56 protein-coding genes, 1 rRNA gene and 3 pseudogenes (1 of these 60 only partly in view) are annotated in these 57,195 nt (G+C 70.4%); 17 read left to right on the top strand and 43 right to left on the bottom strand.

Features of this window, described 5'->3' with window-relative positions; genetic code table 11:
• Together FK531_RS18825 and FK531_RS18820 are read left to right on the top strand one after the other, a co-directional pair.
• Positions 1-295, top strand: the end of a protein-coding gene (locus FK531_RS18825) for an AraC family transcriptional regulator (RefSeq protein ID WP_142102106.1). The gene continues 521 nt to the left of window position 1, outside the view; the window shows 295 of its 816 coding nt (coding positions 522-816); its start codon lies off the left edge, out of view; the stop codon is at positions 293-295.
• Between the two features lie 39 nt (positions 296-334).
• The gene (locus tag FK531_RS18820) at positions 335-907 is read left to right on the top strand and encodes a UbiA prenyltransferase family protein (RefSeq protein ID WP_142102104.1); all 573 of its coding nucleotides are present in this window, start codon (positions 335-337) and stop codon (positions 905-907) included.
• Positions 908-919: 12 nt separating this feature from the next.
• Here FK531_RS18820 and FK531_RS18815 read toward each other — a convergent pair.
• From FK531_RS18815 to imuA', 4 genes and pseudogenes are all read right to left on the bottom strand, one after another.
• Positions 920-1,665 (bottom strand): annotated as a pseudogene (locus FK531_RS18815) (alpha/beta fold hydrolase).
• Positions 1,666-1,711: 46 nt separating this feature from the next.
• Positions 1,712-3,787, bottom strand: coding sequence for a heavy metal translocating P-type ATPase (locus tag FK531_RS18810; RefSeq protein WP_246098278.1), 2,076 nt, complete (start codon positions 3,785-3,787; stop codon positions 1,712-1,714).
• Positions 3,788-3,948: 161 nt separating this feature from the next.
• The gene (locus FK531_RS18805) at positions 3,949-5,547 is read right to left on the bottom strand and encodes a DNA polymerase Y family protein (RefSeq protein ID WP_142102100.1); all 1,599 of its coding nucleotides are present in this window, start codon (positions 5,545-5,547) and stop codon (positions 3,949-3,951) included.
• The gene (imuA', locus tag FK531_RS18800) at positions 5,544-6,413 is read right to left on the bottom strand and encodes a DnaE2-dependent mutagenesis accessory factor ImuA' (RefSeq protein ID WP_494338133.1); all 870 of its coding nucleotides are present in this window, start codon (positions 6,411-6,413) and stop codon (positions 5,544-5,546) included. Before imuA' ends, FK531_RS18805 begins: the two co-directional genes overlap by 4 nt.
• A 191-nt stretch (positions 6,414-6,604) precedes the next feature.
• On the opposite strand from imuA', the gene FK531_RS18795 reads away from it, so the two are divergent.
• Positions 6,605-7,783: a serine/threonine-protein kinase gene (locus FK531_RS18795; protein ID WP_142102098.1), complete on the top strand. Its 1,179-nt coding sequence runs from the start codon at positions 6,605-6,607 to the stop codon at positions 7,781-7,783.
• Positions 7,784-7,863: 80 nt separating this feature from the next.
• Here the strand turns inward: FK531_RS18795 and FK531_RS18790 are convergent, their stop codons facing one another.
• Positions 7,864-8,538 (bottom strand): response regulator, encoded by a 675-nt coding sequence (locus tag FK531_RS18790; protein WP_142102096.1) that lies wholly within the window; start codon positions 8,536-8,538, stop codon positions 7,864-7,866.
• Positions 8,535-9,875 (bottom strand): ATP-binding protein, encoded by a 1,341-nt coding sequence (locus FK531_RS18785; protein ID WP_246098265.1) that lies wholly within the window; start codon positions 9,873-9,875, stop codon positions 8,535-8,537. The genes FK531_RS18790 and FK531_RS18785 overlap by 4 nt, the downstream gene beginning before the upstream one ends.
• A gap of 131 nt (positions 9,876-10,006) precedes the next feature.
• Between FK531_RS18785 and FK531_RS18780 the strand changes: the two genes are divergently transcribed.
• From FK531_RS18780 to FK531_RS18770, 3 genes are read left to right on the top strand one after another with little or no spacing between them, the layout of a single operon-like run.
• Positions 10,007-11,344, top strand: a complete 1,338-nt coding sequence (locus FK531_RS18780) for a PspC domain-containing protein (RefSeq protein WP_142102092.1) — start codon at positions 10,007-10,009, stop codon at positions 11,342-11,344.
• Positions 11,337-11,552, top strand: coding sequence for a hypothetical protein (locus tag FK531_RS18775; protein WP_181763028.1), 216 nt, complete (start codon positions 11,337-11,339; stop codon positions 11,550-11,552). The genes FK531_RS18780 and FK531_RS18775 overlap by 8 nt, the downstream gene beginning before the upstream one ends.
• Complete coding sequence (locus tag FK531_RS18770) at positions 11,552-12,502, top strand: aminoglycoside phosphotransferase family protein (protein ID WP_181763027.1); 951 nt, start codon at positions 11,552-11,554, stop codon at positions 12,500-12,502. Before FK531_RS18775 ends, FK531_RS18770 begins: the two co-directional genes overlap by 1 nt.
• Here the strand turns inward: FK531_RS18770 and FK531_RS18765 are convergent.
• Positions 12,466-13,005 (bottom strand): sigma factor-like helix-turn-helix DNA-binding protein, encoded by a 540-nt coding sequence (locus FK531_RS18765; RefSeq protein ID WP_181763026.1) that lies wholly within the window; start codon positions 13,003-13,005, stop codon positions 12,466-12,468. The two genes, FK531_RS18770 and FK531_RS18765, sit on opposite strands and share 37 nt — an antisense overlap.
• Positions 13,006-13,141: 136 nt before the next feature.
• On the opposite strand from FK531_RS18765, the gene FK531_RS18760 reads away from it, so the two are divergent.
• On the top strand, positions 13,142-14,545 hold the full coding sequence (locus tag FK531_RS18760) for an alpha/beta hydrolase (protein ID WP_246098264.1): 1,404 nt from the start codon (positions 13,142-13,144) through the stop codon (positions 14,543-14,545).
• A 50-nt stretch (positions 14,546-14,595) separates the two neighbouring features.
• On the opposite strand, the gene FK531_RS22480 is transcribed toward FK531_RS18760, so the two are convergent.
• The 7 genes from FK531_RS22480 to guaB form a co-directional block, all read right to left on the bottom strand.
• Positions 14,596-14,970, bottom strand: a complete 375-nt coding sequence (locus tag FK531_RS22480; protein ID WP_181763025.1) for a hypothetical protein — start codon at positions 14,968-14,970, stop codon at positions 14,596-14,598.
• 223 nt (positions 14,971-15,193) lie between these two features.
• The gene (locus FK531_RS18750; RefSeq protein ID WP_435531069.1) at positions 15,194-17,194 is read right to left on the bottom strand and encodes an ArnT family glycosyltransferase; all 2,001 of its coding nucleotides are present in this window, start codon (positions 17,192-17,194) and stop codon (positions 15,194-15,196) included.
• A 112-nt stretch (positions 17,195-17,306) separates the two neighbouring features.
• The gene (gene guaA / locus FK531_RS18745; protein ID WP_142102082.1) at positions 17,307-18,896 is read right to left on the bottom strand and encodes a glutamine-hydrolyzing GMP synthase; all 1,590 of its coding nucleotides are present in this window, start codon (positions 18,894-18,896) and stop codon (positions 17,307-17,309) included.
• A gap of 55 nt (positions 18,897-18,951) precedes the next feature.
• Positions 18,952-19,731, bottom strand: a complete 780-nt coding sequence (locus FK531_RS18740; RefSeq protein ID WP_246098263.1) for a trypsin-like serine peptidase — start codon at positions 19,729-19,731, stop codon at positions 18,952-18,954.
• A 33-nt stretch (positions 19,732-19,764) separates the two neighbouring features.
• On the bottom strand, positions 19,765-21,543 hold the full coding sequence (locus FK531_RS18735; RefSeq protein WP_142102079.1) for an FAD-dependent oxidoreductase: 1,779 nt from the start codon (positions 21,541-21,543) through the stop codon (positions 19,765-19,767).
• 195 nt (positions 21,544-21,738) lie between these two features.
• On the bottom strand, positions 21,739-22,881 hold the full coding sequence (locus FK531_RS18730) for a GuaB3 family IMP dehydrogenase-related protein (RefSeq protein ID WP_142102077.1): 1,143 nt from the start codon (positions 22,879-22,881) through the stop codon (positions 21,739-21,741).
• A gap of 65 nt (positions 22,882-22,946) precedes the next feature.
• The gene (gene guaB / locus FK531_RS18725) at positions 22,947-24,470 is read right to left on the bottom strand and encodes an IMP dehydrogenase (protein ID WP_142102075.1); all 1,524 of its coding nucleotides are present in this window, start codon (positions 24,468-24,470) and stop codon (positions 22,947-22,949) included.
• 224 nt (positions 24,471-24,694) lie between these two features.
• Between guaB and FK531_RS18720 the strand changes: the two genes are divergently transcribed.
• Positions 24,695-25,099, top strand: coding sequence for a DUF5319 domain-containing protein (locus tag FK531_RS18720; RefSeq protein WP_142102073.1), 405 nt, complete (start codon positions 24,695-24,697; stop codon positions 25,097-25,099).
• Between the two features lie 75 nt (positions 25,100-25,174).
• On the opposite strand, the gene FK531_RS18715 is transcribed toward FK531_RS18720, so the two are convergent.
• From FK531_RS18715 to FK531_RS18705, 3 genes are all read right to left on the bottom strand, one after another.
• Positions 25,175-26,188 carry an anti-sigma-D factor RsdA gene (locus FK531_RS18715; RefSeq protein WP_142102071.1) on the bottom strand — a complete coding sequence of 338 codons (1,014 nt, stop codon included), beginning with the start codon at positions 26,186-26,188 and terminating at the stop codon, positions 25,175-25,177.
• Entirely contained in the window at positions 26,181-26,759 is a 579-nt protein-coding gene (locus FK531_RS18710; RefSeq protein WP_142102069.1) for a sigma-70 family RNA polymerase sigma factor, read from the bottom strand. The genes FK531_RS18715 and FK531_RS18710 overlap by 8 nt, the downstream gene beginning before the upstream one ends.
• Positions 26,760-26,848: 89 nt before the next feature.
• Entirely contained in the window at positions 26,849-27,652 is an 804-nt protein-coding gene (locus tag FK531_RS18705) for a hypothetical protein (RefSeq protein ID WP_246098262.1), read from the bottom strand.
• A 615-nt stretch (positions 27,653-28,267) separates the two neighbouring features.
• Between FK531_RS18705 and FK531_RS18700 the strand changes: the two genes are divergently transcribed.
• The 3 genes from FK531_RS18700 (at position 28,268) to FK531_RS18690 (ending at position 30,233) form a co-directional block, all read left to right on the top strand.
• Entirely contained in the window at positions 28,268-28,561 is a 294-nt protein-coding gene (locus tag FK531_RS18700) for a WhiB family transcriptional regulator (protein ID WP_142102066.1), read from the top strand.
• A gap of 270 nt (positions 28,562-28,831) precedes the next feature.
• Positions 28,832-29,479, top strand: coding sequence for an ECF RNA polymerase sigma factor SigK (gene sigK / locus FK531_RS18695; protein ID WP_142102064.1), 648 nt, complete (start codon positions 28,832-28,834; stop codon positions 29,477-29,479).
• A gap of 1 nt (position 29,480) precedes the next feature.
• The gene (locus FK531_RS18690) at positions 29,481-30,233 is read left to right on the top strand and encodes an anti-sigma factor (protein ID WP_142102062.1); all 753 of its coding nucleotides are present in this window, start codon (positions 29,481-29,483) and stop codon (positions 30,231-30,233) included.
• An 88-nt stretch (positions 30,234-30,321) separates the two neighbouring features.
• Here the strand turns inward: FK531_RS18690 and FK531_RS22475 are convergent.
• From FK531_RS22475 to FK531_RS18680, 3 genes and pseudogenes are all read right to left on the bottom strand, one after another.
• Positions 30,322-30,439, bottom strand: a pseudogene (locus FK531_RS22475) (heat-shock protein HtpX); the annotation flags it as partial.
• Positions 30,432-30,572, bottom strand: a pseudogene (locus tag FK531_RS18685) (ACR3 family arsenite efflux transporter); the annotation flags it as partial. The pseudogenes FK531_RS22475 and FK531_RS18685, both read right to left, overlap by 8 nt.
• A 98-nt stretch (positions 30,573-30,670) precedes the next feature.
• Positions 30,671-31,093: a heavy metal-responsive transcriptional regulator gene (locus FK531_RS18680; protein WP_142102059.1), complete on the bottom strand. Its 423-nt coding sequence runs from the start codon at positions 31,091-31,093 to the stop codon at positions 30,671-30,673.
• A gap of 315 nt (positions 31,094-31,408) precedes the next feature.
• Between FK531_RS18680 and FK531_RS18675 the strand changes: the two genes are divergently transcribed.
• On the top strand, positions 31,409-31,777 hold the full coding sequence (locus tag FK531_RS18675) for an ArsR/SmtB family transcription factor (RefSeq protein WP_142102057.1): 369 nt from the start codon (positions 31,409-31,411) through the stop codon (positions 31,775-31,777).
• Between the two features lie 4 nt (positions 31,778-31,781).
• Positions 31,782-33,743, top strand: coding sequence for a heavy metal translocating P-type ATPase (locus tag FK531_RS18670; protein ID WP_142102055.1), 1,962 nt, complete (start codon positions 31,782-31,784; stop codon positions 33,741-33,743).
• A gap of 131 nt (positions 33,744-33,874) precedes the next feature.
• Here FK531_RS18670 and groL read toward each other — a convergent pair whose 3' ends face one another.
• Positions 33,875-35,491 carry a chaperonin GroEL gene (gene groL / locus FK531_RS18665; protein WP_142102053.1) on the bottom strand — a complete coding sequence of 539 codons (1,617 nt, stop codon included), beginning with the start codon at positions 35,489-35,491 and terminating at the stop codon, positions 33,875-33,877.
• A 91-nt stretch (positions 35,492-35,582) separates the two neighbouring features.
• On the bottom strand, positions 35,583-35,882 hold the full coding sequence (gene groES, locus FK531_RS18660) for a co-chaperone GroES (RefSeq protein ID WP_027501788.1): 300 nt from the start codon (positions 35,880-35,882) through the stop codon (positions 35,583-35,585).
• A gap of 264 nt (positions 35,883-36,146) precedes the next feature.
• Here groES and FK531_RS18655 point away from each other — a divergent pair, with 264 nt between their 5' ends.
• Positions 36,147-37,874 (top strand): TIGR03767 family metallophosphoesterase, encoded by a 1,728-nt coding sequence (locus FK531_RS18655; protein ID WP_142102051.1) that lies wholly within the window; start codon positions 36,147-36,149, stop codon positions 37,872-37,874.
• Between the two features lie 62 nt (positions 37,875-37,936).
• Complete coding sequence (locus FK531_RS18650; protein WP_142102050.1) at positions 37,937-38,380, top strand: RrF2 family transcriptional regulator; 444 nt, start codon at positions 37,937-37,939, stop codon at positions 38,378-38,380.
• A gap of 9 nt (positions 38,381-38,389) precedes the next feature.
• Here FK531_RS18650 and FK531_RS18645 read toward each other — a convergent pair whose 3' ends face one another.
• The 8 genes from FK531_RS18645 to FK531_RS18610 are packed head-to-tail and all read right to left on the bottom strand — an operon-like array spanning position 38,390 to position 45,449.
• Positions 38,390-38,932, bottom strand: a complete 543-nt coding sequence (locus FK531_RS18645) for a potassium channel family protein (protein ID WP_142102048.1) — start codon at positions 38,930-38,932, stop codon at positions 38,390-38,392.
• Positions 38,922-39,974, bottom strand: a complete 1,053-nt coding sequence (gene tsaD, locus FK531_RS18640; RefSeq protein ID WP_142102046.1) for a tRNA (adenosine(37)-N6)-threonylcarbamoyltransferase complex transferase subunit TsaD — start codon at positions 39,972-39,974, stop codon at positions 38,922-38,924. The genes FK531_RS18645 and tsaD overlap by 11 nt, the downstream gene beginning before the upstream one ends.
• Entirely contained in the window at positions 39,971-40,474 is a 504-nt protein-coding gene (gene rimI / locus FK531_RS18635; RefSeq protein ID WP_142102044.1) for a ribosomal protein S18-alanine N-acetyltransferase, read from the bottom strand. The genes tsaD and rimI overlap by 4 nt, the downstream gene beginning before the upstream one ends.
• Positions 40,471-41,115: a tRNA (adenosine(37)-N6)-threonylcarbamoyltransferase complex dimerization subunit type 1 TsaB gene (gene tsaB / locus FK531_RS18630; protein WP_142102042.1), complete on the bottom strand. Its 645-nt coding sequence runs from the start codon at positions 41,113-41,115 to the stop codon at positions 40,471-40,473. The genes rimI and tsaB overlap by 4 nt, the downstream gene beginning before the upstream one ends.
• 11 nt (positions 41,116-41,126) lie before the next feature.
• The gene (gene tsaE / locus FK531_RS18625) at positions 41,127-41,627 is read right to left on the bottom strand and encodes a tRNA (adenosine(37)-N6)-threonylcarbamoyltransferase complex ATPase subunit type 1 TsaE (protein ID WP_181763023.1); all 501 of its coding nucleotides are present in this window, start codon (positions 41,625-41,627) and stop codon (positions 41,127-41,129) included.
• Complete coding sequence (locus tag FK531_RS18620) at positions 41,620-42,696, bottom strand: alpha/beta fold hydrolase (protein WP_142102038.1); 1,077 nt, start codon at positions 42,694-42,696, stop codon at positions 41,620-41,622. The genes tsaE and FK531_RS18620 overlap by 8 nt, the downstream gene beginning before the upstream one ends.
• On the bottom strand, positions 42,693-43,949 hold the full coding sequence (gene alr, locus FK531_RS18615; RefSeq protein WP_142102036.1) for an alanine racemase: 1,257 nt from the start codon (positions 43,947-43,949) through the stop codon (positions 42,693-42,695). Before alr ends, FK531_RS18620 begins: the two co-directional genes overlap by 4 nt.
• 60 nt (positions 43,950-44,009) lie before the next feature.
• Complete coding sequence (locus tag FK531_RS18610; protein ID WP_142102035.1) at positions 44,010-45,449, bottom strand: NAD(P)H-hydrate dehydratase; 1,440 nt, start codon at positions 45,447-45,449, stop codon at positions 44,010-44,012.
• Positions 45,450-45,531: 82 nt separating this feature from the next.
• Between FK531_RS18610 and FK531_RS18605 the strand changes: the two genes are divergently transcribed.
• A complete protein-coding gene (locus FK531_RS18605; RefSeq protein WP_142102033.1) occupies positions 45,532-45,909 on the top strand; it encodes a cupredoxin domain-containing protein in 378 nt (125 codons plus the stop codon).
• 49 nt (positions 45,910-45,958) lie between these two features.
• Here FK531_RS18605 and glmS read toward each other — a convergent pair whose 3' ends face one another.
• Positions 45,959-47,821 (bottom strand): glutamine--fructose-6-phosphate transaminase (isomerizing), encoded by a 1,863-nt coding sequence (gene glmS, locus FK531_RS18600; RefSeq protein ID WP_142102031.1) that lies wholly within the window; start codon positions 47,819-47,821, stop codon positions 45,959-45,961.
• A 67-nt stretch (positions 47,822-47,888) separates the two neighbouring features.
• Positions 47,889-48,959 carry an alpha/beta fold hydrolase gene (locus tag FK531_RS18595; protein ID WP_246098261.1) on the bottom strand — a complete coding sequence of 357 codons (1,071 nt, stop codon included), beginning with the start codon at positions 48,957-48,959 and terminating at the stop codon, positions 47,889-47,891.
• Positions 48,960-49,020: 61 nt separating this feature from the next.
• Here FK531_RS18595 and FK531_RS18590 point away from each other — a divergent pair, with 61 nt between their 5' ends.
• Positions 49,021-49,854, top strand: a complete 834-nt coding sequence (locus tag FK531_RS18590) for an alpha/beta hydrolase family protein (RefSeq protein ID WP_142102027.1) — start codon at positions 49,021-49,023, stop codon at positions 49,852-49,854.
• Here the strand turns inward: FK531_RS18590 and FK531_RS18585 are convergent.
• From FK531_RS18585 to rrf, 11 genes are all read right to left on the bottom strand, one after another.
• Positions 49,827-50,036, bottom strand: coding sequence for a hypothetical protein (locus tag FK531_RS18585; protein ID WP_142102025.1), 210 nt, complete (start codon positions 50,034-50,036; stop codon positions 49,827-49,829). The two genes, FK531_RS18590 and FK531_RS18585, sit on opposite strands and share 28 nt — an antisense overlap.
• Entirely contained in the window at positions 50,033-51,085 is a 1,053-nt protein-coding gene (locus tag FK531_RS18580; protein ID WP_142102023.1) for a hypothetical protein, read from the bottom strand. The genes FK531_RS18585 and FK531_RS18580 overlap by 4 nt, the downstream gene beginning before the upstream one ends.
• Positions 51,082-51,348: a hypothetical protein gene (locus tag FK531_RS18575; protein WP_142102022.1), complete on the bottom strand. Its 267-nt coding sequence runs from the start codon at positions 51,346-51,348 to the stop codon at positions 51,082-51,084. Before FK531_RS18575 ends, FK531_RS18580 begins: the two co-directional genes overlap by 4 nt.
• A gap of 62 nt (positions 51,349-51,410) precedes the next feature.
• Positions 51,411-51,614 (bottom strand): PspC domain-containing protein, encoded by a 204-nt coding sequence (locus FK531_RS18570; protein ID WP_142102020.1) that lies wholly within the window; start codon positions 51,612-51,614, stop codon positions 51,411-51,413.
• Between the two features lie 275 nt (positions 51,615-51,889).
• Positions 51,890-52,087: a hypothetical protein gene (locus FK531_RS18565; protein WP_142102018.1), complete on the bottom strand. Its 198-nt coding sequence runs from the start codon at positions 52,085-52,087 to the stop codon at positions 51,890-51,892.
• A gap of 153 nt (positions 52,088-52,240) precedes the next feature.
• The gene (glmM, locus tag FK531_RS18560; RefSeq protein WP_142102016.1) at positions 52,241-53,581 is read right to left on the bottom strand and encodes a phosphoglucosamine mutase; all 1,341 of its coding nucleotides are present in this window, start codon (positions 53,579-53,581) and stop codon (positions 52,241-52,243) included.
• A 143-nt stretch (positions 53,582-53,724) separates the two neighbouring features.
• Entirely contained in the window at positions 53,725-54,243 is a 519-nt protein-coding gene (rpsI, locus tag FK531_RS18555) for a 30S ribosomal protein S9 (RefSeq protein WP_142102014.1), read from the bottom strand.
• A complete protein-coding gene (rplM, locus tag FK531_RS18550; RefSeq protein ID WP_142102012.1) occupies positions 54,240-54,683 on the bottom strand; it encodes a 50S ribosomal protein L13 in 444 nt (147 codons plus the stop codon). Before rplM ends, rpsI begins: the two co-directional genes overlap by 4 nt.
• 158 nt (positions 54,684-54,841) lie before the next feature.
• The gene (gene rocD / locus FK531_RS18545) at positions 54,842-56,086 is read right to left on the bottom strand and encodes an ornithine--oxo-acid transaminase (RefSeq protein WP_142102010.1); all 1,245 of its coding nucleotides are present in this window, start codon (positions 56,084-56,086) and stop codon (positions 54,842-54,844) included.
• Positions 56,083-56,883: a dimethylargininase gene (gene ddaH, locus FK531_RS18540; protein WP_142102416.1), complete on the bottom strand. Its 801-nt coding sequence runs from the start codon at positions 56,881-56,883 to the stop codon at positions 56,083-56,085. The genes rocD and ddaH overlap by 4 nt, the downstream gene beginning before the upstream one ends.
• Positions 56,884-57,085: 202 nt before the next feature.
• Positions 57,086-57,195, bottom strand: a 5S ribosomal RNA gene (rrf, locus tag FK531_RS18535); the annotation flags it as partial.

Genomic DNA, 57,195 nt, shown 5'->3' with positions numbered 1-57,195 from the left:
GTCGATCCACCGGGTCGACGAAGTCGCCGCCCTCGCCGGACTGAGCGTCCGCACCCTGCAACGCCTGTTCACCGAGTACGTCGGAATCGGTCCGAAGTGGGTGATCCGGCGACACCGGCTGCTCGACGCCGCCGAGCGGGCGCACAGCGGGACCCCGATCGCGTGGGCGGAACTGGCCGACGAGTTGGGGTTCAGCGACCAGGCCCACCTGATCCGCGATTTCACCGCGGCAGTCGGGACCCCACCGGCGACCTACGTCCGGCAGCTCGGCGGCGGGCAGCCGCTCGGCGGGTAGGCTCCGGAGCGGGTCGGGCTGACGGGCGAGGGGGCTGCCGTGCGGCGGTGGTGGAATGCGTTCTGGGACAAGCCTCCCCGTGGGGTCCTGCTGACCTGGGCGGTCCTGGTCTGCCTGGCCGCATTGTGGGCGTACAGCTATCCGACGCCGAACGGCTGGATCCTGATCCTCGGCTGCTTCTGGCCTGCGGTGATCGTCGCGGTGGGCTGGACGCTCAAGACCGGCACGTATTTCCTGCGTCACGGTGCCTGGTCGAACTGGATCGCCGCGGTGCCGCTCGTCGCCCTCACCGGCCTCGCTCTGCTCGTGTTCGACGCGCCGCGGCAGTCGCGCTGGCAGTTGTCCCAGTCGGAGTTCGAGGCGGCGGTCGACACGATCCATTCCGGTGCGGACGGGTCCACCCAGGACCGCCGGATCGGCAGCTATGAGGTGCGGGGCACGCGCACCCACGAGGACAACATCTACTTCATCGTCCGCGACAGCGGTTTCCTGAACGACGACGGCGTCGCCTACCTGCCGAACGGCGAACCGGCGACGCCGGACCCCGTCGGCGAGGGCGTCAAGGTCTGGCACCTGCGCGGACCCTGGTACTCCTTCAGCGCCGGCTGGTGACGGGACCCGAAACTACGAGCCGGCGAGGAACGCCGTGACCTCGGCCTCGAACTCGGTCGGGCGGTCGCGGTGCACGCTGTGCCCGACCTCGATGGTCACCGCACGGACGTCGGGGATGGCGGCGAGCGCCGCGGCGAGCCTGTCCGCGTCGACCATGCCGCGGGCCCGCCCGAGATCACCAGGGTCGGCGCACTGATCGACGGCAGTCCCGCCCACCAGTCCGGGTGCGCAGCGTGGAACTGCTCGAGCGCAGAACGGGTCATCGACCGGTCGAACGCAAACACCGCCCGCGGACTGCGGGCCATGCTGGTCACCGCGTGCCACAGCTCCACCGGCGACGGCAGCCGACGCGACAGCGACCCCATCGTCTCGTCGGGCCGCAGCGGCAGCGGCGCCTCCTCGAGTACGAGCCTGCGGACCAGGTCCGGACGCGTCTGCGCGACGAGCGAGACCGCGTGCCCGCCGAGCGAGTGTCCGACCAGGTCGGCCTGGTCGAGCTCGAGGTGGTCGGACAGTGCGATCAGGTCGTCGCCGAACTCGGCGAACCGGTACGACTGCGCGTGCGCGCTCCGGCCGTGACCACGCAGGTCGACCGAGACGACCCGGCGTCCGCGACGAATCAGGGTCCGGGCGAACCGATCCCAGGTGTGGCTGTCACCGCCCATGCCGTGTACGAGCACGACCGGCACCGGGTCGGTTCCGCCCGAGTCTCGATAGGCGATCTCGATACCGCCGAGGGTGGCCGTCGTTGTCGCCATCAACCCAGAACCGTCCTTCGGGACCTACGCATTCCCGCCAGCCAGGTTAGCCACCCGACCCCCCGAGGATCGCGTCGGGCCGCAGGTCGAGCCGCCGAAGCAACTGGGCGTTGACGGCCACCACCACGGTGGACGCGGACATCAGCAGGGCGCCGACCTCCATCGGGAGGGTGAATCCCCACGGCGCGAGGACCCCCGCGGCGAGCGGCACCGCGATGGCGTTGTAGCCGGCGGCCCAGCTGAGGTTCTGCACCATCTTCCGGTAGGCGGCCCGGGACAGTTCGATCACCGACAGCACCGAGCGGGGGTCGTCGCTGGCGAGGACCACCCCGGCCGACGCGATCGCGACGTCGGTGCCCGCGCCGATCGCGATGCCGACGTCGGCCTGGGCCAGTGCGGGCGCGTCGTTGACACCGTCGCCGACCATGGCCACCGCCGCGCCCGCGGACTGCAGGGCCTTGACCTTGGCGCCCTTGTCCTGCGGCAACACTCCGGCGAAGACCTCGTCTGCCACCTCCCCCACCTCTCCGCTCGCCCCGATCCCGAGACTGCGGGCGACCGACTGTGCGACGGCTTCCTCGTCGCCGGTGATCATCGCGACGGTGACGCCGCGCGCATGCAGGGCGTCGATCGCCTGCTTCGACTCCGGCCGGATCTCGTCGGCGAGGGCGAGCGCCCCGACCACCCGGTCGTCGCGGATCACGTGCAGCACCGTCGATCCTCGGCCGGCCCAGTCCTCCGTCTGCGCGAGCGCGGTCAGCCGGTGGTCGGCGAGCATGCCCGGGCCGCCGACACTGACCCGCGCCCCGTCGACCTCTGCGGTCACCCCGACGCCGCCCAGGGCATGGAAGCCGGAGGCCGTGGGTACGGCTGCCCCGCGATGTCGGGCGGCCTCGACGACGGCCCTGCCGAGCGGATGCTCGCTGTCACCCTCGACCGCGGCGGCCAGCGCGACCACCTCGTCCTCGGTGTGCCCGGTGGTCGCCGCGACCGCGACGACGGCCGGCTCACCCTTGGTCAGGGTGCCGGTCTTGTCGAACAGGACGGCGTCGACGGTGCGCATCGTCTCGAGCGCACGACGGTCGGTGACGAGCACGCCGGCGCGGGCCGCGCGTTCGGTGGCGATGGACACCACCAGGGGAATCGCCAGGCCGAGCGCGTGTGGGCAGGCGATGACGAGCACGGTGATGGTGCGGGTGACCGCGTCCTCGGGGGTGCCCAGGAGCAGCCAGGCGAGCGCCGTCAGCACGGCGGCGCCGAGGGCGAACCAGAACAGCCAGCCCGCGGCCCGGTCGGCGAGAACCTGTGCGCGCGAGGACGAGTTCTGCGCCTCGGCGACCAGACGCCGGATCCCGGCGAGCGCGGTGTCCTCCCCGACCGCGGTGATCCGCACCCGCAGCGCCGAGTCGGTGGTGACGGTGCCCGCGACCACCCGGTCGCCGGGTGCCCGCCGCACGGCCAGGGACTCGCCGGTGATCATCGACTCGTCGACGTCGGCGACTCCCTCGACGATGGTGCCGTCCGCGGGGACGCGGCCACCGGGCCGGACGATGACGAGGTCGCCGGCCACCAGGTCCGAAATCGGTACGGTCACTGCATCTTCCGTGCCACCGCTGGCGTCGAGCCGCTCGGCCTCGTCCGGTAGCAGCGCGGCCAGCGACTCGAGCGCGCTGGATGCCTGGCCGAGCGAACGCATCTCGATCCAGTGCCCGAGCAGCATGATCACGACGAGAAGTGCCAGCTCCCACCAGAAGTCGAGTTCGTGACTGAGGATGCCGAGGCTCGCGCCCCAGGACGAGACGAAGGCGACCGTGATCGCCAACGCGATGAGCAGCATCATGCCGGGCTGACGGGCCCGGATCTCCGAGACCGCACCGGCGAGGAAGGGCCTGCCGCCCCAGAGGTACATCACCGTGCCGAGCAGTGGGGAGATCCAGGTGACGGGACCGTCGTGGGGCAGCGTGTACCCGACCAGGTCGGCGAACATCACGTTGGCGAGCACCACCGGCACAGCGACGGCGAGCATGATCCAGAACAGTCGCCGGAACTGGGCGGCGTGGTCGCCGTGGCCGGCATGCTCAGAATGATCCTGACCGGGATGCTCGTGGCCGGCGGGGTGCATCTCGCCGTGGTCCGAATGCTCGCCGTGCGGCGGCCCGAGTTGCGAGTCACCGCCACGGGGCCGATGGTCGAGGTGGTCGGTGCGTGTTCCTCGCTCGGAGGTCATGAGCCGAGGGTATACCCCCAGTGGGTATGTCGCAACGGCTGCCGGACCGCCGCGACTCACTCGTAGACTCCCTCGACATTCCACCCGGACCCGCCGAAGACCAGCAGCAGCGCTCGCGGCTCGACGCCGCCGGGGTCTCGATCACGCCCCCGCGCGAGCAGCACCTGGGCGCGCGCCGACCGCCTCGCCTCCGCCGGATCCCACCACCGCTCGTCCACCGGCCATGGCCCCGCCCAGCCGGACAGCTCCCAACTCCTCGTGCCCCACCGCAGCCTCGCCGGCGGGGCCGTGAACGCACCGCGGGCGGTGACCGCCACCGCCGCACCCGCCGCATCCTCGAGCGTCACCGGCGGCCGGCCGGGCAGCACCGCCGAGGGAGCGGGCTCGGGCAGCCGGCCCGGCCAGGGCGCCGACGGATCCGACTCCGGTACCAGTTCGTCGCCGAGCGGCAGCAGGGTGACCCGCTCCCCCGGCCCCCTGCCCCCACTGAGCACGCCGACGCGCACCGCATCGCCGCCGAGCAGCCCCTGGACCCGGACCAGCGCCCGCCTGGCTCGCTCGTCCTCTGCGCCGACCCCGCCCCACAGCCCCAACTGCAACGCCCCGGCCGCCACCACCTCCACCGGCTCGAGTCGCAGCACCTCGATCCCCGCCGTCGGCCGGGACTCGCTGCGACCACTGAGCCAGCCGTCCAACTGCCAGCGCACCCGGTCCGCCGTACCCTCCGGGGTGAGCGGTTCCGCGCACCGCCAGGTACGCGAAAGATGTTCCCCGTTCCCGGTACTGGCGTGCACCAGCAGTCGAGTGCACGCGACCGAGGCCGCGGACAGCTTGACGTGCAACCGCTCCGCGAGCGCCCGTCCGGCGAAGGCTGCCGCGTCCACCCGCTCCACCGGCGGGTCACACCGTTGCTGCACCTCGAGATCCGGCGGCAGCGACCGAGCCGACGGCGGTCGCTCCGGCTCGCCCCGGGCACTGCGGTGCGCCGCCACGGCATCGGTCCCGAACCGGGACGCCACCGCCACCGGGGTCAGGGCCGCGAAGTCTCCCACGGTGCGCAGCCCGAGCCGGTGCAGCAGGTCCACCAGTTCGACGCGCTCGGCGGCTGCCAGGCTCGGTTCGGCAGCCAGTTCCGCCACCGGCAGCGGAGCCAGGAACCTGGCGCCGCCACCGGGCGGGACCAGCGCCGCTCGACGGGCCGCGATCACCGCGGTGGACAGCTCGTCCGCCGCCCCGACCTGACATTCCACCCCGGCCGCCGAGGCCTCGTCGACGAGGCGTTCCGCGGCGGATTCCTCGGAACCGAAGTAGCGACTGACCCCCCTGGCGGCGAGCACCAGCAGCCCGGGGCGCAGCACCTCCACCCCGGGAGCCACCGCGTCGATCGCCGCAGCCACCGGCTCGAACATCCGGGCGTCGCGAGCGGGGTCCGCGGCGAAGACCCGCAGTCGCGGGCATCGGCCCTGCGCCTCCCGCTTGCGCAGTCCCCGTCGCACCCCTTCGGCTCGGGCGGTCGCCGAACACGCGACAACCCGATTGCCCGACGTCACCGCCACCGGCTCGGTCGGGGGCAGGTCCGCACCCGCCGCGGCCGCGATCGCGGGCCAGTCGGGACACCACAGCGCCACCACCCGCGAGGCCGGACCGGCGGTCATGCCACACCGCTGCTGCGGGCGAGCGCACCCTCGTGCTCGCCCGACCCGAGATCCCGGGCGGGCATGTCCGGCAGCCACTCCACACGACTGCCTACCGGCCGCACGTCGAGCCGCGCAGTGCGCCGCTGGAACGCCCGGCCTTCTGCGCTGACCGCGAGCCGCAGCCCACGCAACCGGCCACGCCCCAGCTCCGGCCCGCACCCCAGCCCGTCGTAGTCCCGGACCGCGGCCTCCAGCCTGACCTCCGCGCCACCCCAGTGCCCGTCCGTCACCACCAGCGTCGACCCCTTGCTGCGGGCCCGCGCCACCACAGCCCGCGCCCGCGAAGGCGGTACCGCGAGCCCGCCGAGCCCCAGCACCACCATGTCGATGCCGTCGAGGAGGACCGCCGCCACCTCCACCGGGTCCGGTCCCGGGTCCGGGATCAGCGCCAGCCGGCCGAGTTCGGCCCCCATCTCGATGGCCGAGAGCAGACCGAGCCGGGGCAGTCCGATCACCGCCGCATGCCCGCCGGACTCCGTCACCGACGCGAGCAGACCCAGCAGCAGTGAGCCGGCACCGGACACCGAGACCACAGTGCCCCGCGCCAGCCCGCCGCGGGGCAGCAGCGACGCCAGCGCGGGCGGCACCGGGAGAACCTGTCTGCCGTCTCCGGACAAGTCGCCACCGGGCTCGGGGCCGGGGCGAGGCGCCACCGCCTCGCCGCGGGCGGGCACCGCCGCCATCCGGCGGCGGAGCTGGTCGAGCCGCTCCTGCCGAGACAGCCCGGCCAGGCCGGCATCCGGGGAGACTCCACCGCCTTCTGTGCCCACAGCTTCTGTGCCCACGAAATCTGTGCCCACGACCTCGGGCGCGACACTCGTCACCACGGCCTCCCTCCACCCGGCACGTGGCCGGTCGATCATCCGCGGGGAAGGCGCGGCACGACTAACAGAACTCGAACACATATTCGAACTCTTTCCAGTAAAGCCGCTGCCGGGACCCTCGTCAAGGTGTCGCCGATCGCAGTGCACGGCGCACCAGAAGGGCCTGAACGTGCGTCCACTACCCTCACGGTGTGGCGGAGCAGGAGCAGCGAATCGTCGGACCGGACTACCTGGTGGCGGGCCGCTATCGGCTGCGCTCCAAACTCGGCGGCGGCGGCATGGGATCGGTCTGGCTCGCCCACGACACCCTGCTCGACCGCGAGGTCGCGATCAAGCAGGTCGTCTCCACCGCGGGCCTCACCGAGGAGGCCGCCCAGGAGATCCGCGCCCGGGCCATGCGCGAGGGGCGGATCGCGGCCCGACTGTCGCACGACCACGCCATTGCCATGTACGACGTGGCACTCGAGGGCGGCGAGCCCTGGCTGGTCATGGAGTACCTGCCCTCACGCAGCCTCGCCCAGGCCCTCAACGTCACCGAGGCCCTGCCCCCACTGCAGGTCGCCCAGATCGGCGCGCAGGTCGCCGACGCACTCTCGGAGGCGCACGCCGCGGGCATCGTGCACCGCGACATCAAGCCCGGCAACATCCTGATCGCCGACCGCGGACGCGGCGCCGGGACCGTCAAGATCAGCGACTTCGGCATCTCCCGCGCGAAGGGCGACGCGCAGCTCACCCGGACCGGCGTGATCACCGGCACCCCAGCATATTTCGCCCCGGAGGTGGCCCGCGGCGACGATCCCACCGAGGCCTCGGACGTGTTCTCCCTCGGCGCCACGCTGTACACCGCGACCGAGGGCCAGCCGCCGTTCGGCATCGACGAGAACACCATCGCCCTGCTGCACAAGGTCGCCAAGGCGGAGATCATGCGTCCGGTGCACAGCGGCGACCTCACCGACGTGCTGCTGCACCTGCTCGAGCCGGATCCGGCGCGTCGGCCGACCATGGCGCAGGCCCGGGACCTGTTGGCCCAGGTCGCCGCCGGGGCCGGCGGCAGCGTCAGTTACGTACTCGACACCCCACTGCGCGGCGCCGACGGAACCGTCCCGTTCTGGGCTCGCCGCTCCGCGACCAGCGGTCCGGTGCGGGCGAACCGGTTGCCCACCAGCACGATCACCGGCCTGCCCGCCGCACAGAACAGTGTCCCGCTGCAGAGCGTGCCCCGGCCCGGACCGCGGATCCCGGTCGCCCCGCCGATCGAGCCGCGGCCTGCGCCCACGCCGCACTCGGCCGTCCCACTGGCCGTCGCGATCGTGCTGCTGTTCGTCGCGATCGCCGTCGTGGTGGTCGTCGTTCTCATGATCGCGTCGTGAAACACGCCCCGTGTCAACGTAATTCGTAGCCGGTCCGAGCGTCGACGTGCGCCTTCTCGAGCTGCCGCCCCGGCGGACCGTCACTCGATCTGACGTCGATGCGCCCAGCGGGTCAACGCATTCCGGTTGGACTGCTGGGTCTTTCGCAGCACGTTCGACGCGTGCGTCTCGACCGTCTTCACCGAGATCACCAGGTTCTCCGCGATCTCCCGGTAGGTGTAGCCGCGCGCGAGCAGTCGGAGCACCTCGAGTTCGCGCGGGGTCAACGAGTCCAGTTCCGGATCGAGCGGCGGTTCCGGGGCTGCGGAGCGACCGGTGAACGAGTCCAGCACGAAACCCGCCAGCCGCGGGCCGAACACGGCGTCGCCGCCCGCGACGCGCCGCACCCCGTCGGCCAGTTCCGACCCCGAGATGGTCTTGGTGACGTAGCCCCGCGCACCCGCCCTGATCACGGCGATGACGTCCTCCGCCGCGTCGGACACGCTCAGCGCCAAGCACACCGGGCCCGGCTCGATCCCGCCGAGCACCGCGACGCCGCCGCCGTCCGGCATGTGCACGTCCAGGAGCACGACGTCGGGTGTGGACGCATTGATCCCCGCGATGGCGTCGGCGACCCCGCCCGCCTCGCCGACCACCTCGATGTCGGGTTCGGAACCGAGTTCGGCTCGCACCCCCGACCGGAACACGGCATGGTCGTCGACGAGAAAGACTCGAAACGCGGTGGGACCCGTCGCGGGGGTTCCGGGCGTTGTCACCTGGACTGCTCCTTCGGTTCGGCTGCTGGGTGCTCGGCGGACGCTGGTCGGGTCGACTCGGACTCGCTCTCGGGTTCGGCGACCTCGTCTGCACCGTGACCGTTGCCGCCCAACGGTATCCGGATCCGGATCTCCGTCCCGCGTCCGGGCGCGGACTGCACCTCGACCTGCCCGCCGCGGCGCTCGACCCGGGCCCGGATCGACTTGGCCAGTCCCTGCCGGTCCGCGGGCACCGCGGCCAGGTCGAAGCCCGTGCCGCGGTCCCGGACGAAGACGTTCACCTCCCGCGGGTCCGCCTCGGCGAACAGGTCCACGTTCGTCTCTCCCGAATGCTTCGCGGCGTTGACGAGGGCCTCGCGGGTCGCGCCGAGCAGCGCGGTGAAGGCCTCCTTGGACAGCCCGCAGTCCGGCTCGTCGAGGCGCACGTCGCCGACGGTCACCGGCCGCACGGTGATGCAGTGCTGGTCCTCGACCTCGCCCGCGATGGTGCGCAACGCCTCCGCCAGGCTCGCGTGCGCGGCGTCCCCGCCGCCGAAGAGCCACTTGCGCAGTTCGCGTTCCTGGCTGCGCGCCAACCGCACGACCTCCTGCGGGCGGTCGGCCTGCTTCTGGATCAGAGCCAGGGTCTGCAACACCGAATCGTGCAGGTGCGAGGCGATCTCCTCGCGCTCGTCGTTGCGGATGCGCGCCGCGCGTTCCTCGCCGAGGGCCCGCCACATCCGGAGCCACAGCGGCACGGTCAGCAGGCCGGCGCCGATCAGCGTGACGATCACCGCGAGCAGCGATGACCGCAGTGCCTCGAGGTCGACCCGGGCCAGCACGACCACACCGAGGCCGAACACGATCAGCGTCACCCCGCCCAGCACCCGGGCCCAGGTCAGCACGGTGGGTCGCTGCGGCAACCCGAGCGCCGAGCGCGGGCCGTCGTCGTCGTACTCCCGCCACACCAGCGCCGCCCCGACCGCAACCACGATGACCGGCGCGATCACCGAGGCGGCCGTGCCGCTCACCAGCCACGCCAGTCCGGTCGACAGCGCGAGCCCGATCACCGCCAGTCCCAGTGCTCGTCGGCGTTCGGCGGGGCTGGGCCGCGCGGTGTCGGAGCCGGGAGGTGTGAAGATCCACAGCAGTCCGTACGCCACGATGCCGATGCCGGTCAGTGCCGACAGGATCACGAATGCCACCCGCACCTTGGTCACGTCGACACCGAGGTGGTCGGCGAGGCCGCCGGCGACACCACCGATCACCCGACCACCGACGCGGCGTTCGAGACGGGGCTGGGACACCTCCCCCGTGTTGTTGACCTGAGGGGGGACGGCATGCGGGACCGGCTGCACACCACGATGGTGGCACGAGCGCACGTCGCCGCGCATCAGGGCAGACCCTGATCCACCCGGGCGACCGGGGGTTCGGAAAGATCAGGGTTTGTCCCGATGTGGCGGCGGGCCACGCCCGCCACGATGGTGGCATGAGCAATCCGAGCTTCCCCGATCAGCTGCAGGAGCTGTGGCGCACCAGGCCGGTGCGGTTGCCCCACCGGGGGCCGCTGGCAGGCGTCGCAGCGGGCATCGCCCATCGATACGACGTCGACCCGGTGCTGGTTCGGGTCGCGTTCGCGGTCTCGACGATCTTCGGCGGTGTGGGGATCGTCCTCTACCTCGCCTGCTGGCTGCTGCTGCCGCAGGCAGGCGACCAGGTTTCCGCCGCCGAATCGATGTTCGGGCGCGGGCACAGCTCCGAGTCCGGCACCAAGAAGGTGGTGCTGGCGGTGGCGCTGGTCATCGCGATGAGCACCCTCGGCCCGGTCGGTGTCGGTCTCGGCGGCTCCGGTCTGATCAGTCTCGCGTTGATGCTCGGCGGACTGTGGCTGCTGCATCAACGCCGACCGGTGCCGCCCCCGCTGCCCGCCGGCGTCGACGTCGGCTTCGCATATCCGACCCAGCCGACCGGCTACCCGGGCACGGTCACCCCGGCCGCCGAGTACGGCGGGTTCACCACACCCGGCGTGTACGCGACGCTGCCGAAGACCTACGAGCCGGCGCCGACCGTGACCGCACAGACCGCGGCACCGTCCGCCGACACGGTCTCGGACGCCGCCGCGCCCACCGACCCCGTGCCCACCGATTCCGCTGCGCAGCCGCCGTCGTGGGATCCGCTGGGCGTCGCCCCCTTCGCCTGGGACCTGCCCGAGCCGGCGCCGGCGACCGTGCCCGCGATCGTGGCGCGGCCGAAGTCCCGGCTCACCTCGACCGTGCTCGGCGTCGCGATCATCGCCTCGGCCGCCACCTGGGGGGTCAGTGCGGCGAGTGGTGCGCAATGGTTGTCCCCCGGCCGAATCGGGGCCGTCGCGCTCGCGGTGATCGGCATCGGACTGATTGTCGGGGCGTTCCTGCGCCGCGGCTACGGCCTCCTGGTGGTGACCGGACCGCTGATCGGATTCGTCATGCTGGCCTCGCTGATCGGGCCGGTGGACTGGAACAGTCAGCAGGTCGGAAGCCGTACCTTCGCGCCGGCCAGCGCCGCCGAACTCCAGTCCTCCTACTCCGGGCAGCTCGGCGACTTCACCCTCGACCTGCGTTCGGTGCAGCTCACCGAGAACAAGACCGTCGACATCACCTCGGGGGTAGGCAGTTTCACGGTCCTGGTCCCGCCGAACATGAACGTCGAGAACCACTGCTCGATTGCCATCGGCGACGTGTCGTGCCTGGCTGACGGACTCAGCCTGGGTACGGACGGCGCGAACAAACCGGTACTGACCCTCAACATGACCGGCAAGGTCGGAGATATGCAGGTGCATCGTGGCTGACAACAACGACCTCGGCGACAAGACGAGCCGGCGCCCGTCCGCGCTGCTGCTGCTCAGCGGACTGACCGCGCTGCTGATCAGCGCCTGGGCGATCATCGGGCCCGACCGGTTCAGCGCGTTCGGCGGCGCCGAGTTCCGGTGGATCTTCGTCATCGTGGCAGTAGTGGTCGGAGTGATCCTGGTGTTCGCCCCCGGACGTCGAAAGTAGTGCCGCCGCTGCCGATACCGGCCGTCCCGGAGTCCTACCGGGCCCGAGTCCGGTCCTACGCACCGGATGCCGACGAGTGGCTGGGACTGCTGCCGGACCTGACCTCCCGCTATCTCGACGAGTGGCAGCTGACGGTGGACGGCGCCGAGTTCAGGCACGGCTACGTCGCGGTGGTGCTGGCGGTCCGGCTCGCCGACCGCACCCCCGCGGCGCTCAAGATGTCGTATCCGGCACCGGAATCCGCCACAGAACGCGCCGCCCTGTCGAGGTGGGACGGTCGTGGCGCGGTACGAATGCTCCGGTCGGCGACGGAGCACCAGGTGCTACTGCTCGAACGCCTGGACGCCGACCGCAGTCTGGCCGACGTGCGGGTGGCTCAGGCGATCCACGAGTGGGGCGAACTGATGCGGGAGCTGTCGGTGCCTGCTCCCGTGGGCGACCACGCATTCGACACCCTCACCGAGCTGGCGCGCCGCTGGACGCACGAGCTGCCCGACCGGTGGCGCCGACTCGGAAAGCCTTGTCCTTCATGGCTGATCGAGCAGGCCGTCTCGGTGTGCCGCCTGCCCCCCGGACCTCAGGTGTTGGTGCACACGGATCTGCACTACGAGAACGTGCTGGCCCACGGCGACGGGTGGCGGGCCATCGACCCCAAACCGATGCTGGCCGTACCCGAGTTCGCGGTCGCGCCGATGCTCTGGAATCGACTGGCAGAACTCGACGGCCACGGCGCGGGCGGGTTGCGGGCCCGCTGCGACGCGCTGGCCGACTCCGCCGGACTGAGCCGCGACCTGTCCCGACGGTGGTCGGTGGCCCGTGAGGTCGAGAACTACCTCGACTATCTCGGGGACGGCGCACACGGGGACGCGGCCCGCTCGCTGTGGGTTGCCCGCGCGTTGTGCGGACGCGAGGACTACGCGGTGGACCCCGCCGAGTTGTCCGCGCCCTGAGTGGTTCCGGCCGCGTCGCCGCGGAGCGCCGTGACCGCACGATGCTGCTCGACTCGAACCCGTCCGGCGGTGATTCCCAGCGCGACGGCGGTCTGCTCCACGCTCAACCCGACCGCGAGGCGCAACGTCAACACCTCACGTCCACGACGCGAAATACCGTCCAGCACATCCGAAGCACCCGGGCGTAACCCCTGGAGGTGCTGGACGGTCGCCTCGTAGGCGACGCGGAGCGGTGACATCCCCCGTCGCTCCGCTCGCCTGGGCCCACGAGCGGCCACGACGGCAGCCGCCACCGCGGGGCACAGGCCCGCGGCGAGGTCGTCCGAACCGCTCCCCCGGCCGAACTCGGCACGGCACAGTCGCGTCACCAGTGGCAGGAGGAGCGCGACCAGTCGGGCGGTCGCGTCCCGGTCCCCGGCAGCCGCCGCGGTTGCGGCGCCGTCCAGTTCGTCGTAGTCGGTGGGCGCTGTGTCGGCGGCCGCCGTGCGTACCGCATGGCTCATCGTCGTCCTCCTCTCGCGCGCGATCTCGTCGAATCGGTACTCGTCACTCATTGAACTCCGCCAACCTGGGCGTCGGCTGGCAGAAAGTTGTCGATCCACACAGCGACCTCACAGGCAATGCCCGCAGACTGGCCGCGTGAATTTCAATGCCACCGGAAGCTATCACCACGGTGTGTCACTGCTCGGCGGTTGGCTGCCACTGACCGCCGAGATCGTCACCGTCGCGGCCGTGATCGCGGTCGTCGGTTGGCGCAGCGCCCGCTGGCGGCTGCTCTGGGTGCCGGTCTGCGTCGCGGTCGGCACGCTGGGCGCACTGATCGCGCACTGGTACATGGATTCGCAGGGCCTGTCCTCCGATCCGGCCCCCGGCGCATTGTGGATCTGGGTGGCCGTATTCGTGGCCGCGGTAGCGCTGGCGGTGATCGGCTGGCGGGGCAGTCGGTGGTGGCGCCGCGGCCTGTCGGTGATCGCGATACCGCTGAGCCTGCTGTGCGTCGGACTGGTGCTCAACCAGTGGGTCGGCTACTACCCGACCGTCGCGGCCGCCTGGGGCGCAGTCACCTCGGGTCCACTGCCGGATCAGGTGTCCGCCGACGAACTGCCGGGGCTGCGCGGCACCTCGATGTCCACGGGAAAGGTGGTGCCCGTGGACATTCCGGACACCTCGAGCGGCTTCGCCCACCGCACCGAGTACGTCTACCTGCCGCCCTCCTGGTTCGCCGGCCCAACCCCGCCCACCCTGCCCGCCGCGATGATGATCGCCGGCGAGTTCAACACCCCCGCCGACTGGATGCGCAGCGGCAACATCACGACGACGGTGGACGCCTACGCGAACAGCCACGGCGGCCAGGCACCGATCCTGGTGTTCGTCGATGCAGGCGGCAGCTTCAACAACGACACCGAATGCGTCGACGGCCCCCGCGGAAACTCGGCCGACCATCTCACCGCAGACGTCCGGCCGTACGTGGTGTCGACCTTCGGCGCCTCCGCGAGCCCCTCGAACTGGGGCGTCATCGGCTGGTCGATGGGCGGCACCTGCGCCGTCGACCTCACGGTGATGCACCCGGACCTGTTCGGCAGCTTCGTCGACATCGCGGGCGACCTCGGACCGACGTCCGGGACCAAGGAGCAGACCGTCGACCGGCTGTACGGCGGAAACTCCGCGCAGTGGGCCAGGTTCGACCCGACCACCGTCATGGCCGCGCACGGCCCCTACACCGGGGTATCCGGACTGTTCGAGGACACCTCGGCCTCACCGCGGCGGGGCAACGCGGCGCACACCGCCGACCCGGGGCAGGCCGGCAACCGACCGCCCCCGTCCGACACCGCGGGCAGCGGGTACGGCGGACGCGACGGCACCCCGGACAACGACGAGAAGGGTGCCGCCGATGCCTTGTGCGCGGCCGCGACCGCCCAGCAGGTGAGCTGCGCGGTACACACCGGAGCGGGCGGGCACACCTGGCAGTTCGCCGCCCAGGCGTTCAACGACGGCCTGCCGTGGCTGGCCACCAGGATCGGGGTGCCGGGCGCGGCTGCGTAACCACCGTCATCCCGACCTGGGATGTCGGCGAGGACGTGCGTGCCCGAAGACTACGAGCTGCCGAACAGGCTGAACAGCCCGCCGAACGGGTTCTGATTCTGGTTGTAGTTGTAGTTGTAGTTGTTGTTCTGATTGTTGTTCCAGTTCCGATTCCAGTTGTTGTTCCAGTTGTTGTTCCAGTTGTTGTTCCAGTTGCGGTTCCCGTCGCGGTTCCCGTCGCGATCGTCGCCGCGGCCATGACCCCAGTTGTTGTTCCAGTTCCCGCCGTGCCCGTCGACCTGCACCGCCGGCAGCGGCGCCGGCGTCACCGTCGAAGCCAACGCCGGACCCACAGCCGCCACCATCGGGATCACGACGATCGCGCCCGCGACGGCCAACCTGACAATCACCCGGCGCGAACCGTGCATTCCGCATTTCTCGTTCATCGTCACACCTTCCTCGTGCCGCCGAGGTGACTGCGGCGAGGAGTGTCGTCAATTACATCTGATCGCAGGTGCAGTCCGTTCGCTCCGAGCCCAGTTCCGTACTCCGACGGCTCTTCTGCGGTTGTCGACGTCACGCGTCGTCGGTGCGCCACGCCTGACTCCAGTCAACTCCTGACCAGAGCCGACCGAGCTGACAGTTCGCTGTGAATCGGGGGTTGCCGACTCAGCCCCGGTATCCGGAGAGGTCGTAGACGGTCGTCGATCCGACGGTGACCGGGGTGAAGTGGGCCGCCACCCAGTCCGCGACGTCCTTGTGGGCGCTCTCCCGCCCGCCCGGTGCACCACCGCGACCGGCCTGCGCCTGACCACCCGGCCCCTGACCTTCCTGGCCCTGCTTGCCGGCGTCACGACCGCCGTCCCCGGTGCGGTTCTGCACGAGGTAGTAGGTCACCTGGCGGTCCTTGACGTAGTTGACGAACTCGGCCAGGGTGGGCGTCGGATCCGACCCGGTGAACCCTCCGATCGCCATCACCGCCGTGTCGCTGGACAACTCGAGGCCCGCCGCCGTCGAGGATCTGTCGACCGCGGCCGACCAGGTGGTGTCGGTGGTCGCGAGCATCGAGTCCAGCTGCGGATTGGCTTGGCCCGCACCGCCGAACCCACCGAATCCACCGGACTGCCGGGCGGCAGCGGGACCGACGGTCGGACTGCCACCCGTGTGCGGTTGCCCGAGGGTGGCGACCGTGTACGCACCCGAACCGGCCAGTGCCGCAATCATTCCCGCCGCGACCGCGAACAGACCGAAGCGCCTGCTGCGCCCGGTCCACGCGGTCAGCACCGCCGCCGCCGACGCGACCGAGACGACCAGGATCAGCCACCGTAGCGCCGGCATCCAGTGCGCGTTGCGGCCCAGGATCCAGAAGCTCCACACCCCGGCCGCGAGGATGATGCCCGCGAGCCCCGACCGGCCGAACCACGTTGTCCACCTTGTCCACATCTCGTGCACACCGATCGCGAACATGCCCGCGACCGCAGGTGCGAGCGAGAGACAGTAGTACGGGTGGATGGTGCCGCTCATGTAGCTCAACACGAGGCCGTCCACCAGCAGCCAGCCGCCAAAGACGATCGCCCCCGCGCGGACGAGGTCGGTGCGCGGGGCGCGCCACCGTGCCACCATCACCAGCACCGTCGCCAGCAGGGCGGCCGGGATCAGCCACCCGATCTCGTAACCGAACTCGCCGCCGAACAACCGGCCCAGGCCCCGCGTCTGACCGCCGAACCCGCCGAATCCGCCGCCGTGCCCGGCAGTTCCGGTAGTCGCGGCATCGGCCGGCTGGCTGCCGCCGGGGTGGTTGCGGCCGAGAACCCGCGCGAAACCGTTGTAGCCCAGCACCAGGTTCATGAAGTTGTCGTCGGTCGACCCGGCGAGATACGGCCGCGAACCCGCCGGCCACAGCAACGTCAATACGACGAACCACCCGGACGAGACGAGAAAGGCCGCGAGCGCGCCGAGCAGACGCAGCAGGCGTGCGCGCAACGACGTCGGCGCGGCGACCAGGAAGGCGAGCGCCAACGCCGGCATGACCATCAGACCCTCGAGCATCTTGGCGAGGAAGGCGAAACCCAACGCCACACCGGCCAACGCGATCCACCGCGCACTCGCCCGGTCCAGTGACCGGACTGCACAGTAGGCGCCCGCCGTCATCAGCAGCACCATCACCGCGTCCGGGTTGTTGAACCGGAACATCAGTGCCGCAACCGGAGTCAACGCCAGCGCCGCTCCGGCCAGCAGGCCCGCACCGCGACCGCTGATCCTTCCGACCGCGCAGTAGAGCAGCGCGACCGACGCGACCGCCATCAGGGCCTGTGGGATCAGCATGCCGGCGCTGCTGAAGCCGAAGATCTGCCCGGACAGTCCCATCACCCACTGGGAGACCGGCGGCTTGTCGACGGTGATGAAGTTGGCGCTGTCGAGCGAACCGAACAGTAGTGCCTTCCAACTCCGCGAACCGGCCTGCGCCGCGGCGGCGTAGAAGGAGTTGCCCATGCCGTTGACGGTGATGTTCCACAGGTAGGCCACCGCGGTGCCGACGAGCAGCGCCGCCAACCCGATCCGCTCCGGGCGGGTCGCCGGTCGACTGCCCGCGGGCGCGGCGATCCGATCGGCGGGCCCCGGTACGGCGGCGGTCGTCGGGTCGGTCAACTCTTCGCGGGTCTGGGTCACCCCGCCATTGAGTCACGCTCCCCGGCAGTGACCCTGGGGCCTTCCTGCGAATCTGCTGGGAATGTCCGACAACCGCTCCGCCGTCAGGACATAACGGTCGAAACCGCCCGCCCTACTCCCACTCGATGGTTCCCGGCGGCTTGCTCGTGACGTCGAGGACGACACGGTTGACGTCGGGCACCTCGTTGGTGATGCGGGTGGAGATCCGCTCCAGCACGTCGTAGGGCAGTCGGGTCCAGTCCGCGGTCATCGCGTCCTCGGAGGAGACCGGACGCAGCACGATCGGGTGGCCGTAGGTGCGGCCGTCACCCTGCACGCCGACGCTGCGCACGTCGGCGAGCAGCACCACGGGACACTGCCAGATCTGGCCGTCGAGACCGGCCGCGGTGAGCTCCTCGCGGGCGATCGCGTCCGCCTGACGCAGCAGCGTCAGACGCTCCTGGTTGACGCTGCCGACGATGCGGATCGCCAGGCCCGGCCCCGGGAAGGGCTGGCGCGCAACGATTTCCTCGGGCAGCCCGAGCGCCCGTCCGACGGCGCGGACCTCGTCCTTGAACAGCAGCCGCAGCGGCTCCACGAGCGAGAACTGCAGATCCTCGGGCAGGCCACCGACGTTGTGGTGGCTCTTGATGTTCGCGGTTCCGGTGCCGCCGCCCGACTCGACCACGTCCGGGTACAGCGTGCCCTGGACGAGGAACTCGACTGCCTCGCCGTGCGCCGCGGACTCACCGAGCACCTCGGACACCGCGCCCTCGAAGCTGCGGATGAACTCACGTCCGATGATCTTGCGCTTGGTCTCGGGGTCGGAGACACCGTCCAGTTCGCCGAGGAAGGTGTCGACCGCGTCGACGGTGATCAGCTTGGCGCCGGTCGACGCGACGAAGTCCTGCTGGACCTGCTCGCGCTCCCCCGCCCGAAGCAGGCCGTGGTCGACGAACACACAGGTCAGCCGGTCGCCGATGGCGCGCTGCACCAGGGCCGCGGCGACCGCGGAGTCGACACCACCGGACAGACCGCAGATCGCCTGACCCTTCTCGCCCACCTGCTCGCGGACCTGCTCGATCAGCGCGTCGGCGATGTTCGCGGCGGTCCAGGTCGGGGCGATGCCGGCGATCTCGCGCAGGAACCGGGTCAGCACCTGCTGGCCGTGCGGGGAGTGCAGCACCTCCGGGTGGTACTGGACGCCCGCGAGCCGGCGGGCCCGGTCCTCGAACGCCGCGACCGGCGCGCCCGCACTGGTCGCGGTGACCTCGAAGCCGTGCGGGGCGTCGGTGACGGCGTCGCCGTGGCTCATCCACACCGGCTGCGTCGCCGGGAGACCCTCATGCAGGACGCCGCCGTCCACGCTGAGCTGAGTGCGGCCGTACTCGCGGGTGCCGGTGTGCGTGACGGTGCCGCCGAGCGCCCCCGCCATCGCCTGGAAGCCGTAGCAGATGCCGAACACCGGGATGTCGTGGTCGAACAGTCGGGCGTCGAGCTGCGGGGCGCCGTCCGCGTACACGCTGGACGGCCCGCCGGACAGGATCACCGCCGCCGGCTTACGAGCCACGATCTCCTCGACGGTCGCCGTGTGCGGCACCACCTCCGAGTAGACGCTGGCCTCCCGCACCCGGCGCGCGATCAGCTGCGCGTACTGCGCACCGAAATCGACGACGAGGACGGGATTTTGCTGCGAGGGGCCGGAATGCTGGGTGTCTGCCACCCGACCAGTCTAATCTGCCCAGCTCCGGCGCCTCGCACAGCCCGCGGACCGGCCGTCACGACCCGGTGCACAGACCCGCTAACGCGACCGGCGCGACGTCCCCCGGCTCACCGCCGTCCGCCCGTCGAACCAGCGCCAGCGCATCGGCCCCGAACTCGGACGAGTAGGACACCGAGTCGGTGCAGCCGCCCTGTTCGAGGCCGCCGACCACCGCACCGACTCCCGCCGGACCCACCCACGGCGCCCCGCTGGTGCCGCCCCGCAGGCCGTCGCAGGCCAGGGTCGGGAAGCCTGTGGTCGACGTGACCCCGCCGGTACACGCGACCGGCCGGTCGTCGCCGGTGGGATAGCCGGTCACGGTGACGCCCGCGCCGACAGCCGGCGCGACCGTCATCGGGAGCCCTCCCCCGACCACCGTCGCCACCCCGGCCACGGAGGTCGCGTCGATGCGTCGGACCCGGAGCACCGCGTAGTCGCTGCGGGGATCCTGTGTGGCGATCCACCGCGGGTCGAGGTACACCTGCGTCACCGCCCACTCGCCGAACGGCGAGACGCCGCGGTCGAAGCCGGGCACGAAGCTGACCCCGGCGCCGGTGCCCGCGAGGCAGTGCGCGGCGGTCACCACGAGGTCGCCGCCCGCGCTGTCGAGGACCGCTCCGCTGCAGAAGTGCATCGGGGTGTTCGCGACGAACAGCGCACCGACCCGCGGGTCGGGGTCGGCCGCGTGGGCCGCCGGCCCCGCCGAGGCGACCGGCGGACCGGCTGCCGCCACGGTCGCGGCGAGCAGAACCGCCGCGACCGTGCCGGTCACGCGCACACCCGTCGGAAAGCCCACGGGGTCGATCATGCTCCCCGTGAGCCGTCGCCGTCAGGCCACGCCGCTGCCGGACTCCGACTTCTCGGCGTTCGTCGCTGCGCCCTTCTTCACGGCGGGGGCGCCGCTGCGGATCTCGACGATGGGCAGCACCAGTGCCGCCGGCGCGCCCGCGGGCACCACCGGACTGTTCGGCGCCACCGCGTTCAGCCGCTGATAGTCCGATCCCTGCGTCGGGCGGATGTCCTGCTCGCCCTTGTTCGGCCACAGCGACGCGGCACGCTCGGCCTGGGCGCTAATCGTCAGCGAGGGGTTCACACCGAGGTTCGCCGACACGGCCGCGCCGTCGACCACGCTGAGCGTCGGGTAGCCGTACACGCGGTGGTAGGGGTCGATGACGCCGTGCTGCGGATCCGCGGCGATCACGCAACCGCCGAGGAAGTGGGCGGTCAGCGGGACGTTGAAGACCTCGCCCCAGGTGCCACCGGCGATGCCGTCGATCTTCTCCGCGATCCGTCGGGTCGCGTCGTTGCCCGCCGGAATCCAGGTCGGGTTCGGCTCGCCGTGGCCCTGCTTGCTGGTCACCTTGCGACGCCCGAGGATGCCGCGCTTGGTGTAGGTGGTGATCGAGTTGTCCAGGTTCTGCATGACCAGGGCGATGATCGTGCGCTCGCTCCAGTTCTTCACCGAGAGCATCCGCAGCATCTGCGACGGGTTCGCCGCAATGACCTTGAGGAGCTTGACCCAGCGCGGCGTGGTGCCGCCACCGTCGGTCATCAGGGTCTGCAGCAAGCCCATCGCGTTCGAGCCCTTGCCATAGCGGACCGGCTCGATGTGGGTGTCGGACGAGGGATGGAACGAGGACGTGATCGCGACGCCGCGGGTCAGGTCGAGGTCCGGGTCCACCGACACCTTGCCGGCGCCGAGGATCGCCTCCGAGTTGGTGCGGGTCAGCTCGCCGAGAGTGTCCGAAAGCCTCGGCAAGGCGCCGCTGTCCTTCATCTTGTGCAGCAGCTGCTGGGTGCCCCAGGTGCCGGCCGCGACGACGACGTGCTGCGCGGTGTAGGTCTTGTGGTTCTTGCGGACCTTGGCGCCGGTGCGCCGGGTCACGACGTCCCAGGTGCCGTCCGAGGCCTCGTGCAGTCCGGTGACCGTGGTCATCGAGACGACCTTCGCGCCCGCCCTCTCGGCCAACCCGAGGTAGTTCTTGACCAGTGTGTTCTTGGCGCCGTGGCGGCAGCCGGTCATGCACTCGCCGCACTCGATGCAGCCGCTGCGATCCGGTCCGACACCGCCGAAGTACGGGTCCTTCACCGTCCGACCCGGCTCACCGAAGAAGACGCCGACCGGGGTCTGGATGAAGGTGTCGCCGACCCCCATGTCGTCCGCGACCGACTTGATGATGTCGTCGGCGGGAGTCATGTGCGGGTTCTGCACCACGCCGAGCATCTTGCGCGCCTGCTCGTAGTGCGGGGTGAGTTCGGCGTCCCAGTCGGTGATGTCGCGCCACTGCGGGTCCTGGAAGAACGGCGCCGGCGGCTTGTAGAGCGTGTTCGCGTAGTTGAGCGAACCACCACCGACGCCGGCACCGGCGAGGATCAGGACGTCGCGCAGCATGTGCACTCGCTGGATGCCGTAGCAGCCGAGGGCCGGGGCCCACAGGAACCGCTTCAGGTCCCAGCTCGTCTTCGCGAAGTCGGCGTCGGTGTACCGGCGCCCGGCCTCGAGCACCCCGACCCGGTAGCCCTTCTCGACCAGCCGCAGCGCGGTGACGCTGCCGCCGAATCCGGACCCGATGATCAGGACGTCGAAATCCGTTGCACGCTTGCCCATCAGGAAACCTCCACCGTGAACCCGTTAGTTACCCGCCAGTATGCACCCAGCGACTGTGACTGATGCCACAAGGGTGACCTAACTGTAACGGCAAGTAGCAGAAACCGAGGTGGAAGCCCGCCCACCCGAAAGTATGAACGGACCGTTCAGGTTCATGGAGAACCTGAACGGTCCGTTCACGCCGGGGGGCTGCGATCAGGCGCGGACCGTCAGCCCGACCTTCTGGAACTCCTTGAGGTCGGAGTAGCCCGACTTGGCCATCGAGCGGCGCAGGCCGCCGACCAGGTTGAGCGAGCCGTACGGATCGTCCGACGGACCGGTGAGCACGCGGTCGAGGGACGGCCGCTCCTCGCCGAAGGAGACCGGCAGCAGCGCGCCGCGGGGCACCGAGGGGTGCGCGGCCGCCGACGGCCAGTACCAGCCGTGCCCGGGGGCCTCCGCCGCAACCGCCAGCGGCGCGCCGAGGACGGCGGCGTCGGCGCCGCACGCGATGGCCTTGGCGAGGTCACCGGAGGTGCGGATGTCGCCGTCCGCGATCACGTGCACGTACCGGCCACCGGTCTCGTCCAGGTAGTCCCGGCGAGCAGCCGCGGCGTCCGCGATGGCCGTGGCCATGTGCAGGCCGATGCCGAGCACCTCGCCGGTGGTGGTGGCGCCCTCGGTCGAGCCGTAGCCGACGATGACGCCCGCCGCGCCGGTGCGCATCAGGTGCAGCGCGGTGCGGTGGTCGCTGACGCCGCCCGCGACGACCGGCACGTCCAGCTCCGAGATGAACGTCTTGAGGTTCAGCGGCTCGCTGTCGCCGTGCGCGACGTGCTCGGCGGAGATGATGGTGCCGTGGATGACCAGCAGGTCGATGCCCGCCTTGACCAGTGCCGGCGTCAGGGCCCGCGCGTTCTGCGGGCTGACCCGCACCGCGGTGGTGACACCCGCGTCACGCACCTGCGACACGGCGGCCGCGAGCAGGTCCGGCTGGATCGGCGCCGCGTGGAGTTCCTGCAGCTTCGCGATCGGTGCGTCCGCGTCGGTGTCCGACTCGGCGACCCGGATCAGCTCGGCGATCTTGGCGTCGACGTCGGCGTGGCGACCCCACAGGCCCTCACCGTTGATCACGCCGAGGCCGCCGCGCTTGCCGAGTTCGATCGCGAACGACGGCGAGACGAGCGCGTCGGTCGGGTGCGCCAGCACCGGGATGTCGAAGCGGTACGCGTCCAACTGCCAGGACGTCGACACCTCCTTCGACGACCGGGTCCGGCGCGAGGGGACGATGTCGATGTCGTCCAGCTCGTAGGTGCGTCGGGCTGTCCGGCCCATGCCGATTTCAACGAGGTCGCGCACGCGCGCCCCTTTCTTCGTTGTGGCTGATGCTTGCCTGGATGTTCGCTGGAAACTATCCCGCGCGGCTACCGCGCGGCGTAGTTCGGCGCTTCCACGGTCATGGTGATGTCGTGCGGGTGGCTCTCCTTGAGACCCGCCGCGGTGATCTGCACGAACTGCGCCTCCTGCAGATCCTCGATCGTCCCGGATCCGGTGTAGCCCATGGCCGCGCGCAGCCCGCCGGTGAGCTGGTGGATCACCTGAGAGAGCGGGCCACGGAACGGCACCCGACCCTCGATGCCCTCGGGGACCAGCTTGTCCTCAGCGAGCACGTCGTCCTGGAAGTAGCGGTCCTTGGAGAAGGACTTGCCCTGTCCGCGGCTCTGCATCGCGCCGAGCGAACCCATGCCGCGGTAGCTCTTGAACTGCTTGCCGCCGACCAGGATCAGTTCGCCCGGGGACTCGGCGGTGCCGGCGAGCAACGAACCGAGCATCGCGGTGGACGCGCCGGCCGCGAGGGCCTTGGCGACGTCGCCGGAGAACTGCAGACCACCGTCGGCGATGACCGGGACGCCGAGCGGCTTGCACGCCGCGGTGGCCTCGAGGATCGCGGTGATCTGCGGTGCACCGACACCGGCGATGACGCGGGTGGTGCAGATCGAACCGGGGCCGACGCCGACCTTGACGCCGTCCGCGCCCGCCTCGACCAGCGCCAGCGCGCCAGCGCGGGTCGCGACGTTGCCGCCGATGAGCTGGACGCGATCGCCGATCTCCGCCTTGAGCTTCGCGATCATCTGCAAGATGTTGATCTGATGGCCGTGCGCACTGTCGACCACCAGCACGTCGGCTCCGGCGTCGGTCAGTGCCATCGCGCGCGCCCAGGCATCGTCACCGACGCCGACGGCGGCGCCGACCAGCAGCCGGCCGTCGCGGTCCTTGGTGGCATTCGGGTGCTGCTCGGTCTTGACGAAGTCCTTGACGGTGATGAGGCCGGTGAGCTTGCCCTGGCCGTCGACGATCGGCAGCTTTTCGAGCTTGTGCCTGCGCAGCAGCCCGAGCGCGGCCTCCGCGGTGACGCCCTCGCGGGCGGTGATCAGCGGAACCTTGGTCATCACTTCGGACACCGTGCGGTTCTGGTCGACCTCGAAGCGCATGTCTCGGTTGGTGATGATGCCGACCAGCTGGCCGGCGTCGTCGGTGACCGGGAGCCCGGAGATCCGGAAGCGGCCGCAGGTCGCGTCGACCTCGGCGAGGGTGTCGGTCGGCTTGCAGGTGACCGGGTCGGTGACCATGCCTGCTTCGGACCGCTTGACGGTCTCGACCTGGCCGGCCTGGGCCTCGAGCGAAAGGTTGCGATGCAACACGCCCATGCCACCGGCGCGCGCCATCGCGATCGCCATCCGTGCCTCGGTGACGGTGTCCATCGCCGAGCTCACCAGCGGCACGTTCAGCCGGATCTCGCGGGTCAGCTGGCTGGAGGTGTCGACCTGGTTGGGAACGACGTCCGAGGCCGCAGGCAGCAGCAGCACGTCGTCGAAGGTGAGTCCCAGCATGGCAACCTTGTCGGGGCGGTCCCCTCCGGTACGCACGTGTCCTCCGGAAATACTCATGCGGCTCGGGACCCTTTCCTGGAACTGTGGTGCGCCGCCGTGCAGGGCGTCGTATCCCCGCGGCGCGGTCAAGTCGTGATTGCTTCGGGTGTGGGAAGAATGCTCGATCGCGGGCGAACTATTCCCTCAGCCCGCCCACCATGGTATCGGCTGGACGAGCGTGCGAGCGAACGCGGTGACCGATCCGCTGGCGCAGACCCGCCTGCGCTGCGTACCGTGGACCTGTGCGAGATCAACTGCCCCCCGGTCTGCCGCCGGACCCGTTCGCCGGTGACCCCGCCGACCCCTCCGCCGCGCTCGACGCGATCGAGCCCGGTCAGCCCCTGGATCCCCATGAGCGACTAGCCGTCGAAGAGGACCTCGCGGACCTCGCCGTCTACGAGGCGCTGCTGGGCCACCGCGGCATCCGCGGCCTCGTGGTCTGCTGTGACGACTGCCAGCAGGACCACTACCACGACTGGGACATGCTGCGGGCGAACCTGCTGCAACTCCTCGTCGACGGCACCGTGCGACCTCACGAGCCGGCCTACGACCCGGTCCCCGAGGCCTACGTGACGTGGGACTACTGCCGCGGATACGCGGACGCGTCGATGAACGAGGCGCTGCACGGGGACGGCTTCGACGCCTGACCCCGACCACGAGACACACGAGAACGGCCCGGCAAGATCACTTGCCGGGCCGTTCTTTCGGTATCGGGAACCCGTCTACGACGGCGTCGGGGCGGGCACCAACTGCCGGGTCTCGATCGGCGGGACGATCTTGATCGTCGTCGACGCCGCGGGTGCACTGGTCGTCGTCGACGACGGTGACGGCGACTGCGACTGCGACGGTTCGGTGGTCGTCGGGACCTGGCTCGGCGTCGTGACGACCGGCGGTGTCACCGACGGGGCCGTCGGCACGATCGGGACCACGGTCAGCTCGCTCGGGGGGATGCTCGGCACACTGGTCGAGGGCAGCCCCGGGATGGTCACCCCGGGCACGACGGGCACCGAGGTGGACTCACCGGGCGTGGTGGTCGTGGTGGTGGCGGTGGTCGTCGAGGTCGTGGTCTTCGCGACATCCGCCATCAGTCGGTCGTGCCAGGCGTTGAGTTCGTCACGTTTGCCCGAGTCGTTCACGTCGCCGACCCGTTTGCTCGCGGACTGCAGGACCGCCATGGCGCCCTGGGTGTCGCCTGCCTTGATCAGCCGCTCGGCCTCCTGCAGGTTCGACGTGGTGTCGATGCCGGCAACGGTCGAGTTGGCGCGTTGACTGAACACGACCTCCTTGACCTTCCACAGCGGATCGCCGGGCTGAGCGTTGTAGGAGAACACCGTCACCCCCGCCATCACGACGGCGATCGCGGCGGCGGCGCCGGCGATCGGCCGCAGCAGGCGCAGCCGGGCGGACCGTCCGGTGCCGGGAGCGATCTCCTCGTTGACGGCCGCCACGACCTCGTCGAGGCTCGGTTCGGCAGGCAGAGCGGGCGTGACGATCTCGGCCCGCCACCCTGCCAGCAGCATCGCGAGCTGGTACTCCTCCGGAGTCTCCGTCGCGACCTTGCCGCCACCGGCGATGGCGTCGATCAGCGCGTCGTCGTGCTGCACGGCCGCCAGGTCGAAGGGCGTCGAATCCGTGTCCTCGTCCAGCTCCAGCGATGCCGGGGCGAGATCGGCATCGGACGCGTTTGTGCGTTGCGTCCACTTGTCGTGTCCACCGCGCTTGCTCCCCCTAGCCATACATCTCACCCGCTTTCGCTACTTCGTTCTTCAACTTGGCGAGCGCCCGGTGTTGGGCCACTCGTACTGCTCCGGCCGTGCTCCCCACAGCAACTGCCGTTTCCTCCGCGGACAGACCCACCACCAGCCGCAGGATGACAATTTCTCGATGCTTGTCGGAGAGCGTCGCCAGCAGGGCGTTCATCTGCCTGCTCGTCTCCGAGTCGAGCGCGAGCTTCTCCGGGCCCTCGTCCGTCGAGACGACATCCGGTACCTCGGCCATCGACTCCGCCTTGTTACGTCCGGCGTTACGATGAGCGTCGGCGACCTTGTGTGCGGCGATGCCGTACACGAACGCCATGAAGGGCCGACCCTGATCCCGGTACCGCGGCAGAGCGGTCATCACAGCCAGGCACACCTCCTGCGCCACGTCGTCCGCGGAGAGCTGTCCCCTCTCCGCGGCTCCGACCCGTGACCGGCAGTAACGCACGACCATGGGTCGGACACTCTCGAGAACCCGAGCCAAGGCAACTCGATCGCCCTGCGCTGCCGCAGCGACGGCTGAGTCCAACTCCTCGCTCGTACTAGTCATCGTCAGAGAATGTCCCGGCGTTACAGTGACGCCCGCTCACAGGGCGCTCCCACCTGGCGGTGGAACGATTGAAGGATAGCGACAGGTGCTCACAGTTCCCTGAATCGCCCGCCCCACGCGGCGATCCGGCTCTCGCACCGGTCCCGGACGTCGTTCGCCTCCGCGCTCGGCTGCACCCCGCCGAGCAGCATCGACGCGGCCCACTCCAGCGGCACCAGTCCATGCTCCGCGCAGCGAGCAAGTACCCGCCTGGCCGGTCCGGTCGCGGCGGTCGGATCGGGGCCCGCGCTCTCGGCCGCGGCCAGCAGCAGCTCGGACTTGACCTGGTGCCGGATCGACTCGCAGTCCGCGGCGAGGTCGAGCGCGGCAGCGGCGTGCCTGCGCCCACCGGCCGCGTCCCCGGACGCGAGCGACATCTCGGCGCTGACCCAGTTCCACCGAATCCGCTGACGCCACACTGCCGGGTCGGGTTGGTCGGCCAGGGCGCCACAGCGCTCGAGCAGCCGGAATCCGAGGGCGAACCGGCCGCACCCGAGCGCGTCCGCGGCGAGCCCGGTGAGCGCGTCACAGCGTGCCTGGACGCTCGCGTCCGCGATGGCGACAGCGGGCGCGCCGAGCAGTGCCAACGCGCGGCCGTCATGAGTGGAGGCAAGTGCGTGCCAGCCGAGTTGCCGCAGCAGCGACGCCTCCGTGCTGGCCGCAAGGGAGGCGAGCACGGGGTCCGGGTCGAGCCTGTGCAGTTGTTCGAGTTCGGCGCGGGCAGCGGCGTATCGCCCCTGCCCACCAAGTGTCACCGCGCGGAGCCAGTGATCGCGCGCGTCCTCGGCCGCGGGCAGGTCGCGAGCGCCCGGAGTGTCACCGAACGCGGCCCGTTCCAGGTCCGAACGGGTCACCTCACGACCGCCGCTCTGACGCGTCGAATCGGGGTCGATCGGGTAGTGGCCCGCGGGCTGTCCGGTACTGCACGGCGTAAGAGTAGGACCCCGGATCGGAGCCGCCGCACGGCGGTCGGGTTCACGGGAGAAGGCGCTGCGTTACTCGTTCAGTTCGGGTTTGTCGAGAGTTTTCCTCGCATTAACATTCCCGTCCACCCAATCGTTCAACCCATTAGTGGTGACGGATGTCTCGAACGACCGGTTGCGTTAATCGTGCATCACGCAACCTCGGCCGGGCTGGCGCCGGCGGCCTCCACACGACATGTGCATTCGAGGTGTGTCACGTCAGCCCGGGCGTATCGACGGCGGCGCCGCTGACGTGCGCGGTTGCCCCGATTCGCCCTGGACGCCGCACTTTTCGCCCCCAAGGAAAGAATCACGAATGTGTGTCAATTGTGTGTCGATGTCGATGAACGCAGCGTTAATTCCCTTCTGGCGCGGTATGTAAATCACCACTTGAACAACTATTGACTCGATTTCCCGCACACCTCTAACGTGGCTAACGGAAATTGAAGTACGCGCCTGGACGACCATCAGGTCGGGACCTGAGTCCCGCAAACGTCAGGAGATGACATGCCGCAGCCGAATCACCTCCCCGGACCGAACGCCGATATCTGGGATTGGCAAATGAACGGACTCTGCCGCGGAGTCGACTCCTCGATGTTCTTCCACCCCGACGGAGAACGCGGTCGCGCCCGGACTCAGCGCGAGATGCGGGCCAAGGAGATGTGCCGGCGCTGCCCGGTACTCGCCCAGTGCCGCAGCCACGCATTGAGCGTGTCCGAACCGTACGGAATCTGGGGCGGGATGTCCGAGTCCGAGCGCGAGTCGCTCGCCCGCCGCGGACGCCAGCGCATCGCGTCGTAGACGGTTCGTCCGCCGCCCACCCCGCGCGCCCGCGCACGCCGGGGTGGCCGGCCACCCATCCGCATCGCATGCGGCTCCGAATGCCTCCTCGGCAGGACCGACAGGCCCTTGACGAACGAAGGACGGCAGACCGATGAGCCGAGACACTCCATCCACCTCCACCACAGCGACGGCGGAGGACGACATGAATCACCGCACCCGTTCGGCTGCGCTGCCGCGGTAGGTCGGGTGCGCGATAGCGTGTTCCTCCATGCATGCGACGAGGCTGTTGTGACGGGGCCAGGGCGGGACCGCCCCGGGTCCGCGTCGGATGCCGCCGCGCCGGCCGACTGCCCGGTGGACGCAGGACCGGCCGCGACCGCCCGCGCAGCCGAGTCCAGCGCACTGGCGACGCTGGTGACGGCGTCCGCCGCAGGCGACGCGACCGCGTTCGCCGAGCTCTACGACCGGACCTCGTCACGCGTCTACGGCATGGTGCTGCGAGTCCTGCGCGACCGGGGCTTCGCGGAGGAGACCACCCAGGAGGTGTACCTCCAGGTGTGGCGCGCAGCTGACACCTTCGACGCGGCTCGGGGATCGGCCCTGAGCTGGTTGCTCACGCTCGCGCACCGCCGGGCCGTGGACCGGGTTCGCTCGGAGCAGTCGAGTTCAGACCGCGATGCGGCCTACGAGGCGCGCAACCACCTCGGCACGTTCGACGAGGTGAGCGAGGAGGTCACGCGGCGGTTCGAGCGGCAGTCGGTGATCGACTGCCTCGACGTGCTCACCGACACCCAGCGCGAATCGGTCGCGCTGGCGTACTACGGCGGTCGCACGTACCGCGAGGTCGCGGCCGACCTCGGCGTGGCGCTACCCACGGTGAAGACCCGCATTCGGGACGGATTGGCAAGGCTCAGAGGATGTTTGGGGGTGGCATGAGATGAAGGACGACCAAGTCCACCTGGCGCACGGCTACGCCCTCGACGCTCTCGACGAGGACGACCTGCGCGCCGCCGAGCTGATTCTGTCCGGGTCCGACGTCCGTCTGCGCGCGGAGTTCGAATCGGAGGTGCGGTCGACCCGGGAGACGCTGGCGGCGACGAGCTCGGTGACCGAGGCGCAGCCGTCCGCGGATCTGCGTGCCGGACTGCTGGCCCGGATCGCGGCCGAACCGCGTGCCACCGACCGCGGCCGAGCGGCCCCCGAGCCGCCCGTCTCGTTGTCCGACCGCCGCGTCCGCACCAGCCGCTGGCGGCGGGTCGCCGTTGCCGCTGCCGCTGCCGTCGTGGTGCTCGCGGGCGGGATCACCGTGGGGGCGCAGTTCCGCACCGGGCCGGCGCCGGAATCGACGGCATCGCAGGTGATGGGTGCGCCGGACGTGCGCTCGTCCTCGACCGAGGTGCCGGGCGGCGGATCTGCGACCGCGATGTACTCCAAACAGGCGAACGCTGCGGTGCTCGTGATGAACGACGTCACGCCGCCCCCGCCGGACTCGGTGTACCAGATGTGGCTGGTTCCGGGGGCCGGTGCACCGGTCTCTGCGGGCATGATGGGACCCGGTCAGATGTCACCGTCGACCATGACGGTCGTCGACAGCCTCGACGACGCGACCCTGCTGGCCTTCACCGTGGAACCCGCAGGCGGCTCGCCGCAGCCGACCGCCCCCGCGTTCGCCTCACTCGCGCTGCACTGATCTGCGTTGCGGCAGTCAGCAGTTCGGCCTCACGTGTGCGCGGGAACGAGTTCCGCGATCAGCGCCTCGACACGCTCGCGCATCTGGTCGCGGATCGGGCGGACCGCTTCGATGCCCCGGCGAGGTGCGACAGGAATTCGGCGGCCATCTGGGGAGCGGCCGGCGTTGTGCACGCAGACGAACAGCACGCTGGGATTGTCAGGCATGAAGGGCCCCTGTCGATGTCGCGAAGCGCTTGCGCAGTGCCAGGGAGACGTAGACCAGCCCGACGAGGACGGGGACCTCGATCAGCGGACCGACCACCCCGGCCAGCGCCTGGCCGGACGACGCGCCGTAAGTCAGTCCTGGGTCAGCGGCTCGCGCGCCAGCGGCGCACAACAAGCACCGATCTTCGACGATTCCTGATTCGACATGCATAAACATTGACAGGTGTCGAATCAGCGTGCAATCTCGGCCGCGGGGTCGTCGGATTCGAGGATCCAACAGACGCCTGCGCTGCCTGCGTCGTGTGGTCCGCCCAGTTTCGCCCGGTCGAGCAGGGATTCGAGCGTGGATTCGAGGGTGATCAACTCCAGAATCTTGCCGCGAACCTGCTCGAGGTGCTCGGAGAGGAGGTCCACGACCTGCCCGCACGGCGCCTGCCCGCGATCGCGAATGGTGAGGACGTCGCGAACCTCACGCAGGGTCAGGCCGGCGGCCTGTGCACGACGGATGAAGTGAAGGCGCTCGACGAATTCCGGCCCGTAGTCCCGGTAGCCGCTTGCCGTGCGGACCGGCTCGGAAAGTAGCCCACTCTGCTCGTAGAAGCGCAGAGTCCTCGTTGCGACACCGCTCTGATCTGCAAGTTCACCGATTCTCATCTCGACTCCTTGACCTTCCACCGTACTGGAAGGTTGACAATGGGACGCATCGCCCGGTCATGCCGACAGTGCTGCTCCTGTGGCGTCTTGCTGCGCAGGCCAGTACGACCACGACGTCCACCGAGAGGAGGTGAACCGTGAATCCCCTGCAGATGATGTGCGACTGGCTCTGTCGCATGATGGGGCCTTGCTGTCCGCCGATGTGACAAGCAAATGTCCAGTGCGGCGCGGAAGCCGGTCCGGATGCACCCGAACCGGCCGGCGCCTCGCGGCCGCGCGCGACAAATCATCGCCTTTCCCCGCTATCATCGCCCGATGACGATCAATGATGCGGTTGGGCGCCGCGAGTCGACCTGCACCGAGTCGGGCCTCGATCCGGCGGTGGCACTGTTCCGCAGCCTCGCCGACGGCACCCGGTTGGCGATCGTGCGTCGGCTGGCCGATGGCGAGGCTCGGGTCGCGGACCTGGTCGGCGACCTCGGATTGGCTCAGTCGACCGTGTCGGCGCACGTGGCGTGCCTGCGCGACTGCGGCCTGGTCGACGGCAGGCCCCAGGGTCGACAGGTCTTCTACTCACTCGGCCGACCGGAACTGCTCGATCTGCTCGCCTCGGCCGAAACCCTGCTCACCGCAACGGGTAGCGCGGTTGCGTTGTGCCCGAACTACGGCACCGGCGCGGAGTGACGGCGTGAGCGATGCGTGCGGCTGCGGCCACGACGAACCTGCGGTCGGCGACGACGCGCAGGAGCGCGAGCCCGAGAAGTTCTGGCAGGTCACCGAGATCCGGGCCGCCGCGATCGCCGGCGTGCTCCTGCTGGGTGGGCTGATCGTCGGCTGGACCGACGGACCTCACACCGTCGAACTGGCCCTCGAAACACTCGCACTGGTCGTCGCCGGCTGCACCTTCGTCCCGAACACCCTCAGACGCCTGGCCAGAGGCAGGATCGGCGTCGGCACGCTGATGACGATCGCCGCCGTCGGCGCCGTCCTCCTCGGGGAAGTCGGCGAAGCCGCGATGCTGGCATTCCTGTTCGCCATCAGCGAGGGCCTCGAAGAATTCGCGGTCACACGGACTCGCCGTGGCCTACGCGCACTGCTGTCGCTGGTCCCCGACACCGCCACCGTGATCCGCGGTGACCGCGAGCAGGCCGTTCCGCCGTCCGACCTTCGTCTCGGCGACGTCATGGTCGTCAAACCCGGTGAGCGAATCGCCACCGACGGCGTCGTCCGCCACGGTCGCACCGCCCTCGACGTCTCGGCGATCACCGGCGAATCCGTACCGGTCGAGGGTGGGCCCGGCGACGAGGTGTTCGCCGGATCCATCAACGGCACAGGCGTTCTCGAGGTCGAGGTCACCGCACGCGCCGAGGACAACTCCCTCGCGAAGATCGTGCGGATCGTCGAGGCCGAGCAGTCTCGCAAGGGCGAGGCCCAACGCCTGGCCGACAAGATCGCCACACCGCTCGTCCCCGCGATCATGGCCGCCGCCATGGTGATCGCGGCTGTCGGCAGCCTGCTCGGCGAGCCGCGGATCTGGATCGAACGCGCTCTCGTCGTGCTCGTGGCAGCGTCCCCGTGCGCGCTGGCGATCGCCGTTCCGGTGACCGTGGTTGCCGCGATCGGGGCGGCCTCCAAACTCGGCGCCCTGGTCAAAGGTGGTGCCGCGCTCGAGACACTCGGTCGCATCCGCGGCATCGCGCTCGACAAGACCGGCACCCTGACTCGCAACCGGCCCACCGTGATCGACGTCGCCACCGTCGACGGCGCCTCCCCCGCCGAGGTCCTGGCCGTGGCCGCCTCCTTGGAGGCCCGCAGCGAACATCCCCTCGCCGCAGCGATCCTCGCCGCGGTCGACGACGCCGTCCCCGCCGAGGCGGTCGCTGCGGTCACCGGCGCCGGGGTGGTCGGACGGATCGACGGCGCCACCGCCCGGCTCGGCCGACCCGGTTGGATCGACCCCGGGCCACTGGGCGCCGCCGTCGAGGCGATGCAGCACGCGGGGGCCACCGCGGTGCTCGTCGAACTCGACCGCCGTCTGCTCGGCGCGGTCGCGGTCCGCGACGAACTGCGCCCCGAGGCTCGGGGCGTGATCGCCCGCCTGCGCCGCGACGGCTACCGCCTGGCGATGCTGACCGGCGACAACGACCGCACCGCCCGCAGCCTGGCCGCCGACGTCGGCATCGACGAGGTGCACGCCGACCTGCGCCCCGAAGACAAGGCCCGCATCGTCGAATCCCTGCGCGGCGCAAGGCCGACGGCCATGGTCGGCGACGGCGTCAACGACGCACCGGCCCTGGCCACCGCCGACATCGGCATCGCGATGGGCGCGATGGGCACCGACGTCGCCATCGAGACGGCCGATGTCGCACTCATGGGTGAGGACCTTCGCCACCTGCCCCAACTGTTGCAGCACGCCCGCCGATCCCGGCGGATCATGTTGCAGAACATCGGACTGTCGCTGGCGATCATCACCGTTCTCATGCCGCTCGCACTGCTCGGCGTACTCGGCCTCGCCGCCGTCGTCCTCGTCCACGAGGTCGCCGAGATCGTCGTCATCGCCAACGGGGTGAGGGCCGGCCGCGCCGCGACCCTCACGGATTCGGCCACCGCGCCGGCGCGACCGATCACGGTGATCGACGCGGGCCGCTGAGGGGTGCGCAGACCCGCGAGCGACCGTTGTCCCGCTGCGGCCGAGCATCGTTCGTGGAAGACGCAGGGCCCCGGACGAATTCGTCCGGGGCCCTGCGCTGTACCTACGACCCGAGGGTCGCGGCGGGGTGCCTAGTGGCTGTGGCCGTGTCCGTGGCCCTCGTCGACTGCGTCGACCGGCTTCTCGACCACGGCGCTCTCGGTGGTCAGGATCATCCGCGCGACGGAGGCCGCGTTGACGACCGCCGAGCGGGTCACCTTGACCGGGTCCACCACACCGTCGGCGAGCAGGTCGCCGTAGGTGAGGGTTGCGGCGTTGAAGCCGTGTCCCTTGGGAGCGTCCGCGACCTTGGCGACCACGACGGCACCGTCGAGACCCGCATTGCTCGCGATCCAGAACAGCGGTGCGTTGAGCGCGGCCCGCACGACCTCGACGCCGGTCGCCTCATCGCCGGAGAGCGAGTCGGCCAGCGCGGTGAGCACCTGACCGGCCTGGACCAGCGCGGAACCGCCGCCGGGCACGATGCCCTCCTCGACCGCGGCCTTGGCCGCGTTGACTGCGTCCTCCACGCGGAACTTGCGCTCCTTGAGGTCCGTCTCGGTGGCGGCGCCGACCTTGATCACCGCGACGCCGCCGGAGAGCTTCGCGAGCCGCTCCTCGAGCTTCTCGCGGTCCCAGTCGGAGTCGGTGTTCTCGATCTCGCGACGCAGCTGCCCGACGCGGGTGGCGATGTCGGCCTCGGTGCCGGCACCGTCGACGATGGTGGTCTCGTCCTTGGTGACGACGACGCGACGGGCGCTGCCGAGCAGGTCCAGTCCGGCCTCCTTGAGCGTCAGGCCCACGTCGGTGTTGACGACGGTGCCCGCGGTCACGACGGCCAGGTCGTCGAGGAACGCCTTGCGGCGGTCGCCGAAGAACGGCGCCTTCACGGCCACGGCCTTGATCGTCTTGCGGATCGAGTTCACCACCAGTGTGGAGAGCACCTCGCCCTCGACGTCCTCGGCGATGATCAGCACCGGCTTGCCGGACTCGGCGATCTTCTCGAGCAGCGGCAGGAAGTCCGGCAGCGAGCCGATCTTGTCGCGGTAGAGCAGGATCTGCGCGTCCTCGAGCACCGCCTGCTGGGCGTCGATGTCGGTGACGAAGTAGGGCGAGAGGTAGCCCTTGTCGAACTGCACGCCCTCGGTGACGACGAGTTCGGTCGCCAGCGTCGAGGACTCCTCGACCGTGACGACGCCGTCGACGCCGACGCGGGTCATGGCCTCGCCGACCAGCGCGCCGATCTCCTCGTCGCGCGAGGAGACGGTCGCGACCTGCGCGATCGCGTCCTTGCCCTGGACCGGGGTGGCGGCGGCGATCAGCGCCTCCGACACGGCGTCGGCGGCCTGCGCGATGCCCACGCCGAGCCCGATCGGGTTGGCGCCCGCGGCGACGTTCTTCAGGCCGCCGCGCACCAGCGCCTGGGCGAGCACGGTCGCGGTGGTGGTGCCGTCGCCCGCGACGTCGTTGGTCTTGGTGGCGACGCTCTTGACGAGCTGGGCGCCGAGGTTCTCGAAGGGGTCTTCGAGCTCGATCTCGCGGGCGATGCTCACGCCGTCGTTGGTGACGGTCGGGCCGCCGAATGCCTTGGCGAGCACGACGTGCCGGCCGCGGGGGCCGAGGGTGACCTTGACCGCGTCCGCGAGCTGGTCGACGCCGCGCTCGAGGGCCCGGCGGGCGGTCTCGTTGAATTCGATCTGCTTGGACATATCGCTTAGCTGCTCCTGGATGTGGAGGGTCGGCAAACGCGATCCGCCCCGGGTCACCAGTGGTGGGACGCCGGGGCGGATCGCAAGTGGCTTACTTGGAGATGACAGCCAGCACGTCGCGTGCCGACAGGATCAGGTACTCCTGGCCGGCGTACTTGATCTCGGTTCCGCCGTACTTGCTGTAGATGACGGTGTCGCCTTCCTTGACGTCGACCGGGATGCGATTGCCCTTGTCGGTCACGCGGCCTTCGCCAACGGCGACGACGGTGCCCTCCTGGGGCTTCTCCTTGGCCGTGTCGGGGATGACCAGGCCAGAGGCAGTCGTCGTCTCGGCCTCGTTGGCCTGGACGAGGATCTTGTCCTCGAGCGGCTTGATGTTCACGCTCGCCACGATGAGCCCTCCACTTTCAGGGGTTGTTCCGCCCCGGGCTGTTCCCTGGGCGGTTTCTTTTCGGTTCAGTACGCTTGCGGCCCCTCGCCAAGCCCCGTCGTCGCGGGTGCCGGAGCTGGGTCAGCGCCAACTAGCACTCTATACATGCGAGTGCCAGCGCTCAAGAGCGGCGGGTGCCGACGCGGACCCCGCAGCCTGGACGATCGTCCGACACCGACCGGGTTCGGACTCCAGGTGACGCGCGGGTGACCTACAGTCGTCGCCGTGGCAAACATGAACCGACGATCGTTTCTCGGACTCGCGGGCCTCGGCGCCGCGGGCGCAATGGGAGTCGGCGCCTTCGGGCGCGCCCCGTGGGGCACCTGGTACGCCGCCGCCGACGCGCTGCCCGAGCACCTCGCGGGAACGACCCTCGAGGCCGTTGCCACTCCGGTCGGGACGTCGGGCTACCGCACCCTCTCCGCCGGGCCCGGCTGGCCGGTGATCGTGCGCGGTGAACTCGCCGAGGCCAAGTCCGGCCGCGAGGAACGCCGCGCGGCGCTGGCTTCGTTCGTTCAAATGACCGACATGCACGTGCTCGACGCCCAGTCGCCGATGCGATTCGAGTACCTGCACCCGTTCACCGGGTCCGCATTCCGGCCCCACGAGACGTTGACCACCCACGGCCTCGCCTCGCTGGTGTCCCGCATCAACTCCCTTGCGGGCGGCCCGCACACCCGGCGCCGCTTCGATGCGGTCGTGACCACCGGCGACAACACCGACAACAAGGAGCACGCCGAGCTGGGCTGGCTGCTGGCCACCCTCAACGGCGGCACCTTCCGGCCGAACACCGGCGCCCTCGACCGCTACGAGGGTGTCCAGAACTCCGGCTCGGACCTGTACTGGAACCCCGAGTCGCCGATCCGCGACATGTACAAGAAGGCCGGCTTCCCCGAGATCCCCGGACTGCTCGGCGCGGCCCTCGCCCCGGTCACCAGCCCCGGCCTGCGCACCCCCTGGTACTGCGTCTTCGGCAACCACGACGACTCTGTCGAAGGCACCGTCCCGAGCGGCATCCCGCCCCTCGAGGCCATGTACACCGGGTCGATCAAGATCGAGGGGCCGGACTCCGAGCAGGCCCGCGCGATCGGCAGCGCCGCCAGCTCGGACCCGTCCGCGCTGCCCGCGCTGCTCGCCGCGGTCACCACCCCGCCGCGCATCGTCACCCCTGACGGCAACCGGGCCCCCTTCACGCCCCGCCAGTTCATCGCCGCGCACCTCGACCCGAGGAACACCGGGCCCGGCCCGGTCGGTCACGGCTTCGCCCCCGACGCCGGCGAGACCGGCATCGGCTACTACACGTTCGAGATCGCACCCGGCGTGATCGGCATCAGCATGGACTCCACCAACCGCGCAGGTTTCGTCGACGGATCCCTCGGCGAGGCCCAGTTCCGGTGGATCGAGCGAACCCTGGAGTCGGGCAGCAGCCGTTACTTCGACACCGGCGGCCGCGCGGTGACGCAGTCCCGCGCGGACACCTGGTTCCTGCTGTTCAGCCACCACACCAGCGACACCATGGCCAACCTCGTGCCGGATCCGGAGAATCCCGCCGATCGCCGCCACTCCGGCGCCGAACTGGTCGCCCTGCTGCACCGGTTCCCGAACGTGCTGGCCTGGGTCAACGGCCACACCCACGAGAACAAGATCTCCGCTCGGACCGGTCCAACGCCGGTCCAGGGCTTCTGGGAGATCAACACCGCATCGCACATCGACTTTCCGCAGCACGCGCGGATCATCGAGGTCGCGGACAACCACGACGGCACGGTGTCGCTACTGACGACACTGATCGAGTCGGACAGCCCGTATCAGACCAGTCACGGCGACTTCTCACAGTCCGGGCTTGCGTCGCTGTACCGGGAACTGTCCTTCAACGACATCCACGCCGACCCGAAGCTGATGGGTGTGTCCGGCGACCACAACACCGAGCTCCTACTGCCCTCACCACGCGCCTGACCAGGGCCGATGCCGGAGTCTTTTTATTGCATACGAAATGCAAGTAATATACGGTCGATGACGTGCAGCTGACGCGATTCACTGACCTGGGGCTGCGCGTCATGATGCGCCTTGCGGTCTCCCCAGGAGGCGGCGGCCTGACGACGAGTCAGGTGGCGGATCAGATGGCGATTCCGTACACGCACACGACCAAGGTCGTGTTGCGGCTACGCGAACTCGGCATGGTCGAAGCCCGCCGCGGTCGGGGCGGCGGGCTCACGATCACCGATCGCGCCCGCTCCACGTCGATCGGGTGGCTTGCCCGCGAACTCGAGGGCGAGGGCGAGGTCGTGACCTGTGAGGGCACCACTCCGTGTCCGCTGCGCAGCGCGTGCCGACTGCGTGGGGCCCTGCGCCGCGCCCAGGACGCCTTCTACGCGTCGCTCGACGGCGTCACCGTCGACGACCTGGTCTCCGCGCCGAACACCGTCACCCTGCTCTCACTCTCGGACACCGCGGCCATCTGAGCCGTCCCACTAGTCGTCGGAGTCGCGGCGACGCTTGCCTGCCTTCACCGCGGCCGTGATGATGCGCACCCCGACGGCGAGCAGTGCCAGGTTCGCGACGATCTGCACCGACACGATCGCGCGCGCGGTCTCGCTGGCGGCGGTGATGTCGCCGAAACCGACAGTGGAGAAGCACACCAGCGTGAAGTACAGCGCGTCGAGTTTGGAGAGCGGCTCACTGAAGCTCGACGGCGTCACCGACGAGAGCACGTGGTAGAGCGTCGCGAACGCCAGCAGGTACGCCGGCAACGACAGCGCGAGCGCCTCGACCGCCTGCAGAGCGGGGTACCGCGCGTGCACGATCTTCCAGATCTGCCACCCACACAGCGCACCGACCAGCGCCAGGACCAGCACCAGACCGCCGATCGCGCTGGCCGAATGCAGGTTCCGCATCGGCACCAGGAAGTACGCGAGCACGAGGAGCGCCGCCGAGCAGGACGGTCGCACGAGCGCCCGGCGGATCAGCGCGTTCCGGTCCGCCTTCGACAGGCCGGCGAGACCGTCAGCGGGCATCGCCCGGGTCCCGCGACTGACTGACGGTCACCGACAGACCCGGATCGGTGGCCACGGTCAGCGGCGACGGCAGCGCACCGCCGGCGATGACGTGCGCACCCAATGCTGCGATCATCACGCCATTGTCCGTGCACAGCCGTGGTTTCGGGATGCGAAGCCTCAAACCCGCCGCGCCGCAGCGCTCCTCCGCGAGCGCGCGGATCCGCGAGTTCGCGGTCGCCCCGCCGCCGAGCACCAGGGTGTCCACGCCCGCGTCGGCGGCCGCCCGGACCGCCTTCATGGTCAGCACGTCGGCAACCGCCTCCTGGAAGCTGGCCGCGACGTCCGGGATCGAAATCGGCTCGCCCGCCCGCTCTTTCGACTCCACGTAGCGGGCGACGGCCGTCTTCAGACCGGAGAACGAGAAGTCGTTGCGCGCGTCCCGCGGCCCGGTCATGCCGCGCGGGAAGGCGATCGCGGTGCGGTCACCGTCCTGGGCTGCCCTGTCCAGGGCCGGGCCTCCGGGAAAGCCGAGGCCGAGCAGTCGCGCCACCTTGTCGAAGGCCTCACCGGCCGCGTCGTCCACGGTGGTCCCGAGTTCGACGATCGGCTGTGCGAGGTCCTGCACGTGCAGCAGGTGGGTGTGCCCCCCGGAGACGAGCAGCGCGACACACGGCGGCATCGGCCCGTGCTCGAGAGTGTCCACCGCGACGTGCCCGGCGAGGTGGTTGAGTGCGTAGAACGGCACGTCCCAGGCGGCCGCGTAGGCCTTGGCCGCGGCGGCACCGACGAGCAGCGCACCGGCGAGCCCCGGCCCGATGGTGACGGCCAACGCGTCCGGCTTCGCGATGCCCGCCTGCGCGAGCGCTCGGCGCATGGTCGGGACGATCGCCTCGAGGTGGGCCCGCGAGGCGACCTCCGGCACCACGCCGCCGTAACGGGCGTGCTGGTCGACGCTCGAGGCGACCTCGTCGGCGAGTAGTTCACAGGTCCCGTCGGCGCGCCACCGGACGATGCCGACTCCTGTTTCGTCGCAGGAGCTCTCGATGCCCATCACGATCATGCCGGCTGCTCCTTCGTCACAGTCCCAGTCGCTTCGCTCGCCCGGCGCTCCCGACGCATGGTGTATGCGTCGGCGCCGCTCGGCTGGTAGTAGTTCCGGCGGGTGCCGAGAATCTCGAAGCCCTCGCGGCGGTAGAGGGCGATGGCCGACTCGTTGTCGGTGCGCACCTCGAGAAACACCGGGCCACCGTGAGTCTCGGCGACCCGCAGCAATTCGTCGAGCAGCCGCGAACCGAGCCCGCGCCGCTGGTGAACGGGGTCGACGCCGATGGTGTGCACCTCGGATTCGGGGTCGGATCCCCCGCCCAGCAACGCTATTCCCGCGTAGCCGATGGCGGTACCAGACTCGTCCCGGGCCACGAAGTAGTGGTTGTACGCGTGGGCGAGCTCCGAATGGAAGGCCTCCGCACTCCACGGCCCGTCCCCGGGAAACAGGATCGCCTCCAGCTCCGCACAACGACCCGCGTCGGCCGCCGTCATCGCGACGATGGCGGCACTCATTTCGTGCGGTTCGCGATCTCGACCGCGTCGGGGCGCCGAAGATACAGCGGGACAAGCGGTTCCGGTTCGGCGCCGTCCACGAGCGCCTGCCGGGCGACGCGGACCAGCCCGGCGGGCGACGGCGTCTCGACCGGCTCCACCTGCAGGTCGAACAGGTCCACGTGCGCGGGCGAGCCCGCCACCGCGTTCGACGGCAGCGGATTCACGTCGGCGGGCTTGTCGACGGAGGGTCCGGACACCCTGGCCCCCCGGGAGTACCGAGCCCAGTACACCTCGCGTCGCCGGGCGTCGGTGACCACCAACAGGTCTCGCCCCAGTGCCGCCTCGACGGCGATCGCGTCGAGGCTGCACACCCCGTACACGGGAATGCCGAGCGCATCACCGAACGCGGCCGCGGTGGCCATCCCCACCCGGAGTCCCGTGAAGGGTCCGGGGCCGCAGCCTACGACGACGGCGTCCAGGTCGGGCGGCGTGTGTCCCGCCTCCGCGAGGCATTCGAGGATGTGCGGCGTCAGCACCTCCGCGTGCGCGCGGGCGTTGACGGTGACCCGGGTGGACAGCGTCCGGGGTTCGTCGCCCTCGAGGCGGACGACCCCCGCGGTGACGGCCGGGGTGGCGGTATCGACGGCGAGTACGAGCACAATTGACCAGGTTACCCGTGGGCGGAGACCCAGCCCCACCGCGCGGTCCGCACGTCGGACTCGGGTTCGCGGCGCAGCCGCACCAGCAGGTGCCGGTCGGACAGGTGCTCGACGACGCCCTCGCCCCATTCGACCACCACGACCGCACCGGCCAGGTCGGTGTCGAGGTCGAGCGCATCGAGTTCGTCGAACGTCCGGTCGTGGCGACCGGACTCCCCGGCACCGATCCCGAGCCGGTACGCGTCCACGTGCACCATCGCGACGGGGGGACCTCCGCCGGGTCGCTCCCCCGCCCGATGCTCGCGGGCGATGATGAAGGTCGGCGAGCTGACCCGGCCCCGGACGCCGAGACCGGCCGCGATCCCGCGCGCCAGGGCGGTCTTACCCGCACCGAGCGGCCCGTCGAGCACCACCAGGTCGCCGGCGCTCAGTTCGAGGGCGAGGCGCCTGCCGAACGCCTCGGTGTCCTGGGTGGTCGGCAGCTCGATCACCGTGTGCGTCGACTCAGCCACCGAAACCCACCCGATCCGAGCACTCGGCGCCCTCGAGCGCCCTTGTCACCAGCCGGTCGATCGCATCCGTGACGCGAATCGGGAACTCGAGCTGTACCAGGTGTCCGGCGGAGACCACCCGAACCAGTTCGGAGCGGGGCAGAACCGCGGCCATCGCCTCCGACTGTCCGAACGGGATGACCATGTCCGCGTCACCGCAGAGCACCAGGACGGGCAGGTCCGCGATCACCGGGAGCGCCTCCGACTCGTCGTGCAGCTCGAGCGACTTGAGGAAGTTCACGATGGTCGTCACCGACGTCTCGTTGAGCATGCTCTCCGAGAACCTGGTCAGTGACGGACTCACGTCGGTGCCGTACGACGCGGCACGCAGTATCGGCGAGATGATCGCGCGGGCGGCGCCGCGACCGAACTGGACCACACCCGGCGCGGTGCGGACCGCGAGCCGGAAGGCGTCGATCACCGGGTTCCGCAGGTTGCGGCTCAGCCCGGTCTTGTTGAGGCCCTCTGCCGCGGTGGCGACCAGACCGACCCCGACCACCCGGGTACCGAACAGCTCGGGCAGCTGGCGGGCCATCGCCAGGATGCTCATCCCGCCCATCGAGTGCCCGACCAGCACGACCGGCCCGGTCGGGGCGACGGCGCGCAGCACCGCGTCGAGGTCGCGGCCGAGCTGACCGATGGTGCAGCTCTCGGGGCTCGGGGTGCCGGACCGGCCGTGGCCGCGCTGGTCGTAGAAGACCATTCGCACCGCGCTGCCCCAGCGCCGTTCGAGCTGACGGCGCTGGAAGTGCCAGGAGTCCATCCGCAGGCAGTAGCCGTGCACGAACACGACCGTCAGCGGCGCGTCGGCGGGCCCGACCTCCCGCACCGCGAGGGGGATGCCGTCGTCCGCGGTGACCAGGCTGCCGCGGTCGGCGTTCATCAGCCCGAAGTCCTCGCGGGCGTGCCGGTCCCGCCTGCCGCGCCGGGTCGGCGCGGGGTGATGGGCGACGCTGACGCCGGCAAAGGCACCGACGACGGTGGCGACGCCGGCGCCGCCGATGAGCCCGGCCTTTCCGAACGGCTTCACCGCGCGACCTGCCCACCGCCGGTGTACGTGCGCACGACGCGCCCGCGTACCCCGGTCACCACCTCGTAGTGGATGGTGTCGAGAGCGTCGGCCCAGTCCTGCGCGACGGGCTCGCCGCCGTCTCCGCTGCCGAACAGGATCGCCACGTCGCCCTCGGTGACCGGGCCGGGGTCCGCCCCGAGGTCGACGACCACCTGGTCCATACACACCCGGCCGATCTGCGGGTACCGTCTGGAGCCGATCTGCACCTCGAACCGGCCGCCGATGGCGCGCGGGATGCCGTCGGCGTAACCGACCGGGAGCAGCGCGACGGTGGTGTCCTGCGGGGCGATCCAGGTGTGCCCGTACGACACGCCACCGCCCGCCGCGACCTTCTTGACCAGCGCCACGCGAGCCCGCAGCACCATCGCGGGTCGCAGACCGAACTGTCCGAGATCGGGCACCGGGGACAGTCCGTAGAGGGCGATGCCGGGCCGCACCATGTCGAAGCTCAGGTCCGGACGCGTCAGTGTGGCCGCCGAGTTCGACAGGTGCACCCGCTCCGCACGCAGACCCCGGCGCGCGGCCTCGGCGACTGCGTGTCGCAGCACCTCGACCTGGGTGTCGATGACGGGATGGTGCGGCTCGTCGGCATGGGCGAGGTGGGAGAAGATGCCGCGGAACCGGATCGCACCCTCTGCCTGGGCTCGGGCCAGGTCGTCGAGCAGCGTGTCCAGCTCGGTCGGCGAGACGCCGTTGCGGTTCAGCCCGGTGTCGACCTTCATGGTGACGGTCGCGGTGGTGCCGAGGTCGCAGGCCGCGGCGACCACCGAACGCAGGTGACGTGGCGAGGAGACGGCGAGCTCGACATTCGCCGCGATCGCCCTCGCGAAGTCGGCGTCCGGGGTGTGCAGCCAGGACAGCACCGGTGCGTCGATACCCGCCGCGCGCAGTTCGAGGGCCTCGTCGACGGTGGTGACGCCGAGTTCCGCCGCACCTGCGGCGAGCGCGGTCCGGGCCACCTGCACCGCGCCGTGGTTGTACCCGTCGGCCTTGACCACGGCCATCAGCGCGGCATCGCCCGCGTGCTCGCACAGCAGCCGCACGTTGTCGGCGACCGCATCGAGATCGATCAGGGCCTCTGCCTGCGGTGCGCTCCGGGGCGCCGGGTCGGTTGCCGGGCGCGGGTTGCCACCTGCCCCGTGCCGTACGGACAAATCGGCACCCGCCCGAGGAGCGGATGCCGCGTGGTCGAGCTGCGGAGCGGTAGTCATGGTGTCGTCGATCCTGCCATTTTCAGTTCTCTGCCCAAATGACATCCGTCACTCCCCAGGTCACGGTTTGAGAACCCGCTGCGCGCGCAGAACCCTCACAGCGTCCCTGACCTGGCCCAACAGCGGTCCCGCGGAAGTCGGGGACTCAGTATCGGAACCACTGCGCGCAGCCAGCGCGGCGGCCAAGGCGTGGGCGCGGGCCCCCATCGCGGCCGCCCTCGACGCCGCCAGTCCGGTGGCCATCAGGGCGCCGACGATGCCCGCGAGGACGTCGCCGGCGCCCGCAGTGGCGGCCGCGGACCCCCCGGCCTCGTTGACCAGCACCTGTCCGTCGGGGTCCGCGATGACGGTGCAGCGGCCCTTGAGCAACACGCTCACACCCCACTCTGCGGCGAGGCGACGGGTGTTGCCGATCCTGTCCTCGGCCGGATCGCGTCCGGTGAGTCGCTCGAACTCACCCGCGTGCGGGGTCAGCAACGTCGGCGCCCGCCTGCCCGCGACCAGCGCCGGGTCCGCGGCCAGCATCGTCAGTCCGTCCGCGTCGACGAGCACCGGTAGGTCGGTCGCGAGCGCGGCCCGCAGCACCGCCCGGGCGGCCTCGTCGGTACCGATGCCCGGTCCCACCACCCAGGCCTGCACCCGGCCGGCATCGGCGAACCCGTCGACCGCCACGACCTCGGGCCACCACGAGAGCACTTGCGGCGCAGCGGTTCCCGCGTACCGCACCATCCCGGACGTCGCGGCCACCGCGCCGCCCGCACACAGCACACCGGCGCCGGGATAGTGTGCGCTGCCCGCGACCACCCCGACCACACCCTGGGTGTACTTGTCGTCGGCCGGGCCCGGGATCGGCCAGGCCGCGCCGACCTCCGGCGCGGTGAGCGCCCGGATCTCGGCCGCGCCCACACCGAGACCGATGTCGACGAGCTCGACCCGTCCACAGCGCGGTGCGGCAAGCGCGTGCACCGGCTTGAGCGCCCCGAAGGCGACCGTGACCTGCGCGGTCACCGCCGGTCCCGAGACTGCGCCGGTGTCGGGGTCGACCCCGCTCGGCAGGTCGACGGCGACGATCGGCGCGGTGATCGTGGCCACCAGCGCCGCGGCGGGCGGGCGCAACGGCCCCCGACCCGAGATCCCGACGATGCCGTCGAGCACCAGGTCCGGTTCCCCCAGGTCCGTGTCGACCCGTCCGCCCGCCGACCGGAACGCCGCGAGGCTGGCCGGGTGCGCACGATCCGGTGCGAGCAGCACCGCGCGTACCGCGACGCCGCGGGCACGCAGCATCGCTCCTGCCCACAGCGCGTCGCCCCCGTTGTCTCCGGACCCCACCAGCAGGGCTACCCCTCGACCGACCACACCCCCTGTGCGCGAACGCAATTCGTCGGCCGCCACCCGAGCGAGTCCGTAGGCCGCCCGACGCATCAGTGCGCCGTCCGGCAGCGCGGCGAGCATCGGCGCCTCGTACCCGCGCACCTGGTCGGCGGTGAAGTAGTCACGCATCGATCGACCGTAACCCGAGGGACGCGGCCGTGGGATCCCCATAAGGGTTCCACCGGCGCCGGGACAGGTCTAGCGTGGAATTATGCAAGCACCATCATTGCGTGCATGCGGGGTCATCGTGACGTCCGGGCTTCTGTTCGCGTCAGTGATCGCGGGATGCGCACAGCCCACCCAGTCAGCCGAGGTCATGCTGGTCGTCAACCGCACCACTACCGTGACGATCTCGAACATGATGTTCCACCCGTCGACCATCCGGGTCCACATCGGCGACACCGTCACCTGGGCCTTCAACGACCAGGGCCTCGACCACGAGGTCGTCTCCCAGCCGAGCGCCCAACAGGTCTTCGACAGCGGCGTCCTGTCCTCGGGCACCTACAGCTTCACCTTCACCGAGAAGGGCACCAACGCGTACACCTGCGCCATCCACTCGAGCATGGCCGGCACCGTCATCGTGAGCTGACCGACGGGACGTGCGATCGGCGGCCCATCGGGCCGCCGATCGCACGTCCTCACTCGACCGTGACGGACTTCGCCAGGTTGCGCGGCTTGTCGACGTCGTAGCCGCGAGCCTTCGCCACCTCGGCCGCGAACACCTGCAGCGGCACCGTGGACAGCAGCGGCTGCAGCAGCGTGGGAGCGGCCGGAATCTCGATCAGGTGATCGGCGTGCGCGCGCACCGTCTCGTCGCCTTCCTCGGCGATCACGATGGTCCGGGCACCCCGAGCCTTGATCTCCTGAATGTTGGAGACCAGCTTCGAGTGCAGCACCGCACGCCCCTTCGGCGACGGCATCACGACGATGACCGGCAGGCCCTCCTCGATCAGCGCGATCGGGCCGTGCTTGAGCTCGCCGGCGGCGAAGCCCTCGGCGTGCATGTACGCGAGCTCCTTGAGCTTGAGCGCACCCTCGAGGGCCACCGGGTAGCCGACGTGCCGTCCGAGGAACAGCACCGTCGACGAGTCCGCGAACTCGCGCGCCAACGCGCGCACCGGCTCGACGTTCTCCAGAACCCGGGCCACCAGGTCGGGCATCGCCTCCAGGTCCGCGTACTCGCGGCCGACCTCGTCCGGGTACTTGGTGCCGCGGGCCTGCGCCAACGCCAGCCCGACCAGGTAGTTCGCGGTCACCTGCGCCAGGAACGCCTTGGTCGAGGCGACCGCGATCTCCGGCCCCGCCCTGGTGTAGAGGACCGCGTCCGCCTCACGGGGAATCTGGGCGCCGTTGGTGTTGCAGATCGCGAGCACCCTGGCCTTCTGGTCCTTGGCGTGCTTGACGGCCTCGAGCGTGTCCGCGGTCTCACCGGACTGCGAGATCGCCACCACCAGGGTCGAGCGGTCCAGAACCGGGTCGCGGTAGCGGAACTCGCTGGCCAGCTCGACCTCGACGGGCAGCCGCGTCCAGTGCTCGATCGCGTACTTGGCGAGCAGTCCCGAGTGGTAGGCGCTGCCGCACGCGACGACGAAGACCTTGTCGACGTCGCGGAGCTCCTGGTCGGACAGGCGCTGCTCGTCGAGGACGATCTTGCCGTTTGCGAAGTGACCGAGCAGGGTGTCCGCGACAGCGGCGGGCTGCTCCTCGATCTCCTTGAGCATGAAGTAGTCGTGACCGCCCTTCTCGGCGGCCTTGAGGTCCCAGTCGATACGGAACGGACGGCCCTGCGCCTCGTTACCCGCGAAATCGGTGATCGAGTAGCCGCCGGCGGTGATGACCACGACCTGGTCCTGCCCGAGTTCGATGGCGTCGCGGGTGTGCTCGATGAACGCCGCGACGTCCGAGCCGAGGAACATCTCGCCCTCGCCGACGCCGACGACCAGCGGCGTGGAGCGGCGGGCGGCCACCAGGGTGTCGGGATGGTCGGCATGCGCGAACACCAGGGTGAATGCACCCTCGAGGCGCCGCACGACGGCCTGTGCGCTGGCGACGAAGTCGCCCGCGGTCTCGCCCGCCGCATACGCACGCGAGACGAGGTGGACGGCCACCTCGGAGTCGGTGTCGCTGTGCAGTTCGACGCCGGCCGCCTCGAGCTCGGCCCGCAGTGGGGCGAAGTTCTCGATGATGCCGTTGTGCACGACGGCGACCTTGCCGGTCCCGTCGACGTGCGGGTGCGCATTGCGGTCGGTGGGGCGGCCGTGGGTGGCCCACCGGGTGTGGCCGATGCCGGTGCTGCCCACGAACCGGTCGGCGCCGATCTCCGCGAGTTCGGCCTCGAGGTTGGCCAGCTTGCCCGCCTTGCGCTCGACGGCGAGCCCACCGGCACCGTCGAGGACCGCGATCCCCGCGGAGTCGTAGCCGCGATACTCCATCCGGCGCAACGCCTCGACGCCGACGTCCAACGCCCCCCGGTGGCCGACGTATCCCACGATTCCGCACATGGTTACTGAGGGTACTGGGAACGCCCCGGCGCGCCGACCGCGAGGGGCGCACGACCGGACCCTCGCACTAGGCCGGATCGAACTCGGCGAGGAATTCGGCAAACGCGGGCCACATGGTGCGGCGGGCGGCCCGACCTGCCAGCACGCCCAGATGGCCGCCGGGGAAGACACCGTAGCGAACCGTCGGCGAACCGTTCAGCAGTTCTGTGAGATGCCGCACAGCAGGTTCGGGCGCGAGGCCGTCACCGCTGCCCGCGACGACCATCGCCGGCACGTCGATGTCGTCCAGGTCGACCCGCCTGCCGCCGATCTGCATGTGCCCGGACGCGAACTCGTTCGACCGCATCACCACGTGGTAGAGCTGCCCGAAGGTCCGTCCCGGATACGCGTACATGCTGCTCATGAACCGGTCCACTGCCTCGATCTGCTCGAGGTGGTCGCGGTCGTCCAGGTTGGCGAGCACGGTCCAGGGCCGAGTCAGGTACTTGTCGATGCTGGCGGCTTTGAAGCCGAGGCTGGTCAGCGGCGCCGGAACGGTGCCGAGCAGCTTGTAGAACGGGGCGACCGTGTACGGACCGAACAGCCGGTCGAGCGGGCGGAGGGTGGCGAACAGCGGGACCTGCCGCAGGTCGAACGGGCTCGCGATCGGAGTCACCGAACGCAGCGGTAGTTCCGGGTGCGCGGCTGCGGTATAGACGGCGAAGATCCCGCCGAGCGACCAACCGGCCAGGTGCACCTTCGCCCCGCCCGCGTCCGCGCTGACCACCCGGACCGCGTCCGGGATCACGTCGTCCACCCAGTGCTCGAACCCGCGAGCGCGGTCCGCGAAGTTCACCGGGCCGTAGTCGACGACGTACACGTCCCTGCCGGTCTCCTTGAGGTACTCGACGAGGCTGCACCCTCGGCGCAGGTCGAAGGCGACCGATGTCGCGGCCAGCGGGGTGACCAGCAGCAGCGGCGCTCCGGTTGCCGGGCGTTCGGTCGAACGGAACCGGCGGACGGTGCGGTCGGCGTTGGTGTCGACGATCTCGGAATCCGTCGGGCGCAGATCGGCCAGCCCGTTCGAGCCGAGTCGCGCCCGCACGTTCGCGACCGCTCGCGGGAGGTCGCGCGGGACGGGTACCGGAATGCCAAACACTTCGTGGGTTCTCCTAGCTCGCTGCCGTGCCCGATCCGGTCGATCGGCTACGGTCATCTCCGTGGCGCCGACTCCGAAGACCCTGGCCTCCCAACTATCTAAGCGCGGCCCGCACCAGGTGCTGCGCGGCGACCTCGCGTTGGCCGGCCTGCCCGGCGTGGTGTACACCCCTGCCGAGGGCTTCGGGCTTCCCGCTGTGGTGTTCGGCCACGGCTGGCTCACCGGCGTGGACCGGTACCGGGAAACCCTCACCCACCTCGCATCCTGGGGGCTGGTCGTCGCCGCGCCGGACACTCAGCGCTCGCCGGTCGCGTCGCATCTCGGCCTGGCAGCCGACCTGCGCAGTGCCGCCGAGATCGCCGCCGGTGTGCGCTTGGGCCCCGGCAAGATCAGTGTCGACGCCGAGCGGATCGCCTTCGCCGGCCACGCGATGGGCGCGGGTGCGGCCGTCATCGCCGCGGCCGGGCACGGTGCGCCGACCGCGGTCGCGGCCCTGTTCCCCGCCCCGACCTCGCCCCCCGCCGAACGCTTCGCCGCGAAGATCGCCGGGCCGGGACTCGTCGTCGCCGGGGCCGACGACCTCGACTCGATGAACTGCAACGCGAAGTCGCTCGCGCAGGCATGGGGCGGCCAGGCGATCCTGCGCAGCGTCAACGGCGGGTCCGGTGGCGGTCTCGCCGAGGGACGGCGACTGTTCGGCGCACTCGGCCTCGGCGGCTCCGAACGCGGGACGCAACGCACCACGCGTGCCCTCCTGACCGGCTACCTGCTCTACCACCTGCTCGGCGAGACGAAGTACGAGGAGTTCGCCACCCCGGAGGCCGAGATCCCGCGGACCGCCCTGGTCGACCCGGTGGCAGCGGACGATCACACCAGCCAACTGTCTGCCGGATAGTCCCAGGCGGCCTCGTCCGAACCGAGCACGGGCGGACCTGACCCGTCTTCCCTTGCCCGCGTTGACAATTCGTCGGACCGGCGCTGCGCGGCGAGTCGCGCCTGCGCGATCCGGATCTCGGCCCGTTCGACGGCGACTCGCAGTTCGTCCCGTAGTGCGTCGGCGGTGGCGGCGACACTCACAGCGGGCCCGCCGTGGCCAGTTCGGCACCGGAGTCGGGTTCCCGTTCGGTCCGGTCCGGCTCACGCGGGGCGTCCCGGCGGCGCACCGGCTCGCCGGTCGGGCCGAAGTCGAGCATCCCGGACTGCGGGGCAGGCGCCTCCGCCACGACCTCCGCGCCGGGCGCCGCCTGTTCCTCGACCGGAGCGGGTGCCGCCGTCTCGGTCGCCCCCTGCTCCGGGTCGGCAGGCGGCACCGACTCGGCCCCGGTGCCCGCCTCGTCCGCCCCGACGTCACTGTCGATCCCGCTGTGCGTGTCGCCGGCGCCGTCGCACCCGCACTGACCGGGATCCGCACCGACCGGAGGGACCGACGCGCCCTGCACCGGATCGGCCGGCGCGAACGTCGACTCCGGTTCCGTCGTACGGCGGTACGGCGCCGGGTCCACCGCAACCATCGCATCGTCGACCATGCGGTGCGCGCCCAGGACGACCCGCTCGACGGCAGCACAGAGATCGAGAACCGCGTCGACGTGCGCGCGCACCTGCGGGACCAGCACCTCCCGCAACCACGACTCGGCCGTCGAATCGGGCGACTCGCCGAGCGCCGCCGCGAGCATCCCGTCGATCTCACGGACACTGCGGCCGCCGATCGCGGAGGGGTCGACCGAGGCCACCAGATCAGACTTGGCCCGGACCGCGTCGTCGATCACCGACGCCGCCTCCTCCAGCGCACGTTGCACTCCGGACATCGCGTCCGTGTCGGCGTATGCCCGCTCGAGGCGGCGCGCGATTCCGGACACCGCGACATCGGCGGCGGCGCCGTGCCAGGCCGCGGCCACCCGCGTCAACGCTCTGGACTGCGCCGAACACTGCGCCCGCATCGTCACGACCACGTCGGCGACCATCGCGGCGCCGTTGCGCAGACCGTCGAGGTCGAGGCCCGACTGCCCGCCGTAGCGGTTCACCAGGTGCGCGTAGTCGACCGGTAGCGGCGAGACGCCGGCCGCGCGTGGCACGAACTCCGCGAAATACCGCAGGTCGGAGTCGGCGCCGGGCGCATGCGCGGTCACGGTCGTAGCTCGCCGAGTGCGGACGCATGTGCGGCCTCCCGACGCTCGTACGCGCGGGCAGTGGACACCAGGTGCTCGCTGTCCTGCGCCACCGAACGGGACCACGCCCGCAGGCTCGCGGCAAGCGCGCCGTAGCCGTGCCCCGCCGCCGGGGCGTGCGACTCGATGTCGCGGGCGGCCACGTCGAGGGCCCGCGCCGAGTCGGCGAGTTCCGCCGCCGCGACCAACACCGCGGCGACCTCCAGTTCCAGTTGCTCGCCCACGAATCCCCCCGCCGAGTGTCGCTGTCACGAACTCAGACGCGCCGGGAGCGGATTCGGTTCCCTCAGGCCTCGCTCTCGGGGACGAATATCCACATCGCCAGGTAGATCAGGAACTGGGGGCCCGGCAGTAGGCAGGACAGCACGAACAGCACCCGGACCAGCGCCGGCGTCACGTGGAAGAACTCAGCGATGCCGGCACACACGCCGCCGATCATCTTGTCCCGGCGAGCCCGGGTGAGGCGGCGGCTGGCGGTCGAGGCGGTCATGTCGATCCCTTCGGAGTCGGTCAGCAGCTGTTGCTGCTGTGCCTTCCACTGTCGTCGACCACACCGGCGGGCCGCATCGCGCTCAGGGCTGATTCGCCGACCCGAGCCTCACTCTCGGGGACTACGGGACCCGTGCCCGCGGCTCGGGGTACACCCCGAGGTCTCGGAGCGCGTCTGTGAACGTGCCGGCCCGACGTGGTCCGTGCAGGCTCGACCAGGGGCGCCTGCCGCGACCGCACGCTCCACCAGGTGTCCGTTCTCCAGGTCCTACGACGCTAGTGGTGCGTCGTTGCAACCAGCCGTCGAGAATTGCCCGCGGTCGCCTCCGACCAGGCGCGGACGCTGAGCGCGAGGGCGTCCAGGCCGCGGTCCACGGGCCGGTCCACCTCGACCTCCGGTACGCCCGCTGACGCGACGAGCCGGCCGGCGATGACCTGCAACGCCGCCAGGTCCAGCCAAAACTGCTCGCCCATCGTGGCTCCTGTCTTCGAAGATGCCCGTCACGGTGTCAGATGCACCGGATCGAAAGGTGGTGGTTCCGTTGATGATCGCGTTCCCGACGGGGTGCGGCGGGCACACAGTGTCGCCTCGCGGGGTGGCCGACGGCCGCCCCATCGACAACGGCGCTAGACAGAGGCGACGCGGTCCGCGAGGTCGTCGGCGAGCTTGCGCGCGACCTCGATCTCGGTAGCCTCGACCATCACCCGAACCAGTTGCTCGGTACCCGACGGACGCAGCAGCACGCGGCCGGCCTCCCCCAGGATCTGCTCGGCCTCGGCCACCGCCGCCAGCACTGCAGGAGCGGTGGCGACCGCAGCTTTGTCGGAGACCCGGACATTGACCAGGACCTGCGGCAGCGTCTCCATGACGGCCGCCAGATCGGCGAGCGAACGCGAAGTCTGCGCCATCCGGCTCATCAGCCGCAGCGCGGTCAGGATGCCGTCGCCGGTGGTGCCGAATCCCGGCAGCACCACGTGCCCGGACTGCTCGCCGCCGAGGCTGAACGAACCGCTGCGCAGTTCCTCGAGCACGTAGCGGTCGCCGACCGCGGTGGTACGCACCGCAATGCCTGCCCCGCGCATCGCGATGTGCAGTCCGAGGTTGCTCATCACGGTGGCGACCAGCGTGTTCCCGGCGAGCTCACCGGCCTCGTTCATCGCCACGGCGAGGATCGACATGATGGCGTCCCCATCCACGACGGCACCGCTCGCGTCGACAGCGAGGCAACGGTCGGCGTCGCCGTCGTGCGCGATGCCGAGGTCGGCACCGTGCTCGAGCACCGCGGCCTGGAGGTCCTCGAGATGGGTCGAGCCGCAACCGTCGTTGATGTTGCGGCCGTCGGGCTCGGAATGGATTTCGATGACTCGGGCGCCCGCCGCACGATAGGCCGCGGGCCCGACGGCAGAAGCCGCCCCGTTGGCGCAGTCCACCACGACGGACAGACCCTCGATGCGGTGCGTGGTGGCGCGGGCCAGCTGAGCCAGGTAGCGCTCGGCCGCATCTGTGGCTACGGTGACGCGACCGATCGCGGCGCCCGTGGGCCGCGGGATCTGGTCGTGGTCGGCGATCGCGGCCTCGATGCGGTCCTCGGACTCGTCGTCGAGCTTGTGCCCGCCCGCGGCGAAGATCTTGATGCCGTTGTCCGGCATGGGGTTGTGCGAGGCGGAGATCATCACGCCCAGCGCGGCGTCGTACGCGCCGGTCAGGAATGCCACCGCGGGGGTCGGCAGCACGCCGACGCTGATCACGTCGACGCCCGCTGCGCAGAGACCGGCGGTCACCGCCGCTTCGAGCATCTCGCCGCTGGCGCGGGGGTCGCGTCCGACCACGGCGGTGGGTCTGGGGGTGCCCCGCTCGGACAGTGCGAGCACCGACGCCGCCGCGCCCGCGATCCGCAGCGCCAACTCAGCGCTGAGTTCCGCGTTGGCCAGGCCACGCACGCCATCCGTCCCGAACATCCGACCCATGAATTCAGACCCCTTGCCGTTGCAACGATTCCCGCGTTTCCGCTTTTCCTACGCCAAGAGCAGGCGTCCGGTACTGCTGGACGCCTGCTCTCGGTGGTGAACAGGTGCCGATGCCAACCCACCGGGCCGGCATCGGCGACGCATCAGCGCTTCGAGTACTGCGAAGCCTTGCGGGCCTTCTTCAGGCCGTACTTCTTGCGCTCGACGGCGCGGGCGTCACGGGTGAGGAAGCCGGCGCTCTTGAGGGCGGGGCGATCCTCGGGGGTGACCTCGATCAGGGCGCGGGCGATGGCGAGACGCAGCGCGCCGGCCTGGCCGGACGGTCCGCCACCGTGCAGGAGGGCAACGATGTCGAAGGACTCGGTGCGCTCCACGGTGACCAGCGGGGCCTTGATGAGCTGCTGGTGCACCTTGTTGGGGAAGTAATCCTCCATGGTGCGGCCGTTGAGCTTGAACTCACCGGTGCCGGGGATCATGCGGACGCGAACGACCGCCTCCTTGCGGCGACCGACGGTCTGGATCGGACGGTCGATGTAGATCGGGGCGGGAGCGGCGAACTCCTCGACCACGGTCTCCTCGACGATCTCGGGCTGGTCCGCCGAAGCGAACTCCTCCACGACGGTCTCCTCGACGATCTCGGGGGTCTCGTTCTGATCGCTCACTGGGCCACCTGCTTGATCTCGAACGGAACCGGCTGCTGCGCGGCGTGGGGATGATTCGGGCCTGCGTAGACCTTCAGCTTGCCTGCGATTGCGCGGCCGAGCTTGTTCTTGGGGAGCATGCCGGTGACGGCCTTCTCGACCAGACGATCAGGGGTCCGCTCGAGGACCTCGCCGACGGTGCGGGACTTGAGGCCACCCGGGTAACCGGAGTGGTTGTACAGGAGCTTGCCGTCGCGCTTGTTGCCGCTGATGGCAACCTTCTCGGCGTTGATGATGACGACGAAGTCGCCGCCGTCAACGTGCGGGGCAAAGGTGGGCTTGTGCTTGCCGCGCAGCAGGTTCGCTGCCTGGACGGCAAGGCGGCCGAGCACCACGTCAGTGGCGTCGATGACGTGCCACGTGTGGGTCACATCTCCGGCCTTCGGGGTGTACGTAGACACAGAACTTCCTCGTCATATCGTGTAGCTGCTGGCCAGTCGGGTGTGATCGAACTCCCGGCGGCCAGTGGAGACCCGGGAACCCGCTCTACGACCGACACATGAGTGCCGCGCCGTACCGCACGCCGACGTTGAACCTTACCGTGCAGGTCAGAGCCAGGTCAAAGTGGGTCGGGTGAGTCCACCAGCGAGTCGGCCAACTGTTCGACCGCCCAGGTGAGCTCGTGCCGCTCGACGACGAGGGGTGGCGCGAGCCGGATCGTGCCCTCGTGCGCGTCCTTCGCCAGTACCCGACGGGCCAGCAGTCGCTCACAGATCGTCCGCGCAGGCGGTTGTCCGGACGCGAGTTCGACCCCCGCCCACAGTCCACGCCCGCGAACCTGCGCGACGCCGTCACGAGGCAGTTGACCGAGCAGTTCATGCAGGTAGGCGCCGAGTTCACGACTGCGCTGCTGGTACTCGCCGGTCTCGAGCATCCGGACCACCTCGGTCGCGACCGCGCAGGCGAGCGGATTCCCGCCGAACGTGCTGCCGTGTTGACCGGGCCCGATCACACCCATCACCGCCCAGTTCGCGACCACCGCCGACACCGGGACCAACCCGCCGCCGAGTGCCTTGCCGAGTATGTAGACGTCGGGCACCACGCCCTCGTGATCGCACGCGAATGTCTCGCCGGTGCGACCGAGACCACTCTGGATCTCGTCGGCCAACATCAACACACCCGTGTCATCACAGAGACGACGAACCGCTCCGAGGTAGCCGTCCGGCGGCACGAGCACCCCTGCCTCCCCCTGGATGGGTTCGACCAGCACCGCAACGGTGTTCTCGGTGATCGCGTCCGACAGCGCGCCGATGTCTCCGTAGGCGACGGTCCGAAACCCCGGCGGGTACGGGCCGAATCCGTCGTGCGCGTCCGGATCCGTGGAGAACCCGACGATCGCGATGGTCCGGCCGTGGAAGTTGCCGGCGAAGGTGATGATCTCGGCGCGGTCGGCAGGCACACCCTTGACCTCGTAACCCCAACGGCGGGCGAGCTTCAACGCCGTCTCGACCGCCTCGGCGCCGGTGTTCATCGGCAACACTGCGTCCTTGCCACACAACCGGGACACCGCTTCGCAGAAGTCGCCGAACAACGAGTGCTGGAACGCCCGGCTGGTGAGGGACAGTCGCGCCAACTGGTCCGTGGCGACAGCGACGAGGCCCGGATGCGCGTGACCGAAGTTCAGCGCGGAGTAGCCGGCGAGCAGGTCCAGATAGTCGACGCCGTCGATCCCGCGCGCCCACACACCGTGTGCGGATTCGAGAACCACCGGCAGCGGGTCGTAGTTGTGGGCACTGTGCGCGTCGGCGCGGGACAGCGCGACCCGGGTGGCCTCGGTGACCGGCACCCCAGGCAGTCCGGTCACGGCCGCTCCCCCGGCTCCACCCACCCGCGCAATTCCATTGTGCAGCACTTGATTCCGCCACCGGACTTGAGGAACTCCGACATGTCGACCGGCACCGGGCGATACCCGCGCTCGCGTAGCTGTGCCGCAAGGGACGTCGCCTGCCCGGCCATCACGACGTTCGCCCCGTCGCTGACCAGGTTCAGTCCCAACCACGCCGCATCCGACTCGTCCGCGAGGATCGCGTCGGGGAAGAGAGCTCGGAGCGTCAGCCGGCTCCGCTCGTCGAAGGCCGAGGGCAAGTACGCGATGGTGCGGTCGTCGATGACGCCGAGTGCGGTGTTGAGGTGGTAGTACCGCGGATCGACCAGACGCAGTGTCACCACCCGCCGCCGCAGGTGCCGCTCGACCTCGGCATGCGCCCGCTCATCTGTGCGGAAACCCGTTCCCGCACAAATGATGTCACCGACGACCAGCAGATCACCCTCGCCCTCGTTGATGTACACCGGCCGCGTCGGGCGTCGCACGTCGTGCTCGACGAACCACCTCAGGACATGATCCGCCTCGGGCGCGCGGTGGTCGCTGCGGTACCGGGCGCCGAGCGCGACCCCGTCGACGACCAACCCGCTGTCGGTCACGAAGACCATGTCGGGCAGCCCCGGAACGGGGTCGACGAGATGCACCCGGTGGCCGAGCCGCCGATAGGTGTCCACCAGCGACTGCCACTGGTCGTTCGCGCGCGTGGTGTCGACCGACTCGGTGGGGTCCATCCACTCGTTGATGCTGTAGTTGACGTCGAAGTAGGTCGGTGGACACATGAGATAGGTCCGCTGGGTAGCGGTTCGGGCCGGCGGCGGCGCACTCGAGTCGGATCGCGACGTCAGTGTCATGTGCGTCCCCCTCCGTCGGCGGTGCAGACAGTATCCGCGGCGGGGACGGACTCGGCAATCCGGCACGGGGAAACTTGTCCGGAAAACACGAAGACCCCCAGCACAATGCTGGGGGTCTTCGGTAACGGATGTTCGGCGGTGTCCTACTCTCCCACACCCTGTCGAGTGCAGTACCATCGGCGCTGGAGGGCTTAGCTTCCGGGTTCGGAATGGGACCGGGCGTTTCCCCTCCGCTATGGC

This window comes from Rhodococcus spelaei (genome assembly GCF_006704125.1).
GTDB classification, from domain to species: domain Bacteria; phylum Actinomycetota; class Actinomycetes; order Mycobacteriales; family Mycobacteriaceae; genus Rhodococcus_G; species Rhodococcus_G spelaei.
Note: the sequence above shows the minus strand (reverse complement) of the source record. Positions and strands in the feature narration are given on the sequence as shown.

Coding starts and splice junctions, on each gene's coding strand:
- FK531_RS18700 (WP_142102066.1), top strand. CDS start 28,268: ATGCCGCAGCCGAATCACCTCCCCGGACCGAACGCCGATATCTGGGAT.
- rimI (WP_142102044.1), bottom strand. CDS start 40,474: ATGAGTGCCGCCATCGTCGCGATGACGGCGGCCGACGCGGGTCGTTGT.
- FK531_RS18735 (WP_142102079.1), bottom strand. CDS start 21,543: ATGGGCAAGCGTGCAACGGATTTCGACGTCCTGATCATCGGGTCCGGA.
- alr (WP_142102036.1), bottom strand. CDS start 43,949: ATGACTACCGCTCCGCAGCTCGACCACGCGGCATCCGCTCCTCGGGCG.
- FK531_RS18780 (WP_142102092.1), top strand. CDS start 10,007: ATGAGCAATCCGAGCTTCCCCGATCAGCTGCAGGAGCTGTGGCGCACC.
- FK531_RS18765 (WP_181763026.1), bottom strand. CDS start 13,005: ATGAGCCATGCGGTACGCACGGCGGCCGCCGACACAGCGCCCACCGAC.
- FK531_RS18565 (WP_142102018.1), bottom strand. CDS start 52,087: ATGGGCGAGCAGTTTTGGCTGGACCTGGCGGCGTTGCAGGTCATCGCC.
- tsaD (WP_142102046.1), bottom strand. CDS start 39,974: ATGATCGTGATGGGCATCGAGAGCTCCTGCGACGAAACAGGAGTCGGC.
- guaB (WP_142102075.1), bottom strand. CDS start 24,470: ATGAGTATTTCCGGAGGACACGTGCGTACCGGAGGGGACCGCCCCGAC.
- FK531_RS18570 (WP_142102020.1), bottom strand. CDS start 51,614: ATGACCGCCTCGACCGCCAGCCGCCGCCTCACCCGGGCTCGCCGGGAC.
- FK531_RS22480 (WP_181763025.1), bottom strand. CDS start 14,970: ATGAACGAGAAATGCGGAATGCACGGTTCGCGCCGGGTGATTGTCAGG.
- FK531_RS18805 (WP_142102100.1), bottom strand. CDS start 5,547: ATGACCGCCGGTCCGGCCTCGCGGGTGGTGGCGCTGTGGTGTCCCGAC.
- FK531_RS18710 (WP_142102069.1), bottom strand. CDS start 26,759: ATGACTAGTACGAGCGAGGAGTTGGACTCAGCCGTCGCTGCGGCAGCG.
- glmM (WP_142102016.1), bottom strand. CDS start 53,581: ATGGGTCGGATGTTCGGGACGGATGGCGTGCGTGGCCTGGCCAACGCG.
- glmS (WP_142102031.1), bottom strand. CDS start 47,821: ATGTGCGGAATCGTGGGATACGTCGGCCACCGGGGGGCGTTGGACGTC.
- FK531_RS18680 (WP_142102059.1), bottom strand. CDS start 31,093: ATGAGAATCGGTGAACTTGCAGATCAGAGCGGTGTCGCAACGAGGACT.
- FK531_RS18675 (WP_142102057.1), top strand. CDS start 31,409: ATGACGATCAATGATGCGGTTGGGCGCCGCGAGTCGACCTGCACCGAG.
- FK531_RS18715 (WP_142102071.1), bottom strand. CDS start 26,188: ATGGCTAGGGGGAGCAAGCGCGGTGGACACGACAAGTGGACGCAACGC.
- FK531_RS18645 (WP_142102048.1), bottom strand. CDS start 38,932: ATGCCCGCTGACGGTCTCGCCGGCCTGTCGAAGGCGGACCGGAACGCG.
- groL (WP_142102053.1), bottom strand. CDS start 35,491: ATGTCCAAGCAGATCGAATTCAACGAGACCGCCCGCCGGGCCCTCGAG.
- FK531_RS18610 (WP_142102035.1), bottom strand. CDS start 45,449: ATGCGTGACTACTTCACCGCCGACCAGGTGCGCGGGTACGAGGCGCCG.
- FK531_RS18690 (WP_142102062.1), top strand. CDS start 29,481: ATGAAGGACGACCAAGTCCACCTGGCGCACGGCTACGCCCTCGACGCT.
- FK531_RS18810 (WP_246098278.1), bottom strand. CDS start 3,787: ATGCACCCCGCCGGCCACGAGCATCCCGGTCAGGATCATTCTGAGCAT.
- ddaH (WP_142102416.1), bottom strand. CDS start 56,883: ATGTGTCCACCGACCTACTTCGACGTCAACTACAGCATCAACGAGTGG.
- FK531_RS18605 (WP_142102033.1), top strand. CDS start 45,532: ATGCAAGCACCATCATTGCGTGCATGCGGGGTCATCGTGACGTCCGGG.